This window comes from Pseudomonas sp. FW215-R2 (assembly GCF_058789255.1).
This window is the reverse complement of the sequence record NZ_JBYTBO010000018.1, coordinates 1-57671: the sequence shown is the minus strand read 5'-3', so window position 1 is coordinate 57671 and position 57671 is coordinate 1. Positions and strand designations below refer to the sequence as shown.

Below are 57671 nucleotides of genomic sequence, written 5' to 3'. Positions count from 1 at the left end.
TGGCGGGCGCGTGTGATCGTGGGCGGGTCGACTACACGCAAAGCGGCACGGCGGATCTGGAATCCGAACGCGGCAAGTCGTGGACCTACGGTTTTGTCTGGTCGCCGTCGCGCAACTTCGATTTTTCCACCGACTTCTGGCGCGTGGAAATCGATGACCTGCTGACCACCGTCGACGAAAACCGCCTGTTGCAGCAGGAGAACGAATGCCGCAACGGCACCCAGGACATCAACTCGGCCAACTGCCAGTCGACCCTCGCGCGTGTTGACCGCAATCCCGGCAATGCCGCCATCGATCCCAACCAGTTGCAGCGGGTGCGGGTGAATGCGATCAACGCGGCCAGCGAGCGGGTCAGCGGTCTCGATTTCAAGAGCAACATTCGCTGGGGTGCCGGGCAGTACGGCGCGTTCAGTTCGGCGCTGGGCTACACCCTGGTGCTGTCGCACTTCTACAAGGAATCGGACGAAGCCCCGACCCAGGACTGGCGCACTTCGCGCACCAACTACGACTGGCGCAGCAAGGTCAACGCCAGCCTGACCTGGGACTATCAGAAGGCCACAGCGACGCTGATGGGCATTCGGTATGGCTCGGTCACCAACGGCGCGGGTGACGGGCGTCTGTCGCCGTGGACGGTGTTCAATGCCAGTGCGCGCTATCGCTTGAACGACCGGGCAAGCGTCGGGCTGACCGTGAACAACGTGCTCAATCAGGTCAAACATGACGACTCGGCAGGCTGGCCGTATTACCCGACCGGCAACTACGACCCTTACGGCCGTCAGTGGTGGCTGGATGTGAGTTATCACTTCGGGAGTTGAGCGAGGAACACTGCTCGGCAGCGTCCTACGGAAGTTGCCGGATTTTGAGTGAAAGCAGGGATATTTCCGACGACTTTTTAAGGTTGGCCGTCGGAAGCGGGGCCTATAGCATCGGTCGTGACATGAAGTCACTGACCGGCCTGAACGCTCGGGCCCCTGACATTGGATGGATTATGCGAACCGCACATCTCGAGCACGAAAACTCTACTTATTCCCCTCGTGATTTCTGGCGTGCCGATCACGCCAGGTGCCCTACGGAGGGTGCTCCCATGCCCCAGACAAAAGCACCCCGGCTCACCGGGCTGAAGAGAGTCGAGGGCAAACCCGTGGAGTTGTTGCTGCATGGCCGGATATGGGACAGGGACACCATGTACATCATCCGTTATGCGCTGGAAGGCTTTGATCTGCGTGACGTCGTCAACATGATTTCAACGTCTGAGCTGTACCGGGAAAGCGAACTTGTGCAGCTCATCACCGGAAGGTCCGTCAGAACCGTACGGCGCTTGCTTAACAGCGACGAGCCTACGCGCCTGAGCCGCCAGCAGAGCATGATCGCCTTCCAGTATGCGCACGCTCTGGAGTCCGCCATCGAGGTGTTCCACGATCAGTCGAGCGCCGAGGAATGGTTGAACAAGGCAACCAAATGGTTAAACGGTTACAGACCCGTCGCATTGATTGAGAGCTCTTTGGGGTATCAATCGGTCGATGCTTATCTGCACCGAATCAAATACGGGGTTTATCAATGAACCCGTTGCCTTGGGACGACCGTTGGTACGCGTGGCGGCTGGACCCTGAGGTTTATCGATGCACCTGGGACAGCGGTATTGGTTCGGAACTGCAGGGTGGCCGATGGAACCGGCCCGGCCGGCGTGTCGTTTATGCCTCGATCGATCCCTCTACCGCCATTCTGGAGGTGGCAGCTCATGGGAGTTTTAACGCACTGGATAAAAGTCCCTATGTGCTGACGTGCTTTGAGGTGATCAGTGAGGCACTTGTGAAAATCGTGCAACCCGAGGAGCTGCCCAACCCTTACTGGATGAGCCCGGCACAGTCTTCGCCTAACCAGCAGGATTTTGCCGATGCATTGCTCGCCGAGCATCCGTTCGTACTGATCCCCTCGGCAGCCACCCGGCATTCGTGGAACTTGCTGGTGAGCTGCGATTTGGCGGAAGGGCAATTCAGGATGGTCTCGCAAGAGCGGTTCGGGCTGGATACACGATTGCTGAGGGATACAGAACTGGCCTGAGCAATCCACATGCCTTTTTTTGCATAACCTCAGCACCCAACGGTCTAAATCGCGCCCTATAAATCGCCATCTGCCATCGCACATCCCTGCATAAACCAAAACGCAGGGATGGCTGTTCATGATTCGATTTTCACCCGTTAAATCCCCGTTGAGCCTGGCCTTGCTGCTGGCGATCAACACATTGCCGGCGATTGCCGCCGACAGCAGTGCTACAGAGCCGACCACCCAACTGCAACGGGTTGAAGTCACTGGTACCGCGATCCGCCGAGTCGATGCCGAAACGGCGGTACCCGTCACCATCCTTCGGGTTGAGGAGCTGCAGAAGCAAGGCGTGACCACCACTGAAGAACTGGTCAATCGCATTTCTGCCAACCAGTCTTCCGTGGGCTCCGGACGTTCGGTAGGTTCGAGCAGCGGCGGGGCGTCTTACGCTGACCTGCGAGGCATTGGCCCGAACAAGACGCTGGTGCTGCTTAACGGTCGCCGCTTGAGCAATAACGCGACCAACGCCATCAACGGCTCCGGCGTGGACCTCAATACCATCCCGTTCGCCGCCATCGACCGGGTTGAAGTGCTGCGCGACGGTGCTTCGGCGTTGTACGGCACCGATGCCATCGGCGGGGTGATCAACTTCATCACCAAGACCAGCCTCACCGAAGGTCAGATCAGCACCAACTACGACACGCCGACCCATTCCGGTGGCGGTGAAAGCCGCAACTTCAGCGGTAGTTGGGGTTTTGGAGATTTGCAGGACGATCGCTTCAACGTGTTCGGCGTTGTGAGTTACGACAAGCAGCAACGGCTGGCCGCCGAAGATCGCGCCTACACCTACAACTACCAGCCGGGGCGAGGACTTGATTACACCTCCGGTACCGCGTCACCCGCCAACTGGAGTCAGGGCAGCAACGCCACCAACCCGTTGGCCGGTTCCGGTTGCAATGCACCGGGCCTGCTGTCGCGCAACGGCATCTGCCGCCAGAGCCTGTGGAATTACCTCGATCTGGTGCCGGAAACCGAAAAGACGTCGGCCTTCGCCAAAGCCACCGGCAAGCTGTCGGACGATCACAACGTCAGCCTCGAATACTTCTGGGCGCGCAACGAAAACCGCACCCAGATCGGCCCCGGTACGTTGATGGGCAATCAGGTCAATCCTGGTACTGCGTTTTATCCGGGCAACGGCATCACCCCGGGGCCGAGCGGTTTTGCCCTTGATCCAACGCAACCGGTAGACGTGAACTGGCGCGAAACCGCTGTCGGTGCTCGCCAGCATGAGGACGACAACACGGGTCAGCGCCTGCTGCTGAGCTTCGACGGCACGCTCGTCGGTTGGGACTACAACGTCGGTGCCTCGTACAACCAGAACAAAGTGGTCAATACCATCCGTAGCGGTTATGTGAACGACCGGGCTGTCAGCCAGGGCATTGCCAATGGCGTGATCAACCCGTTCGGCCCGCAGACGGCTGCAGGTTCCGCGTTGCTGGCGGCCAACGCGGTGGACGGCGATTACGGAACAGCTGTTGGCCGGGTGAAGGCGATTGATGGCCGTGTCAGCCGCGAGATTGGTGACTGGTTTGGCGCAGGCCCTTCGGCGCTGGCACTGGGTGGCGAGTACCGAAAGGAAGACTTCCATCAGGATTTCGCCCAGTTCGCGGCTGATGTGCAGAGCCTGGGCGTTGACCCCAATGCCAGCGTCACCGGGGACCGCAGCGTCTCGGCGCAGTACGCCGAGGTCAACGTGCCGGTGCTCGACAGCCTGGAACTGTCCGCCGCCGTGCGCCACGACAAATACAGCGATTTCGGCAGCACCACCAACCCGAAATACTCGTTCCGCTTCCAGCCGTTCAAGGAGCTGGTGGTTCGCGGCGCCTATAGTGAAGGTTTCCGCGCGCCGTCGCTGTATGAGCTCTATAACCCGAACTTCACCACGTTCACCGTGGCCAATTACAACGACCCGCGGCTGTGTGCCGGTGGCAACCCGAGCAACGGCGGGATCGCCAACCGCGACTGCGCTCAGCAGTTCAACAGTCGGACCGGCGGCAACAGGGACCTGAGCCCGGAAACCGCGCGCAACGTCACCCTCGGCTTCGTGTATCAGCCGTTCGATCGCCTGACCACCGGGCTGGATTTCTGGTGGATCAATATCGCCAACCAGATCGCCGAATTCCCTGAGTCGGCGGTGTTCGAAAACCCGGAACTGTACCCGGATCGTTTAATCCGCAAGCCTGATGGCTCCATCGATCACATCGTCACGGGACTGGCCAACCTGGGCAAGATCAAGACCAACGGTGTCGACGTGAGTTTCGACTACCGCTTGCCAAGCACGGCTTACGGCGATTTCGGGATTGGTCTGCAAGGGACCTATGTCAGTCGTTACGAGTATCAGCAGCAACTCAAGGGCGACTACATCGACAAACTCGGCGATTTTCGCGGCGGCGACTTTGCTTCGGCCGGTGCCGTGGCCCGTTGGCGTCACAGCCTGACCGGCAGCTGGAACTACGGCCCGCTCGGCGCGAGCCTGACCAACCGCTACACCAGCGGTTATCACGACTCGGATCGTGAGACTCACGACTACGTTGGCTCCTACAACGTCTGGGACGTGGCCGGCACCTACACCTGGCGCAAGACCCTGGCCGTGACGCTGGGGGTGAAGAACCTGTTCGACCGCGAGCCGCCATTCAGCAACCAGACCTACACGTTCCAGAGCGGCTACGACCCGAAATACGGCGATTCGTTCGGGCGGACGCTGTTCACGCGGGTCAACTACAAGTTCTGAGAGTGACCAGTCGGTGCCGGTTTTAGTAACCGATCGTTCTAAAACCGGCCCTATAAAAAATGCCTGCCCGCTGCACATCAAAGGTAGGCAGGTACGCGGTTAAAGGATCTGCCCATGTTTTCCAGACTCACTTTGCTGGGCGTATGTCTTGTGCTGAGCCCGGCGATATTTGCGCAGCCTCAACATGCCCTCACGGTCTACGGCGAGGCCCCGAAGTACGCCCCGGACTTTCAGCACCTGGCCTACGCCAACCCCGACGCACCCAAGGGCGGCAGCCTGCGGCGTTCTTCGCTGGAAAGCGGTCCGTTCGATCACCTGATTCCCTACGTCGAAAAAGGCACCGGCGTCGCAGAGATCGATGGCTGGCTCTACGCGCCACTGGCTTATCGCAGCAAGGATGAGCCCTACAGCGTCTACGGCCTGGTGGCGCAACGCATGGAACTGGACGCGGATCGGCGCTGGGTGCGCTTCTATCTCAATCCAGCGGCGCGTTTCGATGACGGCACGCCGATCACCGCCGAGGACGTGCGCTACACCTTCGAGCGGTTCACCACCCAGGGCAGCCTGAAGTATCGGCAGCAGTTTCGGGATGTCGCCCAAGTGCAGGTCGAGTCGCCAACCCAGGTGCGCTTCGTGTTCAAGAACAACGACAGCCGTACGTTGCCGCTGGATCTGGCGGTGCTGCCCGTGCTGCCCGAGCATTGGTGGCGCACCCGGGACTTTGCCGAAGGCGCTGGTTTCGAGATTCCGCCCGGTAGCGGCCCCTATCGGGTCAGTGCGGTGGATGCCGGTCGCAGTGTGAAATTCCAGCGGGTTCAGGACTGGTGGGGCAAGGATCTGCCAATCAGCCGCGGGCTCTACAACTTCGATCAGTTGAGTGTGGAGTTCTTCGCCGACACCGACGTATCGCGGCAAGTGCTCAAGGCCGGCGGCTTCGATTACAACCGCGAGTTCTCCGCCACCAGTTACACCATCGGTTATGCCGGCGCAGCGATGGAGCAGGGCAAACTGTTGCGCGAACACCTCGCTCCCGGTGCCGCTCAAGGCGCTCAGGGTTTCGTGTTCAACCTGCAGAAACCGATGTTTCAGGATCGCCGGGTGCGCCAAGCGATCGCCATGCTCTGGGATTTCGAATGGAGCAATCGGCAGATGATGCGCAGCATGTACCTGCGCCAGCGCAGTTACTTCTCCCACAGCACGCTGTCGGCGACCGAGTTGCCGGACGCCGAAGAACTGAAAATCCTAGAACCCTGGCGCGGCAAGATCCCCGATGAGGTGTTCAGTCAGGTGTTCGAGGCGCCGCGCACCGACGGCAGCGGCAACATCCGCGCACAACAGTTGCAGGCGCTGAAACTGCTGGAGGCCGCTGGTTGGAAACCCCGTGGCGATCAACTGGTGAATGCCGCCGGCGAGCCGCTGCAATTCACCTTTCTCAACGGCCAGAAAGGTTTCGAGCGCTTGTTGCTGCCGTTCAAACGCAACCTGGCGCAGATCGGCATCGGCTTCGATATTCGTCAGGTCGACACCGCGCAATACACCAACCGCGTGCGCAATCGCGACTACGACATGATCGTCGTCGGTTATCCGGTGAGTCAGGCACCAGGGCGCGAAATGTTCAATTACTTCGGCTCCGACGGCGCCGATGATCCGGGTTCCAACAACTACATGGTGCTGCGTGATCCGGCGGTGGATGCGCTGCTCGAAGGCGTGGTGCAGGCCGACAGCCGCGCGAGTCTGTTGCGCCATGCCCGTGCGCTGGACCGGGTGTTGCAGTGGGGCTACTACTGGATTCCCAACTATTACCCACCGGGTATTTCCACGGTGTGGTGGAACCGTTTCGGCCGGCCGGCGATTGCGCCGCTGTACGACGCCGGCCTGGATACCTGGTGGGAAATCAGTCCGACGGCGTTGACCGCCACTCAGGCGCAAAAACAGCAAAAGGAGTTGGCCCATGTGGGGTTATAGCCTGCGGCGTCTGCTGCTGATCGTGCCGACCTTGTTGGCGATTCTGTTGGTGAACTTCGTGATCGTGCAGGCTGCGCCCGGTGGCCCGGTCGAGCAGGCCATCGCCCGTTTGCAGGGGATCGGTGTCGGTGGGGCAGTGGGTGCAAGTCATGTCGAAACCATTGGCGGCGAGTCCCGCGCGACCCGTGGCCTGGACCCGAAACTGGTGGCCGATATCGAGCGCCAGTACGGGTTCGACAAACCCGCCAGCGAGCGCTTGTGGCTGATGCTCAAAAGCTACGCGCAACTGGACTTCGGCAAGAGTTTCTTCCGGGGCGCGACGGTGACGGAATTGATCTGGCAGAAATTGCCGGTGACCTTGTCGCTGGGGCTGTGGGCGACGTTGATCACCTATCTGGTGTCGATCCCGCTGGGCATTCGCAAGGCCGTGCACAACGGTTCGGCGTTTGATGTCTGGAGCAGCGCGGCGATCATCATCGGTTACGCGATGCCGGGCTTTCTGTTCGCCCTGTTGTTGATCGTGGTGTTTGCCGGCGGTACGGCGCTGGACTGGTTTCCGGTGCGCGGGCTGGTCTCGGACAACTTCGCCGAGCTGACGCCGTGGGGCAAGGTGGCGGACTACTTCTGGCATCTGGTGTTGCCGGTCAGCGCGCTGGTGATCGGTGGTTTCGCGACCCTGACGATCCTGACCAAGAACAGCTTCCTCAACGAGATCTCGCGGCTGTACGTGGTCACGGCCCGGGCCAAGGGGTTGAGTGAGCGACAGGTGTTGTACGGACACGTGTTTCGCAATGCGATGCTGCTGGTGGTCGCCGGGTTGCCTCAGGCGCTGGTGACCGTGTTCTTCGGCGGCTCGCTGCTGATCGAGGTGATTTTTTCCCTCGATGGTCTCGGGCGCCTGAGTTACGAGGCGGCGGTGTCGAGGGATTACCCGGTGGTGTTCGGTTCGCTGTTCATCTTCACCCTGTTCGGACTCTTGATAAAACTGCTGGGCGACCTGTGCTACACGCTGGTCGACCCGCGCATCGACTTCTCTGCGAGGGCCGCCCGATGCTGACGTTATCTCCCATCGGACAGCGCCGCTGGGCGCGGTTCAAGGCCCATCGGCGCGGCTGGTGGTCGTTGTGGCTGTTTCTTGCGCTCTTTGGTTTGAGCCTTGGCGGCGAGCTGGTCGCCAACGACAAACCGCTGTTGGTGAGCTACCAGGGCGGTTGGTATTTTCCGGCGTTCAAGCGTTACACCGAACAGGATTTCGGCGGCGAGTTGCCGTTTCAGCCCGACTATCGCAGCGCCCAGGTGCGCGAGCTGATCGAGGGGCAGGGCGGGCGAATGTGGTTTGCGCCGATCCCGTTCGGTTTCGACACGGTCAATTACGACCTCACGGAACCGGCACCGAGTCCACCCACCGGTGAGAACTGGCTGGGCACCGATGATCAGGCGCGGGATGTGCTGGCGCGGGTGATTTTCGGTACGCGGGTGTCACTGCTGTTTGCCTTGGCACTGACCGCGACCAGTGCGTTGATCGGCATCGCCGCCGGTGCGTTGCAGGGCTACTACGGCGGTTGGGTCGACTTGATCGGACAGCGTTTGCTGGAGGTCTGGTCGGGGCTGCCGGTGTTGTATCTGCTGATCATTCTGTCCGGGTTCGTCGAGCCGAATTTCTGGTGGTTGCTGGGCATCATGGCGCTGTTTTCCTGGCTGAGCCTGGTGGATGTGGTGCGCGCCGAGTTTCTGCGCAGCCGTGGGCTCGAGTACGTGAAAGCGGCGCGGGCACTGGGCGTCGGCGATGCGCAGGTGATCGTGCGGCACATCCTGCCCAATGCCATGAGCGCGACGCTGACGTACCTGCCGTTCATTCTCACCGGAGCCATCGCGACGTTGTCTGCGCTGGATTTCCTGGGTTTCGGCATGCCGGCGGGCAGTGCGTCGCTGGGTGAATTGATCGGTCAGGGCAAGACCAATCTGCAAGCGCCGTGGCTGGGCCTGACAGCGTTTTTTGCACTCGCGCTGATTCTTTCATTGCTCGTATTCATCGGCGAAGCGTGCCGTGATGCCTTCGACCCCAGGACTTGATATGCGTGAACATTTGATCGAAATACGCGACCTGCGGGTTGCCTTCAAAGGCCAGGAAGTGGTCCACGGCATCGACCTCGACATCCGTCCGGGTGAATGCCTGGCGCTGGTGGGGGAGTCCGGTTCCGGCAAGTCGGTGACGGCCCACAGCATTCTGCAACTGCTGGACCCGAACATCACGAAGATCGACGGCAGCATTCGTTATGGCGGCGAAGAGTTGCTGGGTGTGCACGAGCGCTATCTGCGGCAATTGCGCGGCAACCGCATTGCGATGATTTTTCAGGAGCCGATGAGTTCGCTGAACCCGTTGCACAGCATCGAGCGGCAACTTGGCGAAAGCCTGGCGCTGCACAAAGGTCTGGCGGGCGCGGCGGCACGCAAACGGATTCTGGAGCTGTTGGAGCTGGTGGGCATTCAACGCCCGAGCGAGCGTCTGAAGGCTTACCCGCATCAGCTCTCAGGCGGGCAACGGCAGCGAGTGATGATCGCGATGGCACTGGCATGCGAGCCGCAATTGCTGATTGCCGATGAGCCGACCACCGCCCTCGATGTTACCGTGCAGCGCAAGATTCTTCTGTTGCTCCAAGAGCTGCAACAACGCCTGGGCATGGCGTTGCTGATCATCAGCCACGACTTGAATCTGGTACGCACCATTGCCCAGCGAGTCGCGGTGATGCGCGGCGGCGAGATCGTCGAACAGGCGACTTGTGAGCAATTGTTCCGGTCACCGCAGCATCCCTACAGTATTGAATTGCTTAACGCCGAACCCGGCGGCATGGCGCTGTGTCGGGACAAGTCGGAGGAACTGTTGCAAGTGCGCGATCTCAACGTGCGCTTTCGACTCGGTGGCGGCTGGCTGCGCCCAAAGTCGTATCTGCACGCGGTCAACGGTATCGATCTGAGCCTGCAACGGGGGCGGACCTTGGGGATTGTCGGTGAGTCGGGCTCCGGCAAGTCCACCCTCGGCCAGGCGATCCTGCGGCTGATCGAGGCTGACGGCAGCATCCGTTTCGAAGGCAAGGCGCTGGAAGGCCTGAGCGGAAAGCAGCTACTGCCGCTGCGCAAACGCCTGCAAGTGGTGTTTCAGGATCCGTTCGGCAGCCTCAGTCCGCGCTTGTGCGTGGAGCAGATCATCGCCGAGGGTTTGCAGGTGCACAGCGACATGAATGCGCGGGAGCGTGAACAGGCCGTGATTGATGTCTTGCGGGAGGTGGGCCTCGATCCGGCGACACGTCATCGCTATCCCCACGAGTTTTCCGGCGGGCAGCGGCAACGCATCGCCATTGCCCGGGCGTTGGTGCTCAAGCCGGATCTGATCCTGCTCGACGAGCCGACGTCGGCGCTGGATCGCACGGTGCAGAAACAGATCGTCGCGCTGTTGCGCCGGTTACAGGAGGAACACGGTCTGACGTATCTGTTCATCAGTCATGACCTGGCGGTAGTGCGGGCACTGGCCCACGACCTGATCGTGATGAAGGATGGCGAGGTGGTGGAGCGAGGGGAAACGGGCGAGTTGTTCGGCTCGGCAAAACACCCTTATACGCGGGAGTTGCTGGCGGCGTCGTTTGCCGGTTCGAGCGCCTGAAACGACAAATCCCGCCACAGGGGCGGGATTTGTTTGCAGTCTGGCTGCCGACTTATGCCGGGAACAGCTCGGACAGTTTCATCGACAGCATCATGTCGCCTTCAACGCGCAGCTTGCCGCCCATGAAGGCTTGCATGCCGTCGGTTTCGCCGCTGACGATGCCTTTCAGGGTTTCGCTGTCCAGCACGAGCGTGCAGTTGGCGTCGGCGTTTTCGCCTTCCTGGATGTCGCAAGTGCCGTCTTTGACGATCAGGGCGTAGTGCTTGTCTTCGTCAGTGATGTTGAAACCGAAGATCAGATCCAGACCGGCAGCAGCGGCTGGGTTGAACTTGGCTTGCATTGCTTTTACGGCATCAGCTACGGAGGTCATGGTTCGATCCTTTTTGGTTGATTGCAGCAGGGTCACAGTAATCCGGACTCAGCGAAAAGTGATGAGTTCCGGGGCCTTCAGCAGTTGCAGGTGTGCATGACTGTTGAAGGAAGCCAGAGCCACCTCGCGACCGCGAAACTTCAGCTGGTTGAGCGAGGTGTTGACGATTTGCCAGTTCAGTTCAAAGGCCTGCCGTGCAGGCATTTGTGTAATCAGGTGGAGCAGGGCGGTGATGGTGCCACCCGAGGTGAACACTGCGATTTTCTGGGTGTTGTCGGCCTGATCGAGTAGGCGGTTCAGCCCGGCCTGGACCCGTTCGACGAAGCCCAGCCAGCTTTCCAGCCCCGGCGTGTCGTAGGTGCCGGCCAGCCAGCGTTCGATGATCAGGGCGAAGATGCGCTGGAACTCGCCACGGTTCTGTGCGGCGTTGCGCAGGATCTCCAGCGCTTCGGGTTCTTCGGGCAGCATGGCCGGGAGCAGGGCGCGGATCACGGCGTCGGCGTCGAATTCGTTGAAGGCCGAATCGATTTCCAGAGCGGGGACCGGCAGGCCCACGGCGGCGAACTGTTCCAGCGCGCTGTTGGCCGTGTGTTGCTGACGGCGTAGATCGCCTGACAGGCAGCGATCGAAGCTGACGCCGAGCTCGGCGAGGTGGCGGCCGAGGATCTCTGCCTGGCGTACACCGGTCGGCGACAGGACGTCATAGTCGTCTGCACCGAAGGAGGCCTGGCCATGTCGAATCAAGTAGATGCTGCCCACGTCCGCGTCATCCCGGTACGTTGAAGGTTGTGGCGAGGTTATGGGGATGGCGGAGAGCTGTCAATGAAAAAACATACGCTTGTTTGAAATGCCCGTTACAGGCCTGTTTCCAGAGGTTTCACGGCTGGCCGACGAAGCAGTGCATGGGTATGCTGGGGGTATCCCGCGCGTGTTAAGCAATTGCGCATCGTTTGAAGGAGTCACTGTGGAGTTTTTGACTGAATACGCCAGTTTCCTGGCCAAGACCGTGACACTGGTCATCGCGATTCTGGTGGTGCTGGCCAGTTTTGCTGCATTACGCAGCAAGGGCCGACGCAAGTCTGCGGGCCAGTTGCAGGTCAACAAGCTCAATGATTTCTATAAGGGCCTGCGTGAGCGCCTGGAACAGACCTTGCTCGACAAGGATCAGCTCAAGACCTTGCGCAAGGGCGAGGCCAAGGCCGAGAAGAAACAGAAGAAGAACCCGGACGCCAAACCGCGGGTATTCGTGCTGGATTTCGATGGCGACATCAAGGCGTCGGCCACCGAAAGCCTGCGCCACGAAATCACCGCGCTGCTGACCCTGGCTACACCGAAGGATGAAGTGGTCCTGCGTCTGGAGAGTGGCGGCGGCATGGTTCACAGCTATGGCCTGGCCTCGTCGCAACTGGCGCGCATCCGTGAAGCCGGCGTGCCGTTGACCGTGTGCATCGACAAGGTCGCGGCGAGCGGAGGCTACATGATGGCCTGTATCGGCGAGAAGATCATCAGCGCGCCGTTTGCCATTCTTGGCTCGATCGGTGTGGTTGCGCAGTTGCCGAATGTCAATCGCCTGTTGAAAAAGCATGACATCGATTTCGAAGTGCTGACCGCTGGCGAATACAAGCGCACCCTCACCGTATTTGGCGAAAACACCGAGAAAGGCCGAGAGAAATTCCAGGAAGACCTGGACATCACCCATAAACTGTTCAAGAACTTCGTCGCCCGTTATCGCCCACAGCTGGCGATCGACGAAGTGGCCACCGGTGAAGTCTGGCTCGGCATCGCAGCCCTGGAAAAACAACTGGTAGACGAACTCAAGACCAGCGACGAGTACCTGGCTGAGCGCGCTAAACAATCCGAGGTCTATCACCTGCACTATGCCGAACGCAAAAGCCTGCAGGAGCGTATCGGCATGGCGGCCAGCGGCTCGGTGGATCGCGTGTTGCTGAGCTGGTGGAGCCGGCTGACCCAGCAACGTTTCTGGTAAGTGTTGCGTACGCTCGTGAGGTTTCAGCCTCGCGAGCGTGAAGCGCTTTTATCGTAAGACAGTGCGGTATATAGATATCTTATCGTCGCATAATGTTGTTGTTTTGGTGGGTAATGCATCAACTAATCGCACTGTATTGAACGGTGTTTCAACTTTATTCTGAATGTCCACTTCAAGATAAAGTTGTTAAACATGGATGTTGAAAAGAATAAATCAAGTTTGCCCGTCATGACGCCAGCTCAACAAGGCGTCTTCTATGAGTTATATAAAAAACAAATACCCACCTGGCTGCTTGGGTCTTCAGAGGCCGCGCGCAATGATCTCTATGAAAGTTTCAAGGCCAGTTTCAAATCACGTCATGCCGCGCTGGAAAAACTGCGGGCGCTAAAATCCCCACAGAGCTTTTGCACACCCCTTCTGGCCAAGGCCATGGCTGAGAAAATGGGCGAGCCCTTCGAAGTCGATGGGGCGATTTTTCAGCATGTACGCTCAACGTCAAGTCTGTTGGGGCTGCGCAAGAAACTGGTGTTGCCGATCGATCGCGATCTGTTGACGGCCGCCTGTGAAAATTTCGAGTTGTCTGAAACCCTGGCCAGCAGCTATCACGAGAGCTCTTTGCTCTACGTTCCGCAGAAAGTAACGGGGCGATCCAACCGGGTTTTGCCGATACAGCCCCATGAGTTCGCCAGACTTTGCCGATACCTGGATCTTGGCAAGCAATACCAGAAACATGTGGAAGGTTTTTTTGGCAGCGACACTCAAATCGCCAGTTTGCAGGAAACGTCTGTCGCTTATTCCAGGGATCAATTCGATGTTGATCGGCATATCGCCTATATGCGTGGTCACATCAGCGCCGATGTTTATCAGATGCTCAAGTCGGTCAAGAACTCGGAGCCCTCGATCAAACTGGGCAAAAACACGTTCGGCTATCAAAGTCTTGAAATGCTCGGTGTGCAACTTCGAGGCGCCATGTTCATCGGCCTGATCAGCGAGCCAGAGGAAGACGATTACCGTTGTGTGATCTATATGCCGGGCGATCCTGATCATCCATTGAAAGAGTATGCGTCATTCCAGAAATTCGAGCTTGAGCTGAGTGGGCGTTTACGCAATTCCGAGTTCCGACGTTTTTTCATGCGATTTCTTCCTATGCAAGATCGCTCGCTTTTCCTGACCGGACTGAGTGTGCGGTTGTTGAATGCCAGGCCGAGCCAGTTTCCCATTACTTCGACCTATCTGTCGCTGACAGGCATCGATCTTGAAGGTGACGCAAAACGGGATCTGTTTCTGGCCATCTTCCAGCACCGCGCGGCTCAGGTGCGGGCCGACACTCGTCTGTTGGTGGTGCCCACCGACGATGAGGATGAGAAAACCCGTCTGGCCAGGCTCGACACCTACAAAGCCATCGGACTGAATACGCTGTTGTTTTTTGTCTCCTTTGTGCCGGTGCTCGGTGAAGTCCTGTGCGCCGTTGCCGGGCTGCAATTGCTCGGCGAGATTTACGAGGGCATCGACAGCTGGGCTCACGGCGATCAGGAGCATGCCGCCGATTGTCTGTTTGACACCCTTGAGAACCTGATCCTCATGGCGAGCTTCGCCGCTGGCGGTGTGGCCACCGGCGAGGCCTATAGACTCGTGCGCTCGTCGAGTTTCATGCAGAGGTTGCGGCGCGTCCCGGTTGGCGCGATGTCGCATCGACTTTGGAATCCGGACATGACGGCTTACCGTCATCGTGAATCCTTGCCGAGCAACCTTGCTGCCGACGCACAAGGGTTGGTCTGGCGCGCAGACAAGCGCTATTTGCCGCTGGGCCCCGATGCGTACGCGGTGCGTCCGGTAACCGGCACCGGCTTGTGGGAGGTGCATGACCCGCAGTTGCCCGAACGCTATTCACCTTTACTTGAGACCAACGGTGCGGGCGCCTGGCGTCACGATTCCGAGTTGCCTCACGAATGGAGCTCCTTGACCCTGTTCCGTCGTTTGGGGTTCCGGGAAGAGAAGGTTTCAGATACTCGTGCGCTGCAAATCATTGCGGCCAGTGGCATCGATGAGGCGGTTATGCGGCAGCTGTTTGTCGAGCGCGGCAAACCGATGGCGGCGCTGTCGGATTCTGTAAGGCGTTTTCGCGCAGATACCGACGTCGGGTTGTTCATGGAGCAGATGGCCTTACCGGCGTCTGCCCCCATGGCAGACGCCGATCTGCAGTTGTATTTGCTGACGGGGGAAGGGCGCTGGCCTCGAGACATGGCGATTGTTGTGGAGGACATCACCGGCGACGAAGTGACGCGCTACGGTGCAGATAATGCGGCCCGTCAGGTGAAAATCAGTGAGGACTTGCTGAGCAAGGGACAGTTCCATACGCCATTGTTGGCAGCGCTCAATGACAGTGAACGTTCGCGTTTGCTGGGTTCGGCTACCGTGGAGCGGAAAAACCAGACGGCGCTGCTGGTCAGTCACATTGCCGCGCTGGCACCGCGCATGCGCATGGCGATGATGGATCGGCTGTTCCGGCGAGCCGACATTTGCGAACTTTCCAGAAACGAGCCGATCGTCAAGGCATTTCCGGGACTTTCAGCCAGTGTTGTCGACGAACTGGTGCAACACGCCGATGCGCGCGAGTGGGAGCAGCTGGAATCCGACACTGTACCGTTGCGCCTGGCCGAAGAGGCGCGGCGCTATCAGCCGATCCAGCGTCTGAACCGGGCCTATGAGGGGTTGTACCTGGACGCGGCCTGCGGGCGCGATCCCGACATGCTGATACTCGACACGTTGACCCATTTGCCTGGCTGGCCTGGCGATGTGTTTGTCGAAATTCTGGATTGGGGTGTGTATGCCGATCAGCGGGCAACCATCGGCCCGAGTGACGCCGCGCACAAAGTGCTGATCGAAGCCTACGCCGAGCGCTATCAGGGCCAGGACACGCGTCACACGGTCATCTCCAGTCAGCCAACGCGCACCCGGGCGAATTTTTTCCAGACATTGTGGGAAAGCTTGCCGGCCCACAGTCGCAAGGCCATCGGGGTCGACAAAGACATCGACGGCACTGGCTTGCGGCAGAAAATCACTGTATCGGCACTGCAGCGGCGCGAGGCATTCGCCAAGGTGTTGGGAATTGAACCGGTGAGCGCCGATTACCGTTCACCCATGGGCCTGGCGGATCGTCGGATCGAGCAAGCCTTCGTCCAGCAGTCGGCTCCTTCGAGTTCTGCATCGGGAACATCTCCCATGCTCATACGCCGGGCGCAGGAGCTGTATCCGGCCCAATCCCCCGCGCAGCTCAAACGTTTCGTGGCCTCGCTGGGCACCGACGAAGTCTTGGTCATCAGATCGCTGGAGCGGCTGCGCGAGCAATACAGGACGATGGTCGAAACCCTGGAGCGCTGGACTCACCGCGATACGTATTATCAGGAAGAGGAGGGACCGAGAATCAAGGTGCCTACCCATAGCAAGGCTCGGGCAATGCAAGCCATTTTGCGCGCCTGGCGCAAGGAAACCCGCCACTCCGTGCACTCGGGTCATCCGACCTACAGTCTGACATTCGATGCAGCGCCGCTGGGGGAAATGCCGACCCTCGTTGGTGATTTTGCCCACATCACCGCTTTGGAGATGAGTGGCGTTGGCGCCAGTGCGGGGTTGAACACATTTTTGCGTAACTTTTCCGGATTGCGGGTGCTGGATCTGTCAGGGAACGGGTTGACGCGCATTCCTCTTGCGATCGGCGATATGCCGGCGCTGACCGGGCTGGATCTGAGCAATAACCGCATTCGCCTGACCGAGCGATCGATGCAGGAACTGGGCGGCAAGCAGCATTTGCGCACGCTGGACCTTGGGTTCAACTCGACTTTGGGGCGGACGCCTGATGTCAGTACGATGCGCAGTTTGCGCCATCTGAACCTGCGTGACACCGGCATCAGCGAATGGCCCGGGAACACCGATGTGCTTGCGCATCTGGAGTCTCTCGATTTGCGCAACAACAAGATCGTCGATATCCCGTCGTCCGTGTTCACCTCCCGCGCGGTACTGAACCGGGGCACCACGATCGATGGCAACCCGCTGTCGGCGGCAAGCCTCAAAGACATCGCTGCGTACCAACAGTCACAAGGTATAAGCCTCGGCGTGCTCATCACCGAGTACACCCACACCGTACGATTGGCGGGTGATCGTGAGGGGGCCGGGTGGGTCAACGGTCTGCCGGCGGTGGAGATCGGCCGGGCGAAGCAGGTGCTGTCATCGCTGTCGGCTGCCCCGGACTCCCGGGATTTTTTTGAAGTGCTCATGCAACTGCGTGAAACGGCCGATTACTTCCGAACCCGCGAACAGCTCGGGCAGCGGGTGTGGAATGTGCTGGAGGCGGCCTGCGAGGATGATTCGTTGCGTCGAGCGCTGTTTCGCATGGCCCGGTCAGGTTGGGTCAGTGCCCCCAATGTTGCGGGGCTGTTCAGCGACCTGGAGGTCAGGGTGCTGTGTTATCGGGCAGCGGCAGCGGCCCGCACCGGTACACAGACACTGGAAGGCGACCTGGTCCGTCTGTTGCGCGGGTTGTTTCGTTTGCAGCAGGTGGAAAAGCAAGCGTTGCTCGATATTGCGCGACGTTCCCGCTCAGGGACCTTCACTCAACGTCAGGCGCTGGATGTCAGCCTGATTTACCGGGTGAGACTGGCACAGCGCCTGGCGTTGCCAGCACAACCCACAGAGCTGAATATGCCGCTGGATACCGAGGTGACTGACGCGCAGATCGATCACGCGTATCTGGAGGTCGTCAGGGCCGAGCAGACGGCGCAACTGACTGAGTCGGTCAGCAGGCAGGAGTTCTGGTCCGAGTATTTGCTGACGACACGTCAGGATGCATTTACCAGCGTTCTCGATCGCAGTGCACAAGCGTTTTCGCGATTGGAAGCACAGGCCGGGTTGTCCCGCGAGGCCGCCAGTCAGCAAATGACGACGATCTTCGACAACTTCAGAAATGAAAGCCTGGAACTGCGAAAACAACTGACCAGCGCGGCACTGGCGAGGCATCCGGGGCTGACTTTGCCGGTCACGCCGGGGCCCGGCAGGTTAGGAACGAGAGAGGGATAAGCAGAGCCCCCGAGCCCGCGCAGGCGGGCTCGGGGTACACGGTCAGCGGCGACGGAACAACGGCAGCGGTTCGTCAGTGGCGGCCTGATAGGTCACCGAGAAGTCCTTGAGGCTTTCCAGTGCATCGTACGGATCTTTGTCCGCGCGCAGGGCGAAGGCGTCGAAACCGCAACGGCGCATGTAGAACAACTGGTCGCGCAGCACGTCGCCAATCGCCCGCAGTTCGCCTTTGAAACCGTAACGGTCACGCAGCAGGCGGGCGTTGGAGTAGTTGCGGCCATCGGTGAACGCCGGGAAGTTCAAGGCAATTACCTGGAACTCATTCACGTCGTCACCGATTTCCTCGGCTTCTTCGTCGGCGTCCAGCCACACACCCAGACCGCCATCGCGGGCCTTGAGCATGCGGCTGTGTTCACGCCACAGTTGCAGCGGGACGATCAGGTCGTCGCAGTTGCTGATCTCGTCGATGTTGAAATCCTTCGGCAGCAGGTGCCAGGTTTCGTCGACGACCTCGTTGTTCTTAATGATTCGCTGCATAGACGCGTTCCTTGAAGAGGTCGATGCCAATACGCTGGTAGGTGTCGATGAAACGCTCGTCTTCGGTACGTTGTTCCACGTACACGTCGATCAGCTTGGAGATCACGTCCGGCATGTCGTCCTGGGCGAAGGACGGGCCAAGGATCTTGCCCAGGCTGGCGTCACGGCTGGCGCTGCCGCCGAGGGAGACCTGATAGAACTCCTCACCTTTCTTGTCCACCCCGAGGATGCCGATGTGGCCGACGTGGTGGTGACCGCAGGCGTTCATGCAGCCGGAGATGTTCAGGTCCAGCTCACCGATGTCGAACAGGTAGTCCAGGTCGTCGAAACGGCGCTGGATCGATTCGGCGATCGGGATCGACTTGGCGTTGGCCAGGGAGCAGAAATCACCGCCAGGGCAGCAGATGATGTCGGTCAGCAGGCCAATGTTCGGGGTGGCGAAACCTTGTTCGCGCAACTCGCCCCACAGGGTGAACAACTGGCTCTGCTCGACATCGGCCAGAATGATGTTCTGCTCGTGGGAGGTGCGCAGTTGACCGAAGCTGTAGCGGTCGGCCAGGTCGGCGACGGCGTCGAGCTGCTTGTCGGTGATGTCGCCCGGTGCGACACCGGTCGGCTTCAGGGACAGGGTCACCGCCACATAGCCTGGCTTCTTGTGCGCCAGGGTGTTGCGGGTGCGCCAGCGGGCGAAACCCGGGTGTTCCTTGTCGAGGACGGCCAGTTCGGCGTCTTGATTGCTCAGCGCCTTGTAATCCGGGTCGACGAAGTGTTTGGCGACGCGATGCAGTTCGGCTTCGGTCAGCGTTGTCTGGCCGCCGCGCAGGTGTTCCATCTCGGCATCGACTTTCTGGGCGAAGACTTCTGGAGTCAGCGCTTTGACGAGGATCTTGATCCGCGCCTTGTATTTGTTGTCACGACGGCCGTAGCGGTTGTAGACCCGCAGGATCGCGTCGAGGTAGCTCAACAGGTCCTGCCACGGCAGGAACTCGTTGATGAAGGCACCCACCACCGGAGTACGACCCAGACCGCCGCCGACCAGCACGCGGAAACCGAGTTCGCCAGCGGCGTTGTGGACCGGCTCAAGGCCGATGTCGTGGACTTCGATGGCCGCGCGGTCGGAGGTCGAACCGTTGACGGCGATCTTGAATTTGCGTGGCAGGTAGGCGAATTCCGGGTGGAACGTGGTCCACTGACGAACGATTTCGCACCACGGACGCGGATCGATCAACTCGTCGAACGCAACACCGGCGAACTGGTCGGTGGTGACGTTGCGCAGGCAGTTGCCGCTGGTCTGGATCGCGTGCATCTGCACGGTGGCCAGTTCCGCGAGGATGTCCGGGATGTCTTCGAGTGCCGGCCAGTTGAACTGTACGTTCTGGCGGGTACTGATGTGGGCGTAGCCCTTGTCGTAGTCACGGGCAATCTTCGCCATCATGCGCATCTGACGCGAGGTCAGTTGGCCGTAAGGCACCGCCACCCGCAACATCGGCGCGAAACGCTGGATGTACAGGCCATTCTGCAGGCGCAGGGGGCGGAATTCTTCTTCGCTCAGCTCACCTGCCAGATAGCGTCGGGTCTGATCACGGAACTGCTTGACGCGGTCCTCGATGATCCGCTGATCGTACTCGTCGTATACGTACATATAAGTCCTGTTCTCAGGCTTTGGGCTACTCGGAAAACGCTGCGTTTTCGCTTGCTGGAGTCCGATGGTGCCTCTGCAATTACGCGCGCACGGCCGCGCACTCCCTAATGGAGCCGGGGCAATATACCCGTTTGCAGTTATGCGCAAAAGTGATGTTTGAGTATATGGAAAGAACCAAAACGACTAACGAGAATCACTGTTAACTAACCCACATTTGTCGTGCGGACAATCATCGTCTTAACTGTGGTCGAGTCTTTCTGCAATCACCGATAAAACCGACAAGAGGCGATGCAATGAGCAACCCAACCAAGGCAAGGAAAAGCGATAGCAGTGTCGATGCGTGGGCCATTCTGTTCCTGATCATTCTGGTCGTTGGAACAGCGGTGTTCTGGGTCAGTCATCAGTAAAACGACCCCTCCGGGCCCGCCTCCGACGATTGTCGGACAAAAAGCGGGATCAGGCGCTAATGGCCGGCGATTGAATGGCTATAATGCGCGGCCATTTTTCCCCGGGCCCGGATGCTTCATGTTCAAGTTTTTCCACATCAGTCTGCTTTTGCTGGGCATGGCCTTCGGGACCAGTGCGCGGGCGGAGTCCGTGCTGTTCCTGAATCCGGGCTCGACCCAGGAAGCGTTCTGGGTCAGTTACTCGCAATTCATGCAGGCCGCCGCTCGGGATCTTGGAATCGACCTGCACATCCTCTATGCCCAGCGCCAGCCCGAACTGACCCTGGCGCAGGCGCGACTGGCGTTGCAGGGGCCTGATCGCCCGGATTATCTGGTGTTCGTCAATGAACAGTACGTCGCGCCGCAGATTCTGCGCATGGCCAATGACAGTGGCGTGAAGCTCTTTATCGTCAATTCGGCACTGACACCCAACCAGCAGGCGCTGGTGGCAGAGCGCGCGGATCGTATCGGTAGCCTGGTGCCCAACGATGAGGAGGGAGGTTACCTGATGATGAAGGAGCTGATTCGCCTGCATCCACCCGTGGCCCCCGGTGAAAACATCGACCTGCTGGCGTTCTCCGGCCTGAAGATCACACCTTCGGCGCAACTGCGCGAAAAGGGCATGCAGCGGGCGCTGGCCGAGCATCCTCAGGTACGTTTGCGGCAACTGGTCTACGGCGGCTGGACGCAACAACGTGCCTACGAGCAGGCGAAGCAATTGTTGGTCCGATATCCAAAAGTGTCATTGGTGTGGGCGGCCAACGATGAAATGGCCTTCGGTGCGATGCGCGCCGTTTCAGAGGCCGGCAAAGTGCCGGGCAAGGACGTGTTGTTCAGCGCGGTCAATACCTCGCCCGAAGCTTTGCAGGCCATGGTTGACGGTCGCCTGAGCGCGTTGCTCGGCGGGCATTTCACTCTCGGTGGCTGGGCGCTTGTCGAACTGCATGATCACGCGCAAGGCGTCGATCTGAATCAGTACGGCGGTCGTGACCGGCAGATTCCATTGTTGCAACTGATCGACAGAGACCATGCCCGCCGAATGCTGGCCATGGGCACTGCGCCGGACTACGGCGTGCATTTTCGCAAGCTCTCGGCGAAGGGCCGTCCGGTTTCGTATCGCTATCCGTTCAACCTGCAAACCCTGATGCACTGACGCCGGTCACGCGCCTGCCAGATGCACCACCAGTTGCACGATGCCAAACAGCGTCAGGGCGAACACCGCCGTGAACGCAATGCCCAGGAAGATGAAGTGGCTGGGCTTTCCATGGGTGAAGTCCCTTGCCCGGTTCTTGCCGCTCTGCACCCCGAACGCCGCCGCCATGACGCTTTGCAGCATCTGCCAGAAGGTCGGTGGCTTGTTGTCGACTGGATCGTCCATAAATCCCTCGTCTGCCGTGTGTGTCAGACAAGCATAGCCAACCCTTTCCGGGGTGCAGAAATACCTGTGGGAGCCAATAGGCTCCCACAGGGTGTCGCGTGTCGCGTGAAGCTGGATCAGTTGTCGTAACCCAGGTTCGGCGCCAGCCAACGCTCGGTCAGGCTCAGTTCCTGGCCTTTGCGCGAGGTGTAGCTCTGCACCTGATCCTTGTCGACCTTGCCCACGGCGAAGTACTGCGCCTGTGGGTGGGCGAAGTACCAGCCGCTGACCGCTGCCGCCGGGAACATCGCGTAGTGCTCGGTGAGGAACACACCGCTGCGACCGGCGCGCATTTCCTGGGCCTCAGGGTCGAGCAGGGCGAACAGCGTGGCCTTCTCGGTGTGATCCGGGCACGCCGGGTAGCCCGGGGCAGGGCGGATGCCGGAATACTGCTCTTTGATCAGTGCTTCGTTGTCGAGAACTTCATCCTTGGCGTAACCCCAGTGCTCTTTACGCACCTGCTGGTGCAGCCATTCGGCACAGGCTTCGGCCAGACGGTCCGCCAACGCCTTGACCATGATCGAGTTGTAGTCGTCGCCAGCGTCCTGATAGGCCTTGGCCACTTCTTCGGCGCCGATCCCGGCGGTGGTGATGAAGCCACCGACGTAGTCAGTCACTTCGCTGTCCTTCGGCGCGACGAAGTCGGCGAGCGAGAAGTTCGGCTTGCCGTCGGTCTTGATGATCTGCTGGCGCAGGTGATGCAGGCGCGCCATCGGCTTGCCGTCATCGCCGTACAGCTCGATATCGTCGTCATGCACCTGATTGGCCGGCCAGAAGCCGAACACCGCACGGGCACTGATCAGCTTCTCGTCGATCAGCTTGGTCAGCATTTCGCGGGCGTCCTTGTACAGCGAGGTCGCGGCCTCACCGACCACTTCGTCTTCGAGGATGCGCGGGAACTTGCCGGCCAGGTCCCAGGAGATGAAGAACGGCGTCCAGTCGATGTACTCGGCCAGGACGTTGAGGTCGATGTTGTCCAGCACACGGCTGCCGGTGAACGTCGGTTTGACCGGGGTGTAAGTGGCCCAGTCGAACTGCGGTTTTTTCGCGATCGATGCGGCGTAGCTCAGGCGTTCGGTACGGGCGCTGCGGTTGGCGGTGCGCTCGCGGACTTCGACGTACTCTTCGCGGGTCTTCTCGACGAAACCGGCTTTCAGCTCCTTGGACAGCAACTGCGTCGCCACGCCCACGGCGCGGGAGGCGTCGGTGACGTAGACCACCGCGTCGTTGCTGTACTTCGGCTCGATCTTCACCGCCGTATGTGCCTTGGAGGTGGTCGCGCCGCCGATCATCAGCGGCAGGTGGAAGTCCTGGCGCTGCATCTCGCGGGCCACGTGGACCATTTCATCCAGCGACGGGGTGATCAGGCCGGACAGGCCGATGATGTCGCACTTCTGTTCCTTGGCCACTTGCAGGATCTTCTCGGCCGGCACCATCACGCCGAGGTCGACGATGTCGTAGCCGTTGCAACCCAGCACCACGCCGACGATGTTCTTGCCGATGTCGTGTACGTCGCCTTTCACGGTGGCCATGAGGATCTTGCCCTTGGCTTCCGGCTTGTCGCCTTTTTCCAGTTCGATGAACGGGATCAGGTGGGCCACGGCCTGTTTCATCACGCGGGCGGACTTCACCACCTGCGGCAGGAACATTTTGCCGGCGCCGAACAGGTCGCCGACGATGTTCATGCCGGACATCAGCGGGCCTTCGATCACTTCGATCGGACGGGCGAAGGACTGACGGGACTCTTCGGTGTCTTCGACGATGTGGGTGGTGATGCCCTTGACCAGTGCGTGTTCCAGACGCTTGTTGACGTCCCAGCTGCGCCATTCTTCGGTCTCGGCTTCCTTGACGCTGCCGTCGCCCTTGTACTTGTCGGCGATGGCGAGGAGGGCGTCGGTGCCTTCCGGCGTGCGGTTGAGGATCACGTCTTCAACGGCGTCGCGCAGTTCCTGCGGGATCTGGTCGTAGATCTCCAGCTGACCGGCGTTGACGATACCCATGGTCAGGCCGGCGCGGATCGCGTACAGCAGGAACACCGAGTGAATCGCCTCGCGCACCGGGTTGTTGCCACGGAACGAGAACGACACGTTGGACACGCCGCCGGACGTCAGCGCATACGGCAGTTCGTCACGGATGTAGGCACAGGCGTTGATGAAGTCCACAGCGTAGTTGTTGTGTTCTTCGATACCGGTGGCCACGGCGAAGATGTTCGGGTCGAAGATGATGTCTTCCGGTGGGAAGCCGACTTCGTTGACCAGAATGTCGTAGGAGCGTTTGCAGATTTCTTTCTTGCGCGCTTCGGTGTCGGCCTGGCCGGCTTCGTCGAACGCCATCACCACCACGGCGGCGCCGTAGCGTTTGCACAGTTTGGCGTGGTGGATGAACTGCTCGACGCCTTCTTTCATGCTGATCGAGTTGACGATGCCCTTGCCCTGAATGCACTTCAGGCCCGCTTCGATCACGTCCCATTTCGAGGAGTCGATCATGATCGGTACGCGGGAGATGTCCGGCTCGCCGGCAATCAGATTGAGGAAGGTCACCATGGCCTTCTTCGAATCGAGCATCCCTTCGTCCATGTTGATGTCGATCACTTGGGCGCCGGCCTCGACCTGCTGCAGGGCGACTTCCAGGGCTTCGGTGTAGTTGTCTTCACGGATCAGACGGGCGAATTTTGCGGAACCGGTGATGTTGGTCCGCTCGCCGACGTTGACGAACAGCGAGCTGCGATCGATGGTGAACGGCTCCAGACCCGACAGGCGGCAAGCCTTGGGAATGTCCGGAATCTGCCGTGGCGCGTAACCGGCAACGGCTTTGGCGATGGCTTCGATGTGGCCCGGGGTGGTGCCGCAGCAACCGCCGACGATGTTGAGGAAACCGCTCTGGGCGAACTCTTCGATGACTTTGGCGGTGTCCACCGGCAACTCGTCGTACTCGCCGAATTCGTTCGGCAGGCCGGCGTTCGGGTGCGCCGAGACGTGGGTGCTGGCCTTGTCCGACAGCTCTTCCAGGTACGGACGCAGTTCACGGGCACCGAGTGCGCAGTTCAGGCCGACCGAAATCGGCTTGGCGTGGGCCACGGAGTTCCAGAACGCTTCGGTGGTCTGGCCCGACAGGGTACGGCCCGAGGCGTCGGTGATGGTGCCGGAAATCATGATCGGCAGTTCGATGTGCAGCTCTTCGAACACGCCTTGCACGGCGAAGATCGCCGCTTTGGCGTTGAGGGTGTCGAAGATGGTTTCGATCAGGATCAGGTCGGCGCCGCCCTCGATCAGGCCTTTGGTGGCTTCGGTATAGTTCTCCACCAGCTCATCGAAGGTGACGTTGCGGTAGCCCGGGTTGTTGACGTCCGGCGACAGCGAGCAGGTGCGGCTGGTCGGACCGAGCACGCCGGCGACGAAGCGCGGCTTGTCCGGGTTCTCGGCAGTCTTGGCGTCGGCGACCTTGCGCGCCAGTCGTGCGCCTTCTACGTTGAGTTCGTAGGCCAGCTCTTCCATGCCGTAATCGGCCATGGAAATGCGGGTGGCGTTGAAGGTGTTGGTTTCCAGGATGTCGGCACCGGCATCCAGGTAGGCTTTCTCGATGCCGCCGATCACGTCGGGACGAGTAATCACCAGCAGGTCGTTGTTGCCCTTGACGTCGCTCGGCCAGTCGGCGAAACGCTTGCCGCGATAATCCTGCTCTTCGAGCTTGTAGCTCTGGATCATCGTGCCCATACCGCCATCGAGTATCAGGATGCGCTCTTTGAGGGCTTGCTTGAGAGCTTGAAGGCGGACGCTGCGATCGGACATTGGGACTACTCGAAAAAGACCATGACGAAGGAGCGGGATCATAACAAACCTGTGCGGATTTAGAGCATGTGGCGCTTTTGCATGAATATCGCTCATGTTGGTACGGGCGTCATAACGGTAGAATCGCGGCGTTTTTTATTCAGGATCAGGATCAGGGATATGTCGTACCGCGTCGTCAGCATGGTGTTGCTGTTTTTGAGCTTTGGCGCGGCGGCGCAAAGTCCTGCGATTTCGCCTGCCATTTCTTACACCCGCGACATCCAGCCGATCTTCACCGAGAAGTGCGTGGCCTGCCATGCGTGCTACGACTCTGCCTGCCAGTTGAACCTGGGCAGTGGTGAAGGCGCGGCCCGTGGCGCGAGCAAGATGCCGGTCTACGATGGCGAGCGCACAGAAGCTGCGCCGACCACGCGGTTGTTCTACGACGCTTTTGGCAAGCGTGCCTGGCAGCAGAAAGGCTTCTATTCGGTGCTTGATGCCCAAGGCAGTCAGGCCGCGCTGATGGCGCGCATGCTGGAATTGGGGCACAAAACGCCCCTGACTCCCAACGCCAAACTGCCGGAAGACATCGTTCTCGGTCTGCAACGGGAAAACATGTGTGCGATGCCGGCCGAGTTCGAGGGCTACGCCGGTGCCCACCCGAAAGAGGGTATGCCGCTGGCGGTGACCGGCCTGACTGATCAGCAATATCAGACGTTGCAGCGCTGGCTGGCGTCCGGTGCGCCGATCGATGAGCAAGGCCTGGCACCGAGCGCCAAGGAAGCGCTGCAGATCGTCCAGTGGGAAAACCTGCTCAACCAGCCCGGAGCACGGGAAAGCCTGGTCGGGCGCTGGCTGTTCGAACACTGGTTTCTCGCGCACATCTACTTCAAGGACGGCGAGCCGGGGCATTTCTTCCAGTGGGTGCGTTCGCGTACACCGACCGGTCAGCCGATCGATCTGATTGCCACGCGTCGCCCGAACGACGATCCGGGCACTCAGGTGTATTACCGCCTGTGGCCGGTGCAGGGTGTGATCGTGCACAAGACCCACATCACCTATCCGCTGAGCGCGGCGAAGATGGCGCGGGTCAAGAGCCTGTTCTACAACGGCAACTGGCAGGTGCATGCGCTGCCGGGCTACGGGCCGCAGAGCCGGGCCAACCCGTTTGCGACCTTCGAAGCGATTCCGGCGCAGGCGCGTTATCAGTTCATGCTCGATAACGCCGAATACTTCGTACGTACCTTCATTCGCGGCCCGGTGTGCCGTGGGCAGATCGCAACCGACGTGATCCGCGACAACTTCTGGGCACTGTTCCAGGCACCGGAACACGACCTCTACATCACCGATCCGAACTATCGCGGCCAGGCCACGCCGTTGCTCGCCATGCCGGGGCAGAACGACGATGTCGGCAGCGTCCTGAGCCTGTGGCATGACTATCGCAACAAGCGCAACAAGTACGAAGCCCTGCGCCGTGACAGCTACGCCGACCTGCCGGCGCCGAGCTGGTCGACCCTGTGGGCCGGCAACGATAATGCGCTGCTGAGCATCTTCCGCCACTTCGACAGCGCGTCGGTGACCAAAGGCCTGATCGGCGAAGTGCCGCAGACGATGTGGCTGTTCGACTATCCGCTGCTGGAACGCACCTACTACCAATTGGCGGTCAACTTCGATGTGTTCGGCAACGTCTCCCATCAGGCGCAGACCCGACTGTACTTCGACCTGATCCGCAACGGCGCCGAACAGAATTTCCTGCGTCTGATGCCGGCCGATTCCCGCGAGGATTACCTCGACGATTGGTATCAGAGCAGCGGCCAGTTCAAGATGTGGCTGGACTATGAGTCCATCGACGACGACAAGCCAACGGCACTGAAACTCGACGGAAAAGACCCGAAGCATGACTTCGCCATGCAGTTGCTCGCCCGTTACGGCGACCTCAACGCACGGCCCGATCCGATCAATCGCTGCGTGGATGCCTACTGCTCGCGGCCGAACATAGACCCGGCGCTGCAAAATGCCGAACAGGCCCTGAGCCGCCTGACGGCGCGCCCTGCAGCCGGCCTGAAGGTGATCGATCAGTTACCGGAAGCCACCATGCTGCGCATCGAAACTGCCAGCGGCAAACGCGAGGTCTACAGCCTGCTGCGCAACCGCGCCCACAGCAACGTGGCGTTCCTGCTCGGTGAGTCACTGCGTTATCAGCCGGGCCTCGACACCCTGACCATTTATCCGGGCGTGCTCAGCAGCTACCCGAACTTCATGTTCAACATCCCGGCGGATCAGGTGCCGGCGTTTGTCGATGCCATGGAAAGCGCGAAGGATGCGCCGCAGTTCGAGAAGATCGTCGAACGTTGGGGTATTCGCCGCAGCCATCCACAGTTCTGGTTCTATTTCCATGACCTGAGCCAGTACATCCACGAAACCGACCCGGTGGAAGAGGGCGTGCTGGACATGAATCGGTACGAGAATCTTTGATCGGTTTGATCGATGGCAGCTGTCCCAATCCTGTGCAGCACGGGATCGGGAGCGCCATCGATGTTGATTTCAGTGCAGGCCCTGCGAGCGCTCGCCGCGTGGGCGGTGGTCTGCCATCACATGCAGATTTTCTTCGACTCGGTGTATCTGATGTACGCGCTGGTGCTGTCGGCCAGGCGGTTATCTGGCCCGACGCTATGGGATCAACCCGTATTTGATGTTATTTGTCTGTGCGCTGGCCATCGGAGACGCTTCATGGCTGAGCTGCGAATGGGTAGAAAAACGCAGCTATCCGAGGCTTAAAGCCCGGATTGACGGCGAACCTGGTGCTTGGCCGATTTGCGAACTATTCCTACGTAAATACTAGGACTTTGTGCCGCGCGCCGATTGGCGTAAACTCCGCCTCAAGCCTGCGAGGAGTTTCCATGACCGCTATTACCATTACCGACGCCGCCCATGATTACCTGGCCGATCTGCTTTCCAAGCAGAACACCCCGGGTATCGGCATCCGCGTCTTCATCACCCAGCCTGGCACCCAGTACGCCGAAACCTGCATTGCCTATTGCAAGCCGGGCGAAGAGAAACCTGAAGACACAGCGCTGGGGCTGAAAAGCTTCACCGCCTACATCGACTCGTTCAGCGAAGCGTTCCTCGACGATGCTGTCGTCGACTACGCCACCGACCGCATGGGCGGCCAGCTGACCATCAAGGCACCGAACGCCAAAGTACCGATGGTCAACGCCGACAGCCCGGTCAACGAGCGCATCAACTATTACCTGCAAACCGAAATCAACCCGGGGCTGGCCAGCCACGGCGGTCAGGTCAGCCTGATCGATGTGGTTGAAGACGGCATTGCCGTGCTGCAGTTCGGCGGCGGTTGCCAGGGCTGCGGCCAGGCGGACGTAACCCTGAAGGAAGGCATCGAGCGCACCTTGCTCGAGCGCATTCCGGAGCTCAAGGGCGTTCGCGACGTGACCGACCACACGCAGAAAGAAAACGCCTACTACTAAGGCGTTCGCTGCGGCATAAAAAACGGCGCCCCGTGAGCGCCGTTTTTTTATGGTCGATACAAATGCGCATGCCCCGCGCGATACAGCGACGACTCACTGAAATGATCGCTGCCCAACACCCGCCCGACCAGAATCAGTGCCGTACGCCGAAACCCCTTGGCGGCCACCTTCGCGGCAATATCCTCCAGCGTCCCGATCACCCAGTCCTGATCCGGCCACGTCGCCCGGTGGATCACCGCGATCGGGCAGTCCGCACCATAGTGCGGCAGCAGTTCGGCGAGGATCTTCTCCAGATGATTGACCCCCAAATGAATCGCCATGGTCGCCCCGTGCTGCGCGAGGTTACCCAGTTCTTCCCCGGCGGGCATTGCGGTCTTGTCCGCGTAACGGGTCAGGATCACGCTTTGCGAGATGTCCGGCAGAGTGAGTTCGGTACCCAACAACGCCGCACAGGCAGCAGTGGCGGTTACGCCGGGGACAATCTCGAACGGGATGTCCAGCTCACGCAGATAACGAATCTGCTCGCCGATGGCGCCATACAGGCTCGGATCGCCCGAATGCACCCGCGCCACGTCCTGGCCCTTGGCGTGCGCAGTCTTGATCAGATCGATGATCTGTTCCAGATGCAGTTCGGCGCTGTTGACCACGGTTTCAGCCGAATGACCCTCCAGCACCGCCGCTGGCACCAGCGAACCTGCGTAGATGATCGCCGGGCAGTTGCGAATCAGTCGCTGACCTTTGACAGTGATCAATTCCGGGTCGCCGGGGCCGGCGCCGATGAAGTAAACGGTCATCGTTGGATCCTGTGAAAGTAGGGCAGGTCGAGGCTTCAAGAGCATTTCAGATGAAGAATGCTCATGATCGAAAGTGGGGATTATCGGGAATTTACGCCGCGCCGGCCAATGCCAGGGTTGCCTGGGCGTATTTTTGTCTGGAAATCAGCAGTTTTGCCGGGGCCTGGATCAACTGTTCGGCAAGCGCCAGAGCGGCACTTTCCGCGACGCCGTAGCAACCGGTGCGTTCGAAAGCGATCTGCGAATGGTGACTCAGGCGTTGCTGATAACTGGCCAGTTCTTCGCTGCTGAAATACAGCAGCGGCAGCGCCAGTTGTGCCGCCAGTTCCTGCAGGCCGGGTTCGTCGCGTTTCAGGTCGATGCTGGCCAGGGCCTTGACCGCCTCGAGTTCGATGCGATGCGCCTGCAGGGCCTGGTCGAGCAAGGCGCGCAGCGTACTGGCCGGGCAGCCGCGCTGGCAGCCCAGGCCGACCACAAAGGTCGGCACTGCGCTGTCATCGGTCATGCGTGGTATTGACCATCGCTTTTGCGGCGGAACAACCAGGCGCTGATCAGGCCCAGGGCCAGCCAGAACGCCACATTGGTCAGCTGCGAAGCGATTTTGAACTGAGCTTCCAGTGCTTCCGGTGCGAGCATCGAGTGCACTTCCGGTTGCGGGGCGCCGATCACGTGTGGCACAGCGAGAATCGCCACGCCGAGGATCTTCAGCAACCAGTTGCCACCGAACGCGATCAGCGCCAGGCCGACAGCGGTCGACGCGGCAGTGCCGATCCACCACATCTGGCGCGACGCCAGGTCTGCAGCGGCGGTGCCCGGCAGCTCAGGTGGCAGGCCCAGTGTCGGTGCGAGCACGAAAGTCGCATAACCGGCCAAACCCCAGAGTAAGCCTTGCGAGGTTTTAGTCGGCGCACGCAGGGTGTACAGACCGGCCAGCATCAGGGCAAAACCCACAGCCACGACCAGATTGCCGCCGGTAGTGGAAAGCACGCGCTGCCAGCCGTCTTCCGGCTCCCAGGCTTCGGCATCGTGGGTGTGGGCGGCGGTGCCGGCGGCGTGTTCGTGAACGGCGGCAACCGGCTCGGCTTTCTCGAAGGTCTCTGCCTGAAGAATCAGCGGCGACACCCAGAAGCTTTGCAGCAACGTCAGGAGCAGGGCGGCCAGAAGGCCGGTGAAACCTGCGGTCTGCGCAATACGCTTGATCATGTCGTCAGGTCTCAGTGGCACGGGAACGCGGCGCTGTGGCGGGTATCGTGAGCGGCGTTGTGAACCGCTTCGATGTGCGAGAAACCGGCGAAATAGACCAGGCTGGCACCCAGGATCGACGCGAAGATCGCAGCGGTCAGGCGTTGGCTCAGGGTGGTGGTGCTGGAGATTTTGTCCGTGTTGCTGCCGGTGCTGCTGATGATCGACATGGCGCTTCCCTCTGGAGTGTCAGCGGGTGAACGGTGCGCATGAAAACCCCTGCGAGTCGGGCACGCAGAGGTTCGAACAGCGCCCGCCCACCGCGGGTTTGTTATGTTCAGTGACGCAAGATGCGTACTGTGTGTTGCGGGCCGGTCTCCGGGCTCACGAGGGGTGGCTGTCTGCCGACCTGCAAGCGTCACCTTCCCATGCCTGGGGGCACAGTGGATCTGACGCTTCGCTCGCTTACCGTTGCGGGGGCAGCACCGGACTGACATGGCTTTAGAGTAAAGCACATGATTCACCGGTTTCCCGTTTCACCCTTTGCAGGGCACCCGTAACAAGTTGTGTAGGAGACCATGGGCTGGGGATTTGAGTCAATTGGGATTGGAGACATATCCGTTGCTGCGGTTACGGCCGCTTAGGGTTCCGCCCTTACGGCGGGTCACTTTTGGCAAACGCCCCAAAAGTAACCAAAAGGTCTCTACCCTGACGTACGGCCCCTCGCTGAGGCTCGGGGTTCCTTCGCTCCGGGATTGATCCGGGGGCATCGCCTACGGTTTGCTTCGCTGCACCTCCTCTCGATGTGTTTGGCTTCGCCAAACGGTCGCTGCGCTCCCACCCCGAATCAATCCCTCCACTCAGCCTGCCGACGGGCCCTGCGATCAAAAGCGGTACTCGAGCTAACGCTCATCGTGTTGAGTAGTGAGGGGCGGGTGTTCGGCTTTGGTTTTGTGGTGGGTTTACCCCTCACCCCAGCCCTCTCCCCGAGGAGAGGGAGCCGATTGGTGTGCTTTTCAAAGCCTGAGTTCAACGCGGTATTGCACGTCGGCGTAGCTCTGCCAAACAACTCGGTCAGTCCCCTCTCCCTCTGGGAGAGGGCTAGGGTGAGGGGCTCTAGATGTGGCTCTTGATGTGGCTTTTGATTTTTTGCCCCTTCGGCAGGCCGAGCGGAGGTGTTCATCAGGGGGTAGGCGCGCAGCGCCGTGCGGCGAAGCCGCATACATCGAGAGGAGGTGCAGCGAAGCAAACCGTAGGCGATGCCCCCTGATGGACACCGTAGCGAGGGAACACTGAGCCTCAGCGAAGTGCCGTACGCTGGGGTCCAGCCTTTTTGGTTACTTTTTCGGCGTTTGGAAAAAGTGACCCGCCGTAAGGGCGGAACCCTAGGAAGCCGTTACCGCAGCAACGGATATGCTCACAAATCCCAAAACCAAAAAACAACGCCCATTGACCCATCACGAACCCATGCGTAGCCTTGCGCTTTCGAGGTTCTTCGGCCCACGCCGAAGCTAAGAAGGGAACGCGGTCCAAGCCGCGGCTGCCCCCGCAACTGTGAACGGTGCTGTTCGCTGCCACGCCACTGCCAGCTCAATCCAGAGCCAGCGGGAAGGCGCAGCGAATACCGGGCCAAGGCCCGAACACCGTCAGCCAGGAGACCTGCCTCGTCACAGATTCTCACTTTCAACCGGGCGGGGTGATCCGGTGGCGAACTCTCCAGGCACGCACCCGTGTTGCCGGTCTCGTCCCGTATGCCCGCCACCTTGCCAAAGGGCATCCGATGAAAACACTGGCCAAACTCCCCGTCACCATCGTCACCGGCTTCCTCGGCTCGGGCAAAACCACCTTGCTGCGGCACATGCTCGACAACGCTCAGGGCCGCCGTATCGCGGTGATCGTCAACGAGTTTGGCGAGCTGGGCATCGACGGTGAAATCCTCAAGCAGTGCACCATCGGCTGCACCGAAGAAGAAGCCACCGGCCGCGTCTACGAACTGGCCAACGGCTGCCTGTGCTGCACGGTTCAGGAAGAGTTCTTCCCGGTGATGCGCGAACTGGTGGCCCGTCGCGGTGACCTCGACCACATCCTCATCGAAACTTCGGGCCTGGCTCTGCCAAAACCGCTGGTGCAAGCCTTCCAGTGGCCGGAAATCCGCAGCGCCTGCACCGTTGACGCGGTGATCACCGTGGTCGACAGCCCGGCCGTGGCCGCCGGCACCTTCGCCGCGTTCCCGGATCAGGTCGATGCCCAGCGCAAACTCGACCCGAACCTGGATCACGAATCGCCGCTGCACGAACTGTTCGCCGACCAACTGGCCAGCGCCGACCTGGTAATCCTCAACAAGGCCGACCAGACCAGCCCTGAAGATTTGGCGCGCGTACGCCTGGAAGTCGCCGAAGAGCTGCCGCCAGCGGTGAAAATCATCGAAGCCAGCAACGGCCGTCTGCCGCTGGACGTGCTGATTGGTCTGGGTGCCGGTTCCGAAGAGCACATCGACAGCCGCCACAGCCATCACGATCACCACCACGGTGAAGGCGATGACGATCATGACGACCACGATCACGATGCTTTCGATTCAATCTCCATCGAACTGCCGCAAGCCGACGAAAGCCTGTTGCTCGATGCGCTGACGCAACTGGTGGTTCAGCACGGTATCCTGCGGGTCAAAGGCTTCGCGGCGATCCCGAACAAGCCGATGCGCCTGCTGATCCAGGGCGTGGGCACGCGTTTCGACAAGCATTTCGACCGTCAATGGGGCGCCGATGAGGCACGTGTGACGCGTCTGGTGTTGATCGGCCAGGAACTGGACGCGGCCAAGCTCGAAGCGCAATTGCGCGCCGCGCTCAGCGTTTAAGCCATGCACCTGCTCAGGACCCAGCCCGGCGGTTTCGTGTCGGATGACAACATTGCCGACCTTGGACAAACCCCCGCCGAGCTGGTGATCCTGTGCAGCGGCGACTCCAGCCTCGCACTGCTCGCCGAAGCCGCGCAGCAGCTGCCCGAAGATTACCCGAGCGTGCGGCTGGCCAACCCGATGCAGGTGCAGAACCATGCGTCGGTCGACCTCTACGTTGACGAAGTGCTGCGCCACGCCAAGGTCATTCTGATTTCGCTGCATGGCGGCATCGCTTATTGGCGTTATGGCGTCGAGCGGCTGGTCGAGTTGTCCGAGCGTGGCGTGCAGGTGATTCTGGTGCCGGGCGATGACCGTCCCGACCCGGAGCTCAGCGACTTGAGCACCGTGGGCGCCGAGGATCGTGATCGGCTCTGGCAGTTCCTGCGTCAGGGCGGCATGGGCAATGCGCTGGATTTCTTCCGCTGTCTGGCCAATCGCTGGCTGGCGCGGGATTACGTGTGGGGCGAGCCGCAAACGCTGCCGCGCACGGCGATTTACCACCCAAACAAAAACACCGCCGCACTGAGCGACTGGCAAACCGATTGGCTGCCCGGTCAACCGGTCGCGGCGGTGTTGTTTTATCGCTCGCATTTGCAAGCGGCCAACACGGCGTTTATCGACGTGTTCTGCCAACGGTTGCAGGCTGCCGGACTCAATCCGCTGCCGATCGCCGTTGCCAGTTTGAAAGAGCCCGGTTGCCTGTCGGTGGTCGAGGACTGGCTGGATGAGGTCGAGGCTGGGGTGATTTTGAACACCACCGGTTTCGCCCAGTCCAGCCCGGAAGCGCCACATCTGCGGCCGTTCCGTCGCAACATTCCGGTGATCCAGGCGATCTGCGCCCAAGACAACGAGCCAGGTTGGCGTGACAGCGAGCAGGGCCTCGGCCCTCGGGATCTGGCGATGCACATCGCCTTGCCGGAGCTGGACGGCCGGATCATCAGCCGACCGATCAGCTTCAAGGATCTGGCGTGGCGCAGCGAGCGCAGTCAGTCCGATGTCGTGTGTTATCGGGCGCAGCCTGAACGCATGGATTTTGTGGCCGAACTGGCGCGCCACTGGGTCGATCTGGCGCGGGTGCCGAACGCTGAAAAACGTATCGCGCTAATCCTCGCCAACTACCCGACCCGTGACGGGCGCATCGGCAACGGCGTCGGCCTCGACACGCCGGCCGCTGCGCTGAATATCCTGCGGGCATTGCAAGCCGAAGGTTATCCGCTACCTGCCGAATTGCCTGATAGCGGCACCGAACTGATCCGGCAACTGCTCGGCGGCGTCAGCAACGATCTCGATACTCTGGATCAGCGCCCGTGCCAGCAAAGCCTGGCGATGAACGACTACCTGATGATGTTCAACGCATTGCCCGAAGCCAATCGCGCGGCGGTGCTGGAACGTTGGGGGTCGCCGCAAAACGATCCGATGTGCCGTGACGGGCGGATGATGATCGCCGGCCTGCGTTTTGGCCTGACTTTCGTCGGCATTCAACCGGCGCGGGGTTATCAGGTCGATCCGAGCGCGGTGTATCACGACCCCGATCTGGTGCCGCCACACGCTTACCTCGCGTTCTATTTCTGGCTGCGCCAGACCTACGGCGCTCACGGCGTGATCCACGTCGGCAAGCATGGCAACCTTGAATGGCTGCCGGGCAAAGGCGTGGGCTTGTCGGAGAACTGCTGGCCGGACGCATTGCTCGGGCCGCTGCCGAATATCTATCCGTTCATCGTCAACGACCCGGGCGAGGGCGCCCAGGCCAAGCGTCGCACCCAGGCCGTGATCATCGACCATTTGATGCCGCCGCTGACCCGCGCCGAAACTTACGGCCCGTTGCGCAATCTCGAATTGCTGGCCGACGAATATTACGAAGCGCAATTGCTCGATCCGCGCCGCGCCCGTGAATTGCAGCGCGACATTCTGCAACTGGTGCGTGACACGCAGATCGATCGCGAACTGCAACTCGACGAAGCCCTCGACAGCGACGCTGACGCGGCGATCTGGCTGCCGCGTCTGGACACTTATCTGTGTGATCTGAAGGAGTCGCAGATCCGCGATGGTCTGCACATTTTCGGTGAGTCGCCGAGCGGACGGCTGCGCATCGACACCTTGCTGGCGCTGCTGCGGATTCCCCGTGGCGATGGCAAAGGTGCTCAGTCGAGCCTGTTGCGGGCATTGGCCAAGGCGTTTCAACTGGGTTTCGATCCGCTGGATTGCGTGCTTGCTGAGCCTTGGACTGGCCCGCGTCCAATGGAGCTGCTGTCGGTCAGCGATGAAGTCTGGCGCACGGCGGGGGATACCCGTGAACGCCTTGAGCTGTTCGCGGGGCAATTGATCGAGCAGTCACTGGCGGGTGATGTGGCGCAACTGGACGCTTCTGGCTGGTCAGATGTGCAGGCGATCGTCAGTGCCCTGCGCGAAGTGATCGCTCCACGCCTGGACGCCTGCGGCCCGGCCGAAATGCGCGGTCTGCTCGACGCTCTGAGCGGTCGCTTTGTCCCGGCCGGCCCAAGCGGTGCACCGAGTCGTGGTCGCCTCGATGTATTGCCCACCGGGCGCAACTTCTATTCGGTGGACGTGCGCAACCTGCCGACCACCACCGCGTGGCGGATCGGTTTCCAGTCCGCAACCCTGATTCTCGAACGACACCTGCAGGATCACGGCGACCATCTACGCCAGCTCGGTTTGTCGGTCTGGGGCACGGCGACCATGCGCACCGGCGGTGACGACATCGCCCAGGCCATGGCGCTGATGGGCGTGCGTCCGGTATGGGCCACTGGAAGTCAGCGCGTCGATGATTTCGAGATTCTGCCGCTGAGTCTGCTCGACCGGCCTCGGGTCGATGTCACGCTGCGGGTCTCTGGATTTTTCCGCGACGCGTTCGCCAATCTGATTCGTTTGTTCGACGCTGCCGTGCAAGCCGTGGCGGAGCTGGACGAACCGGACGACCTCAATCCGCTGGCCGCCAAAGTGCGTGCCGAACGTGAGGCCTTGCGGCAGTCAGGGCTGGACGAAGAGGCTGCCCGGCGTCAGGCCGGCTGGCGGATCTTCGGTGCCAAGCCCGGCGCTTATGGCGCGGGCGTGCAGGGCGCCATCGATGGTCGCCTGTGGCAGAGCCGCGAAGATCTGGCCGAGGTCTACCTGAACTGGGGCGCCTACGCCTATGGCGGTTCCGATGAAGGCACCGCCGCCCGCGAGCAATTCGTCCAGCGCCTGAGCCAGGTGCAGGCCGTGCTGCAAAACCAGGACAACCGCGAGCATGACTTGCTCGATTCCAACGACTACTACCAGTTCCAGGGCGGCATGCTCGCGGCCGTCGAAACCCTGCGCGGCGAAGCGGCGGCCAGTTATCACGGCGATCACAGTCAGCCGGATTTGCCGAAGATCCGCACCCTGAAAGAAGAGCTGAACCGGGTGATCCGTTCCCGGGCGGCGAATCCGAAATGGATCGACGGCGTCAAACGCCACGGCTATAAAGGCGCGTTCGAACTGGCGGCAACCATCGACAACCTGTTTGCCTTCGATGCCACCACCCAACTGATCGACGATCACCAGTACGCGTTGCTGGCCGACGCCTATCTGCTGGACCCGGCGACCCGCGAGTTCGTGCGCGAGCATAATCCCCACGCGCTGCGCGACATGACCGAGCGCATGCTCGAAGCGCAGCAGCGCGGGATGTGGCAGGAGCCGGGCGCGTACCGCGAAGCGTTGGAAAACCTGTTGTTGGATATAGAAGAAGAGAGCTGAACATGACCGATACCCCACATTTTCCGCTCTCTGCGGTGGTCGGCGCCGACGATCTGAAGCTGGCGCTGTACCTGACCGCCATCGACCCGAAGATCGGCGGTGTGCTGATCGAAGGCCCACGCGGCATGGCCAAGTCGACCCTGGCCCGGGGCCTGGCGGATTTGCTGGCCAGCGGTCAGTTCGTCACCTTGCCATTGGGTGCGACTGAGGAACGGCTGGTCGGCACCCTCGATCTGGATGCGGCACTCAGCGACGGTCGCGCGCAGTTTTCTCCCGGTGTGTTGGCCAAGGCTGACGGCGGCGTACTGTATGTCGATGAAGTGAACCTGTTGCCGGATCATCTGGTGGACCTGCTGCTCGATGTGGCCGCCAGCGGCACCAACCTGATCGAGCGCGACGGCATTTCCCATCGTCATTCGGCGAAGTTTGTATTGATTGGCACGATGAACCCGGAAGAGGGCGAGTTGCGCCCGCAACTGCTCGATCGCTTTGGTCTCAACGTCGCCCTTAGCGGTCAAACGGCACCGGTTGAACGCGGGCAGATCATTCGCCGGCGACTGGATTTCGACAGCGATCCGCAGGCCTTCTGCGGGCAGTGGGAAGCCGAGCAACAAGCCCTGCGTGAGCGCTGTGAAAACGCCCGCAATGCCTTGGCGAATATTCCCCTCGATGATGAAGCGTTGGCGCAGATTACCGAGCGTTGCTTTGCGGCCGGTGTCGATGGCCTGCGTGCCGATCTGGTCTGGCTGCGTGCGGCGCGGGCTCATGCGGCGTGGCGTGGCGCCGAAGGCATCGCCGAGCAGGACATCGATGCCGTGGCTGAATTTGCACTGCGTCATCGCCGCCGCGAACAGTCGCCATCCCATGCGCAGCAACCGGCGCAAGCGCCGTCCGGCACCCAGACGGCGCCGAGTGAAGGGCAGGGGCAGTGGGGTGAAATGCCGGCGCCGGCCCTTGCCACCGGCACGCGTCGCGAAGTACCTGTCTGGCCAAAAAAGCCTTAGGCATTCGCCCCCGATCCGACGCGGGGGCGAATGCCAGACCCCGTGCCGGACGTCTGGACAATGGCCGGCAAGGCAAACGTCATGCTGCTCGCAGTGGCTCGGTGAACTGGCCGGGCACATTGCTCAATGGCCGGCCGAAAGTGCGCTCGGATCTGCTGTTTCAACTACGCACCCGTACGCCTCATGAACTGTGGCTGGTGATCGTCGACGCCTCGGCCTCGACCCGTCGTCATCAAGCGTTGAGCGATGCCAAGGGTGTGCTCGCGCAATTGTTCGATGACGCCTACCGACAACGGGCGCGTCTCGCCTTGCTGACCGCCAGCGGCGCAGCGCCGAAATGGCAGGTGCAGGGTTTGAAAGCTTCCAGCGGATTGCGTGCGTGGCTCGAGGATTTGGGCGCGGGCGGTGGCACGCCATTGCTGGCGGCGCTGACTGAGGCTGAACACTGGCTGACCGTGCGTCGCAAGCGATTCCCCGCCGAGCAACAGCGTCTGTTGGTGCTCACTGATGGGCGCTTGAAAGAATGCTCGGGATTGCCGGTGCTGGCCTGTCCGGGCCTGTTGATCGATATCGAACGCGGGCCGATCCGCTTGGGCCGGGCCAAACAGTTGGCGACTGCACTGGAAGCGGATTACCGACATATCGACGATTTATTGTCGATATGAGGTCTATGCTGCAACCAGCCCATCTCACAAGGAGTGAATCATGCGCGTACTGGTTGCCAATTCTCAGGACGATTTTCGCGTAAAGGCTTACGCCGGCACCAACGGCGTGCTGCTGGCGATGGACCTCGCCGAACCCCGCCGCAAAGGCCTGCTGGGGTTTGCCATCGAGAAGCAGCAGGGCGACAAACCCTGGCAGTTCCTGTTCAACAGCCTGACTTTTCCCGGCAAGGCTCACACCTTCCCGCAGTTTCACGCCACACCGAGTGACATCGCGCCCCTGCAGAAATTTCGCTGGGCCGATTACGCGGTCTATCCCGGCACAACCATGCACTACCGCGTGCACTTGGCCTATGGCACTGCCGACGCGCCGGTGCTGGGGGAGTCGCTGGAACTGAGCATTACCTCGGATGACGGTCACCCGGCCAACCAGAGCGTGATCTTTAACCGCGCCGTGGCCGCCAGCCAGGCATTCCAGCGCAAGTTTCCCGATCTCGACGCACAGATCAGCGCCAACAAGAACATGCCTATCGAAGCCTGGCCAGACGCCGCTCGACAATGGCTGGAAAACGGCCTGCTCGGGCGCTTGCAAGGGTTTATCGAGCGCGCCGTCGACGGGCAATGGGCACTGGACATCGCGATCTACGAGTATCAACTGCAAGCCATCATCGACACGGTGAACGCCGCATTCGATCGCGGTGTGCAGGTGCGGGTGCTGTATCACGCCAAGCCCGGTGACGAAGACACCACGATGAACGAGGCCAGCCTCGCCAAATTACCGGACACCAGCAAGCGCGGCCGGGTAACCCACGATATTTTCCATGACAAGTTCATCGTTCTCAGCCACATCGCCGGTGGTGAGCGGCAGCCGCAGGCCGTGCTGTGCGGCAGCACCAATTTCACCGCCAACGGCGTGTATCGTCAGGCCAACGTGGTGCATGTGCTGGACGACACGGCCATCGCAGCCAGCTATCTGCAGACGTTCGAGCAGGTCTGGGCGACGCCGGCGGATGTCGGTGCCACCCGCGACTGGATCACCCAGCACAACCCCATGAACCCGGCGCAACCGCTGTTTGCCGGGTTCTCGCCGCGCAGTGGCGGTGCCGATCTGCGGGCGTTCGTCGACATCATCAATGCGGCGAAGAAGGACGTGCTATTCGTCACGGCATTTACCTTGCCAGACGCGATTCTCAACGCACTGCTCGGACAGCCCCACGACGACATCCTGCGTTACGGCCTGCAGAACACCGTGAGTCGCATCACCGGATTCCACGCCGACCGTACGGCCGAGTTCGCTGCCACTGCGCTGCTCAACACCGGGCTGGAAGGCTGGTTGAAAGAGAACATGAAAGGCCAGAAGGGCAACCTGCTGGTGCACACCAAAGCGATCGTCACCGACTTCACCAGTGACAACCCGACCATCATCAGCGGCAGCCACAATCTCAGCGCAGCGGCCAGCAACGGCAACGACGAGAACTTCCTGATCATTCGCGGCGACACCGAATTGGCGGACCGTTATGGCCTGGAACTGTTGCGGTTCTACGAGCATTACCGCTTCCGCTATTTCGCGAAAAAACTGGCGCTGAAGCAGGTGCAGCCGCTGGCGGCGGATGACAGCTGGACCAACGACTATTACGTCGAAGGGGATTTGCGCCAGCTGTCTCGTCTGCGGTTTGCCGGGCGCTAGCGCTTATACATCCATCGCCTGGCGGTACTGCCGGGTGCGGCGACTGAGGTACAAGCGGTCGCGAATCAGCGCCCAGAGTGCCGACACTTCCGGATGCGGCTTGCGACCCCGGCTCAGGCGCACCATCTGGAAGCGCACCACGGCCATGTTCGCCAGCGCCGCCAGCGGTTTGCGTTTCCAGCGGATCGGTGGCAGTTGCGGCTGACTGTGGCGGCCTTCGCGCCAGTGTTTGACCAGGTTCGGCTCAATGGCCATCGCCGTGGCGATGCCGGCCATGGCGAGGCCGCTGTCGAGCACTTGTTCGACGACTGGCAGGCGGCGGATGCCACCGGTGACCATCACCGGCATGCGCGCCACGCTGGCCAGTTCGCTGGCCATCTCCAGAAAGAATGCCTCACGGGCCAGGGTGCGCCCGTCGCGGGCTTCGCCTTGCATCGCCGGCGCTTCGTAGCTGCCGCCGGACAGTTCCAGCAGGTCGATCGGCTGTTCGTTGAGCCATTCGATCACCTGACGGGCGTCGTCCGTGTCGAAACCGCCGCGCTGGAAGTCCGCCGAATTGAGCTTCACTGCCACGCAAAACTGTGGCGACACCGCCTGACGCACAGCCTCGATCACCGACAGCAGCAGGCGCGCACGGTTTTCCAGCGAACCACCCCAGCGATCGGTGCGACGATTGGTCAGCGGCGAAAGAAACTGGCTGAGTAGATAACCGTGGGCGGCGTGGATCTGTATGCCGGTGAATCCGGCTTTTTCGGCGAGTGCTGCGCTCTTGGCAAAACGTTGAATCACATCCTCGATGTCGTCCTCGGTCATCGGTTTGGGCTCGGCGAACAGTTTCGAGAACGAACCCATGTCCAGGGCCACCGCTGACGGCGCCAGCGCTTGCTGGCCCATATTGGCGAAGGTCTGGCGGCCGGGATGGTTGAGCTGCACCCAGACCTGCGCGCCGCCACTGCGGGCGATTTCGGCCCATTGGCGGAAACGGTCCAGATGCCGTTCGTCTTCCAGCACCACGCCGCCGGGGCCGGTCATCGCGCGGCGGTCGATCATCACGTTACCGGTCAGCAGCAACCCGGCACCGCCCTCGGCCCAGGCCTGGTACAGGCGGAACAATTCACGGGACGGTGCCTGGTCACGATCCGCGAGATTTTCTTCCATGGCGGCTTTGGCGATACGGTTGCCGACGGTCTGGCCGTTGGGCAGATTCAAAATCTGGAAGGGCGACATTGCTTGACTCCTCATCAGTGATGGAGAGAGGCTAAGCTTAAAGTTAACTTTAATGTCAAGCAGGCAATTCGAGGTTGGAATGAAAATTGGTGAATTGGCGCAACAGAGCGGGCTGAGCGCTTCGAGCATTCGTTTCTACGAAGCCCAGGGCCTGATTCCCAAAGTGGAAAGGCTGGGCAATGGCTATCGGCGTTACCCGCCGCAAGTGCTGCAGACCCTCAATATCATTCGCTGCGCCCAGCAGGCCGGGTTTTCCCTTGAAGAACTCAAGCAGTTGCTGCCAGCTGCCGGAACCGGAGAGTTCAAGCACGATGAACTGGTGGAAGGCCTGACGCGCAAGGTCGAGCAGATCGAAGTCATGCAACAGCATCTGGCCCAGAGCAAGGCGCGGCTGCTGGAGGTGATCGACAGCATTCAATCGAAGCCGGAAGGCATGAGCTGCGGTGCGAATGCCGAACGGGTGCTGGCCTCGATCTACCCGGAATCCTGAAGCGACGGCGAAGGCGTACAGATTTTGAAATGATTTCCAGCTGTAGGAAAAGTCATCTGAGCCTGTACGCTTCAAGGCCTTTTTTCATTCAGGATTTGCATGAACACCCTCTCGGAGCCTCCCAGTTCGACTCAAAGAACCACGTTCCCTTCGCGCCATGGCGCGGTCTTGACGCACTCGCAGCATCCAGTCTTCCGACTCCCGACTATCGTTGATGGCGCAGCCTTCGAGCTTTCGCGCCGCACTTTGCCGTGTCCGGCAGCCTGAATTCACTGAAGAGAGATAGAGACAGATTATGGAATGGTTAGCGGATCCCACGGCATGGCTGGGCTTGTTGACACTGATCGTGCTGGAACTGGTGCTGGGTATCGACAACCTGGTGTTCATCGCGATTCTGGCGGACAAACTGCCGCCGCATCAGCGCGACCGTGCGCGAATCATCGGTTTGAGCCTGGCGCTGATCATGCGTCTTGGCCTGCTGGCGAGTATTTCCTGGCTGGTCACCCTCACGGCACCATTGTTCGAAGTGTTCGGCAAGAGTTTCTCCGGCCGCGACCTGATCATGCTGTTCGGTGGTGTGTTCCTGTTGTTCAAGGCGACCATGGAGTTGCACGAACGGCTGGAAGGCCATATCGGCGAGCGTTCGACCAACACGGCTTATGCGTTGTTCTGGCCGATCGTGGCGCAGATTGTCGTACTCGATGCGGTGTTCTCCCTCGATGCGGTGATTACTGCCGTGGGCATGGTCGACGAACTGGCGGTGATGATGATCGCGGTGATCGTGTCCATTGGTGTCATGATCATTGCCAGCAAACCGTTGACCCGCTTCGTCAACGCCCACCCGACGGTGATCATGCTCTGTCTGGGCTTCCTGATGATGATCGGTTTCGCCCTGACCGCCGAAGGCCTGGGCTTCCACATCCCGAAAGGTTATCTGTACGCCGCGATTGGTTTCTCGATCCTGATCGAGGTGTTCAACCAGATCGCCCGTGCTCGTCGCAAGCGCTCGATGCAGGGTTTGCGCCCGATGCGTGAGCGTACGGCCCACGCGGTGATGCGTTTGTTGGGCGGTCGCAAACTGGCGGTGGAAGAGGTGGGCGAGGAGATCTCCGACTTGCTGGACAATGGCGAGGCGCCAAGTGCAGAGCTGTTCGACCGACGTGAGCGAGTGATGATCAGCGGCGTGCTGCAACTGGCTGAACGGCCGATCCGCACCCTGATGACCGTGCGCGCCGATGTCGATCACATTGACCTCGCGGATGACGCAGGGGCAATTCGCACGCGATTGATGCATTCCTCCTACTCGCGCCTGCCGCTGATTCGCAACGGCGCGGTGGATGAACCCTTGGGCTTCGTTCACAAGAAGGAACTGCTGAAGGAGTATCTGGCCGGCAACGAGCCAAACCTCGAACACCTGGCGCGCAAGACGCTGAACCTGCTCGACAGCTATTCGATCCTCAATGCATTGGAGCAGATGCGTGCAGCATCGACCCATATTGCGTTTGTAGTAAACGAGTTCGGTGATTTTGTCGGCGTGCTGACCATGACCGACATTCTCGAATCGATCGCCGGCGAGTTGCCGGACGCCAGCGAAATCGCTGGCCCGGACGTGGTCGAGGAGCAGGGCGGGTTTGTGGTGAACGGCGCTTTGAACCTGACACGTATTCGTCAGCGCACCGGCTTCACCGCCGAGCCAACCGAGGATTACCAGACCCTCGCCGGGTTGGTGATGAGTCTGCTGGATCGGTTGCCGATGAAGGGTGATCGTCTGGTACACGATGGTTGGGGCATGACCGTGATGGCGGTCGAGGAGCGACGGGTGACGCGGGTGTTGCTGGTGCGTGAGGCCTGACGGCCTCACTGATGAAAGGTATACCGGTCTTTGCCGGTGTGCTTTGACTCATACAACGCTTCATCAGCCTTGATCAGGGCCTGGTTGAGGGTGTCACCATCTTCGACCCGGGCCACGCCGATGCTGATGGTCACCGGGTACCGGGTGGTTTGCTCACGCACCACCCGGCACAACTCACCGGCCAATGCCTCGACGTCGTCGCGGCGTACGCCGGCCAGATAAATCGCAAACTCCTCGCCACCCAGTCGCGCGTACTCGAACGGTGCCATCACCGCTTTGATGTCTGCCGCGATCCGCTTGAGCACTTCATCGCCGATGTCGTGGCCGTACACATCATTCACTTTCTTGAAGTTGTCGATGTCGATCATCGCCAGGTAATGGTCGTCTTCGCGGGGCACCGCTTGCAGGCTTTTTTCGGCGCGGGTCATGAACGAGCGGCGGTTGGGGATTTCAGTCAGGGTGTCGTTGTAGGCCTGATCCAGCAACAGCTTGGACATGATGTAGTTGTAGAGCTTGGTCTCACGCAGTTTGAGGAACGTGTAGATCGTCAGCGCACAGAGAAACACGCTGTAGCAGATGGTCATCACCCCTTTGAGTTCCAGCAGGCCGATACCGGTGCCCATGAACGGGTTGAGTATCAGCCAGGTGATGACCTGCGCACCGAAGAACGACCAGCGACTGAGTGGCAACACTGAGGCGCTGTAGAGCGTGGTGGCGGCGGCAAGCACCAGCCAGATGCCATGAAACGTCGGCGGCAGGCCGTCGATCACCAGACGTATGCCCAAGGTGATGACGAACACGAAGGTCAGGTTCAGCCAGTCGAAGTGGCGGGCCTTGCGCGTGAACATCAGCACCACGGCAAGCACCGCAAACGCGGCGATGAAGATCATCGAACGCCAGGTGAAGCCCTGATCGCCGAGGAAACTGACGATCAGGTCGAAGGCCAGCCAGATGCCCATGCTGGCCAGATAGATCAGCAGGCAGAACGAGTGCAGCCGCTCGAACTCATGCTGGATGAACTCGTCCCACAGCTCGGCGGGCGCGGTTCGCTTCAGGACTTCGTCTTCAATGGTTTTGTACATTGCTGCCCGGATGCTTGCGCTGGTTGTCGAGAATCACCTGTCCCCACGGTCGATAGCGCAGGGAAAACACTGCATTTTGATGGCAACCGGTCGAGGTGGCATCAGGGGTTGCCGGCTCCGCGCGGAACGGCTCGCCTTCGCGACTGACCTGGCGGAACGCTTCACGCACGATTCCGACGGAGCAGGGCAGTGCACTGGCATAACCGCTGCGCACCAGCACTGGCAGGCGCCCGGTGCCAGCGCCGTCCTGCCACCAGACGTGCGCACCGGCCGCTGTAAGATCCCCCAGCCATTGGGCGTTGACTGTCGGAGCAAGCTTGCCGGCACTGAAGGCGCTGACATGCAGCGGTGCATCCAGTTTTGCCGCGAAATCCTTCAGCTGACGCTGGAGCGTTGCCCGTCGATCGGCCGCTAGAAAGTGCAAGTCATCCAGCTCCAGCGGTAGATACCAACCGCTGACCGGCAGTTTCCATTCCTGGCGCAACTTCTGTTGTTGCGCCAGCGATTGACCCAGTTGCGCCTGCCAGTAGGCACCGAGGCCGGCGCTGTCCAGTTCGTCGATGCGCTTGTAATACGCCGGGTCCATCGACAGCCCGAGCACCAGTTGCAGACCTTGTTGTTCGGCAAGTTTCAGGCTGTTGGCGAGCCAGCCATTGGCACCACCGAAGTCCGAGTCGCCATACGCGGTCCACTGCACGATCACCGTTCGTGTGCCTTGTCTGGAGGTGTCCTGCCAGACTTTCTGCCATTGCGCCTGCGTCAGGCCGGCGTCGACATTCAGCGGCTGATAGAACACCCGCTCATCGGCCCGTGCGAGTGTGGCGCCCATCAGCAGGCAGAAAAACAACATCCATCGAGCCATCAGAAATTCCACTCCACGCCCAGCAGCACACCGTTGCCGCCTTCATACAGATTGCCGCCCAGGGACTGTTGATATTCGGTGCGTACCGTCAGTTTCGACCGGTAGGCGTTGTAGCGATCTTCGTCGTACCACCACTGCCAGCGCAGACCCACGCCGGTGCGCAGATCCTGGCGCCAATCGTTGCTCGGGTCCTGGCTGGCAAATTCGAGGAAGCCGTAAGGCATGATTGTCTGGGCGCCACTGTTTGGCAGCTTCCAGGCATGCCCCTGCTGGAACCGCGACAGCCATTGATGATCGCCGGCCTTGGTCCACCAGGCGGCGTCGAGGTAGAGGAAACGCTCATCCCAATCGTTTTCATCGACGCGCCAGTCGTTGCGGTACTTGCCCTGATCGAGGAACGAGGCAGTCGCGCGCAGCAGATAGTCGGTGGTGGTGTGGCCGTCCTGGCGGTGATCGTTGACCTGATCCAGCAACTTTTCCGGCACCAGCATCTGGCCGAGGCTCAGGCTGTGGTTGTCGTCATCGTTGAACTGGCTCTGTTTGTAGATCTCACCGTAGAAGTTGATGTTCTGCGTGCCCCACGGCTTGTAGCGCAGGCCGACACCGGCAGCGAGGGATTCAGCGTAACTGGAGCGACCCTGGCCACCTAGCAGCACCCGACCGTACACCGACAGCGTGCTGCCGGCGCGGCTCGGTTCGTCGCCGAGGGCGTGGTCCCACATCGCCAGTTGCACGTTTTGCGAGTCGGCGCGGCGGCGCGAACCTTTGCTTTCGTCCGGTCGCACGAAGTCATTCGTCGATACCCCGGCCGGTGACCAGGTGCTGGCAATCGTCCGGCTGTCGCGGCGGGAGAGGGTTTCATGGGCGCGGCGCTGACGGTAACGCCGCGCTTCCATGCTGCCGTCCTCGTCGTCGGCAGCCACCGGGTTCTGTTCCAGATCAATCACCCGACGCAGTTCCTTGCGGGCAGAGGCGCTGTCTTCCGCTTCGTCATAACGCCAGGCCAGGGTTTCACCCAGTCGATAGTCCTCGGGGAAATCACGGGTGGCCTGTTGCAGATAGGGGATTGCGGTGGCGCGTTCCTCGCGGGTTTCGGCACCGGCCAGACGCATGCCGTAGTCGGCGCGATAACGTGGGTTGTTCGGGTCGCGGCGTACTGCCTCGGCCAGCCATGCTGTACTTTGTGGCAGGTCGCCGGCCTTTTGCGCAGTGACCGACGCCGCGTAGAAATGCCCGGCGTCCGGTGCTTGTTGCAAGGCTTTACGCTGACGTTCAAGTGCCTGGACATGATCGCCACGAGCGTCGGCGATTGCCGCGCCGAGGGCCCATTCGTTGGCGCCGCGGGTGGTGCTTTGCTGCCAGTAGCGTTCGGCTGTCTGGCTGTCACCGGCATTCAGCGCGCTGCGGCTCGCGGTGAGGCGCGCGTTGTCGCTCAGTTCCGCTGCCGGGAGGCTGCGCCAGATGGCCAGTGCGCCAGCCGAATCACCGGCGGCTTCCAGGGCGTACGCCAACGGCAGACGACTGCCGCGGTCGCCGAGTTTTTCCGCTTGCTGGTAATAGACGACAGCCTCGCCCGGCCGATCCGGCATCGCGCAACGCCCCAGTGCCCGGTAATCGCCGGCGACCTGCGGGTGGTTGCCGATGGCATGCTGAACGGCATCGCACTGACCGTTTTCTGCCAGTTGCGCGAGTAACTGACCACGGGTGGCACCATCCACATGGGTGAGCAACGAAGCCATTCGCCGTTGTTGTTCCGGTGTTGTGGTTTTCGAAGCTGCATAAAGCCCGGCCAGACGTTGGAGTGCAGTGGCCGGCAAGCGTCCTTGATGACGGTCGAAAGCGGTTTCCAGTAACTGTTGCGCCTGTGCGCGATCGCCATTGTTTACCGCCAGATAGGTGGCCTGATTTAGCGAATTCAGGCTGCCGGTCTGCCGGTAGTGAAGCTCCCACAAGGTCTGCGCTTCGGTCATGCGGCCCATGCGTTGCGACAGTTCTGCGCGACGTTTGACGATTTCAGGTGTTTGCGTCTGGCCGGCCAGCCAGGCGTCGACCTTGTCACTGCGCCCCTGTTCCTGCCAGACACCCAGCAATTGCTCCTGACGGCGACTGTCCCACGGCTGCGGCAGTCGGGTGGTCTGCAGCAGGTCGGTGGCTTGCAGGCGCTGGGCGAGTATCAGCCAGGTGCGCGGGTCGTCGTCAGGCGTGCAGCTGCGAAATTGCTTGAGCGCTGCTTCCGGGTCCTGGCGTGACAACCATTCAGCGGTCTCCAGGCACGGCCGTTGCAGATCGTTGCTCAAACGCTGCACGGTCGGCACATCTTCGGTCTTGCGTGCCAGCTCCCACAGGCGCTGACGTTGCGTGGGATCGGCCAGATCGGAGTCCGGCAACGACTGAATCCAGCGTTGCGCCTGTTGTTCGTGACCCATGGCAATGGCGCGGTCGACCATTGCCAGACGGACCTTGCGTGCGGCCTCCGGAGTCGGTGCCTGTTGCAGCAGTTGTTGCAGCGGTTTTTCGTCGAGGCGCTGTACATAAGCATTGGCCAGACGTTGCCAGCCTTCGGCATCCAGCTGTTTACGGGCGGCGAGCGGTGCGAGCTGATCGATGGTGCCGCTCCAGTCGCGCAGCTGTTCCGACCAGTTGGCCCGTGCCAGACGCAGGATATTGTCATCGCCCTTGGGCGACAGCTGTGCCAGCCAGTCGTGAGCCTTGGCCGCGCCGCCGAACTTGGCGAGACTCAGACTGTAGGCCTGCCACAGACGCACGCGATCATTCAGGCTGCTGGTAGCCATCCAGCTTTCAACCTGAGTGCTGGTGGGTGGATCCTGTTCGATCCAGGTCAGGCGCAGGTCGAGGAGGGCGTCGCTGTTGTCCGGCAGCGCCTGCATGGCGTCCTTGTAGCGGCGTTGTTTGGCCAGCGACTCAACCAGCAGCGCTCGGGCCTCGTCGTTTTTCGGGACCTTTTCCAGCAAGTGGCGCATCAGTCGTTCGACTTCTTTCCAGTTGCCCTTTTTCGCTTCGCGATAGCTGCGGTCCATGTAGGGATAGCTGCGAAATTGTTCGAAGTCGCTAAGCGGCGCGGCCTGTAGCGGATACGCGGTGCTCAGGCCCAGCAGCAGGCTGCCCATCAGCAGGGTGTGACGATGCCCAGGCTTCATGCGACCTCCCGGACAATGCGGTAGGCGGCTTGCTGTTCGCTGGCCTGATCGGCGAGGGCCTGTTCCAGGACTTCCTGGGTGATCATGCCGCGGGAAATCAGATGCTCCCCGAGTGACATGTTTTCGGCATCGAAATCGATCAACGCCTGATTGAACAAGGTTGGCGGCACCATACCGCGAACCTGCAGCAGATTGCCCAGCAGCACCTGATGGCGGCTGACCCGCTCCAGCAAGGCTTCATCGTCCTGATGGCGCTCAAGTACTTCGAGCATATGACGCACTTCCTCATTCTGGCGGGGGCTGGCGTACCAGTAACGAATCCCCAGCGTAACGCGGCCCTGCGGTGCCAGACGGCTACGCACCGGGCGTTTCAATTGACGGCTGATCGCGCCGAGCGAGACCTGGCTGACCGGGCCTTCGGAGGCCAGAATCAGGGTGTCGCCTTCTTCGGCCACCGGCAGCACGCCGTAGTGCGATGCGACCCGGCGTGGCACGGCATCGATCAGGCGCTTGTCGAGCTTGAACGGGTTGAGTGGCGCCCACTCCAGGTCAAGCTGTTCGGCAAGTGTTTGAACCAGCTGAGTGCTGTCGATGTACTCACGCAGCAGCAGTTCGCGACCCAGTCGACGACGCACCGGACTGGTGATCGCCGCTTCCAGTTGTTCTTCGGTCAGCAGGCCTTTTTCCACCAGTCGATGGCCGAGCGGGGTGCGTTGTGCCTTGGTCAGTGCCGGGAATTCGTGGGTGGTCTTGTCCCAGGCCACACGCCGTGAGTCGCCCATCTCCATCACCTGGCGCAGGGCGCGCAGGTTGGCGAAGAAATTGACGAAGTTGCTCCACATCATGCGCGGCGCCGACAACAGACCTTCGACCAGCCCGTAGTAGCGAGTGACAAACCAGCCACGCTGGAACAGGCGGTTGAACAGCATCAAACCGTTGAGCCACAGCAGCACCGACAGCAACGAGCTGTCGGCGAGGATCGAGGGATAGTGCCATGACTCTGGGGCAATCACCGTGATGGCCCACATCGCCAGCAGCACCAGGAACAGCAGGTTGACCAGAAAGCTCAGCAGGTAGGCGATCAACCCGCGACGGTCACGCCACAGGAAGTAATTGAGCAGGCCTTTGCGGCTCCAGCCGAGGTTCTTGGTGCCTTGAAATACGATGCCGACGATCCACCGCGACTTCTGCCGGATTGCGTGTTGCAGGTCCCGGGGGAAGTGCTCGCGTACGCAGATCACCTGGGAGAACTCGCGGTTCATCCCGAACACCCACGGTTGCTCCAGCGCCAGTTTCGGATCGCTGACCGAATAGCGGGCGAAGATGCATTTCATGCCTTTCTGCTTCAGGCGGAAACCGATGTCGTAGTCCTCGGTGAGACTCTGCACATCGAAAGCAATACCGTCGCCGTCCTCCAGCAGCGCGCTGATGGCCTTACGGCTGAAGCAGGTGCCGACGCCGGCGCTGGGCACCTGGCCGGTGAGGGCTTCGCGCACGATGACGTCCTTGCCGTGGTTCTCGGCGAACTCATCGACGTAGTGCCCGGCGGTGAAGCCTTTCCATTCCGGTGCGTAGGGGTAGACCGGAATCTGGATCAGGTCCTTGTTCGGCAGCAGGTAGTTGTAGAGGCGCAACTCCATCGGCGAAATCACGTCTTCGGCATCGTGCAGGATGAAGCCGGCGAACTGGATCTTCGCTTCGCTCTCGAAACGCAGGATCGCATCGATGATGTTGTTCAGGCAGTCGGCCTTGCTGGTGGGGCCCGGTCGGGCGCAGACCACTTTGTGCACGTTGGGGTAGTGCTGGCAGACCGCATCGACGTCGGCCTGGGTTTCGGCGTCGTTGGGGTAGGTGCCGACGAAAATCTGATAGTTCTCATAATCGATGGTCGAGGCAGCCAGCCGCGCCATCTCGCCGACCACGCCGACTTCGTTCCACGCCGGCACCATGATCGCCAGCGGCTTCTCGGGAATCGAATACAGGCGTTCCTCGTCAGCGCGCTTGAATTTCTCGTAGATCCGCCAGCGCCGAATTAACTTGCGGCTCCAGTACACCAGATCGATGAACAGGTCATCGAGGCCGAGGATGAACATCAGCAGGGCGAGGAGGATCGCCACATACTTCAGACCAAACAGCACATACGCAAAAAAATCGACCCAGCCCAGGCTCATACCCCGTTACCCGCCGTCGAGCGTGCGCTCAGCCAGGCGTGGAGGCGTTTGGCGATACGTTCGCTGGCGTGACCGTCACCGTATGGGCTGTGGACGCGGCTCATGCGTTTGTAGGTCGCTTCGTCATCGAGCAACTGGCTGGCTTCCTTGACGATCTTTGCGGTGTCGGTGCCCACCAGCAGCACGGTGCCGCCCTCAAGCACGGAGGGGCGTTCGGTGACGTCACGCAATACCAGCAGCGGCTTGCCGATGGCCGGCGCTTCCTCCTGGACGCCGCCGGAGTCGGTCAGGATGAAGTGCGCACGGCCCATCAGCCAGACGAAGTTCGGGTAATCCTGGGGGGCGACCAGATAGATGTTGGGTTTGTCGGCGAGCATGCCGTACACCGCGCTCTGCACCTGCGGATTGAGGTGCACCGGGTAGACGAATTGCACATCCGGGTAACGCAGGGCGAGATCGGCCAGGGCCTGGCAGATGTTCTGGAAACCGTCGCCGAGGTTTTCCCGGCGATGGCCCGTGATCAACACCATCCGACGGCTGTCGTCGAGCACCGCCAGAGGTGAATCGGCAGCCGGGCGCCAGTTGCTCTGTTGCTGGTTCGTGCGCATCCACAGCAGCGCATCGATGACGGTATTGCCGGTGATTTCGATGTTGTCCTGCGGCACGCCTTCGCGCAGCAGATTGGCTTCGGCTTTGCCGGTCGGCGGGAAGTGCAGGTCGGCGATCACGCCGGTCAGACGTCGGTTGGCTTCTTCAGGCCAGGGCGCGCGCAGGTTGCCGGTGCGCAAACCGGCCTCGACGTGGCCGATGGGCAGCTGGCGATTGAACGCGGCGAGGGCGGCGATGAAGCTGGTGGTGGTGTCGCCGTGTACCAGCACGATGTCCGGTTTGACCCGTTCGTAGGCCTGGTCGAGTTGTGCAAGCAGATGTTGCGACAGACCGTTGAGCGTCTGGCCCTGGGTCATCACTTGCAGGTCTTCATCGACCGTCAGTTCGAACGCGTCGAGTACCTGTTTGAGCATCTCCCGATGCTGGCCGGTCGAGCAGATGTTGAGTTTGATGTCGGGCCACTGACGCAGAACCCGAGCCAGCGGGGCCATTTTGATGGCCTCCGGGCGAGTACCGAAAACCATCATGACGTTAAAGGACATTGACCCCTCCTGGGACGAAGCAAGGCCGTGGCCGGATAGCCAGCAGCACCTATCTCTTTCTGAGAAATAAAGAAAAGCAGCCGGATGGGAGCTTGTCCAATCCGGCGTTGAGGCTAGTTGTTACAGATCAATTGGAACGAAAGTGCCATATCTGATGGCTCTTAGGTGGCACTTTCAGGAAAAGTTCCATCGTTTTGCGCGGGGGATGGTGCAGAGGGTACGCAGGGTGTGGCGAAGCCAGCTCAGGTCATGGGGCGATTTGCGCGGCGCGGCGGGGTGTCTGGTTTTGCCGAGGAACTGGGTGAAGTCTTGCAGGAGTGATTCATCCGTACCGATGCCTTTCAGTTTTTTGAGCAGTACGCCTTCCTTGTAGAACAACACCGTCGGCGTACCCGTGACATCAGGATGTCGGCACGACAGTGCGGTATCGAGCATGAAGATATCCATCCAGGGCCGGAAGGGCTTGGCGACTTCGAGAAAAACGGGGCCGGAGAACACGCAGGCACCGCAGTGCTCGTTGAAGAAGTACAGGACGACAAGGCGCCTGGCTTTCAAGACCTTCCGGTACGTCGGGGGCAACGCTGAATATCGAGTCGGCGTCGTCATCGGAGCCTCCTTTATTCGATGCACAAGACGTCACGACGTTAAGGGAGCGGCGGTCGCTGTCGCAACTGTCAGAGTTGACAGGTGCCGAGCGCAATTTTTCGTGCGCCGCGCACCGATATGTGGCCCGAGTACCCGTCGCGTGTAGCCAACGGTAGCGCGGCGTCCCTGTCACTGCGCGTAACACCGTTCCGAACACTTTTCACATCCCTTTGATTCAGAACGCATTTCAATCCGTTGCGGATTCCTGGCGATTCCTGTGGCACACTTTCTGCTGTTCATTCCGTAGTAACAAACCGTGTTCCGGTATAGCGGAATAAACAATCCTCTGGAGTGCTTGCCATGCATCGCCGACTTTCCTTGTTCAAAGCGTGTGTTTTTGTTCTCGCGGCTTCGTCCGCTGTCATGGGTATGGCCCAGGCGGCCGACAGCAAGCTCGACAGCGTCCTGGCCCGTGGAAAACTGATCGTGGGGACCGGCAGCACCAACGCGCCGTGGCACTTCCAGGGCGCGGACGGCAAGTTGCAGGGCTTTGATATCGACATCGCCCGGATGGTGGCCAAGGGTCTGTTCAATGATCCGAGCAAGGTCGAGTTCGTGGTGCAGTCGTCCGATGCGCGGATTCCCAACCTGCTGACCGACAAGGTCGACATGAGCTGCCAGTTCATCACCGTCACCGCCAGCCGTGCGCAGCAAGTGGCGTTCACCCTGCCGTATTACCGCGAAGGCGTCGGCCTGCTGCTGCCGAACAACAGCAAGTACAAGGAAATCGAAGACCTGCAAGCCGCTGGCGACAGCGTGACCGTGGCCGTGCTGCAGAACGTGTACGCCGAGGAATTGGTGCACCAGGCGCTGCCCAAGGCCAAGGTCGATCAGTACGACAGCGTCGATCTGATGTATCAGGCCGTGAACTCCGGTCGCGCCGATGCCGCTGCTACCGACCAGTCTTCAGTCAAATACCTGATGGTCCAGAACCCTGGCCGCTATCGCAGCCCGACATACGCCTGGAGTCCGCAGACCTACGCCTGCGCCGTCAAACGTGGCGATCAGGACTGGCTGAACTTCGTCAACACCACCTTGCATGAAGCCATGACCGGTGTTGAATTCCCGACCTACGCGGCATCGTTCAAGCAATGGTTCGGCGTTGATCTGCCATCGCCCGCTATCGGTTTCCCTGTCGAATTCAAATGATCCCGTGAGAGTGGGGCGCCCTGATGCGCCCCGCTCAAGGTACTGCCAACCATGAACTATCAGTTGAACTTTGCCGCCGTGTGGCGCGATTTCGACACCTTGCTGGCGGGGCTCGGTCTGGGCCTCGAACTGGCGCTGGTGTCGATCGCCATCGGCTGCGTAATCGGCCTGCTGATGGCGTTTGCCTTGCTGTCGAAGCATCGCGCCTTGCGGGTGCTGGCATCGGTGTATGTGACGGTGATCCGTAACACGCCGATTCTGGTGTTGATTCTGTTGATCTACTTTGCGTTGCCGAGCCTGGGGATCCGGCTGGACAAGATCCCGTCGTTCATCATCACCCTGTCGCTGTATGCGGGGGCGTACCTGACCGAAGTGTTCCGGGGCGGCTTGTTGAGCATCCCCAAGGGTCAGCGCGAAGCGGGACTGGCCATCGGCCTGGGCGAGTGGCAGGTGAAGGCCTATGTCACCGTGCCGGTGATGTTGCGCAACGTGCTGCCGGCGCTGTCGAACAACTTCATTTCGCTGTTCAAGGACACCTCGCTGGCCGCCGCGATTGCGGTGCCGGAGCTGACCTACTACGCGCGCAAGATCAACGTCGAGAGCTACCGGGTGATCGAAACCTGGCTGGTGACCACGGCGTTGTATGTCGCGGCCTGTTACCTCATTGCCATGCTGCTGCGTTATCTCGAGCAGCGTCTGGCGATCCGCCGATAGGAGGCTGCGATGTACGAATCCCCCAGTTGGTTGCATGAGTTGTGGATTGCCCGCGAAGCCTTGTGGCAAGGCTTTCTGACCAGTGTGCAGGTGTCGGCGCTGGCCATTCTGTTCGGCACGATCATCGGTGTATTCGCCGGGCTGGTACTGACCTATGGCAAGTTCTGGATGCGCGCGCCGTTCCGCTTTTATGTCGACCTGATTCGCGGCACACCGGTGTTTGTGCTGGTACTGGCCTGCTTCTACATGGCGCCGGCGCTCGGTTGGCAGATCAGCGCGTTTCAGGCGGGTGCCTTGGGTCTGACGCTGTTTTGCGGCTCCCACGTGGCCGAGATCGTGCGCGGTGCGTTGCAGGCATTGCCACGCGGGCAGATGGAAGCGGGCAAGGCCATCGGCCTGACGTTCTATCAGTCCCTCGGCTACGTGCTGTTGCCCCAGGCGCTGCGGCAGATCCTGCCGACCTGGGTCAACTCGTCCACGGAAATCGTCAAGGCCTCGACCTTGCTGTCGGTGATCGGCGTGGCGGAGCTGTTGCTCAGCACCCAGCAGATCATTGCCCGGACGTTCATGACCCTGGAGTTTTATCTGTTCGCCGGTTTTCTGTTCTTCGTCATCAACTACGGCATCGAATTACTCGGCCGGCACATTGAAAAGCGGGTGGCCTTGCCATGACTCAAGCTCAAGTTTCCAACGTCCAGAACGGCCAGCCGCTGCTGGACATCCGTGGCCTGCACAAGCAATACGGCGCGGTCGAAGTGCTCAAGGGTGTCGACCTGAGCATGCAGCGCGGCAACGTGGTGACGCTGATCGGCTCCAGCGGCTCGGGCAAGACCACGCTGCTGCGTTGCGTGAACATGCTGGAGGAGTTCCAGGGCGGGCAGATCCTGCTCGACGGTGAATCCATCGGTTATGACGAACTCAATGGCAAACGCGTGCGCCACCCGGAAAAAGTCATCGCGCGCCATCGGGCGATGACCGGCATGGCATTCCAGCAGTTCAACCTGTTTCCGCACCTCACCGCGTTGCAGAACGTCACCCTCGGCCTGCTCAAAGTCAAAAAGATGCACAAGGACGAAGCCGTGGTCCTGGCCGAAAAATGGCTGGAGCGGGTCGGCCTGCTGGAACGGCGCAATCACTTTCCCGGCCAGTTGTCCGGCGGTCAGCAACAGCGCGTGGCGATTGCCCGGGCGATTGCGATGAACCCTAGCCTGATGCTGTTCGACGAAGTCACCTCGGCCCTCGACCCGGAACTGGTCGGCGAAGTGCTGAACGTGATCAAGGGCCTGGCCGAGGACGGCATGACCATGTTGCTGGTGACCCACGAAATGCGTTTTGCGTTCGAGGTCTCGGACAAGATCGTGTTCATGAATCAGGGGCGCATCGAAGAGCAGGGGCCTCCCAAGGAACTGTTCGAGCGTCCGCAATCGCCGCGGCTGGCTGAATTTCTCAAAAGCACGCGGTTCTGACTTTTTACTTTTTCAATCAGGAGACACATCCATGAGCATTACTCGTTACGGCACCGGCAGCACCGCCGCTGGCGGCCAGCCACGTCCATTTGCCCGCGCAGTCGAGGCCGATGGCTGGCTGCACGTTTCCGGTCAGGTGCCGGCGGTGGATGGCGAGATCATCGTGGGCGGCATCGTCGAACAGACTCACCAGACCATGAAGAACCTGATCGCGATTCTCGAAGAGGCCGGTTATGGCCTGGAAGACGTGGTACGTGCCGGGGTGTGGCTGGACGATCCGCGGGATTTCAGCAGTTTCAACAAGGTTTTCGGCGAATACTTCAAGCCCGAACACGCACCGGCCAGGGCCTGTGTGCAGGCAAGCATGATGGTCGACTGCAAGGTCGAGATCGACTGCATTGCGTACAAGAAGAAGGCTTGAGAGATGTGGCGTCGCTGAGGCCGTAGCCCCCTCACCCTAGCCCTCTCCCCCAGGAGAGGGGACTGATCTCTATCGATGCAGAGTCCGGCGTTTGGCAGCTAGTCATGTATCGATACGGTCAGGCTCCCTCTCCCTCCGGGAG

43 protein-coding genes and 2 riboswitches (1 of these 45 running past the window's edge) are annotated in these 57671 nt (G+C 60.7%); of the genes, 26 read left to right on the top strand and 17 right to left on the bottom strand.

Features of this window, described 5'->3' with window-relative positions; translation table 11 throughout:
- From AC3WRD_RS22575 to AC3WRD_RS22540, 8 genes are all read left to right on the top strand, one after another.
- On the top strand, window positions 1-815 hold the 3' portion of the coding sequence (locus AC3WRD_RS22575) for a TonB-dependent receptor (RefSeq protein ID WP_102621775.1). It extends 2107 nt beyond the left edge of the window; 815 of the gene's 2922 nt are visible here — the last part of the coding sequence; its start codon lies off the left edge, out of view; it ends in the stop codon at window positions 813-815.
- Window positions 816-1084: 269 nt separating this feature from the next.
- Entirely contained in the window at window positions 1085-1561 is a 477-nt protein-coding gene (locus AC3WRD_RS22570) for an antitoxin Xre/MbcA/ParS toxin-binding domain-containing protein (RefSeq protein WP_096819974.1), read from the top strand.
- Window positions 1558-2061 carry an RES family NAD+ phosphorylase gene (locus AC3WRD_RS22565; protein WP_102621774.1) on the top strand — a complete coding sequence of 168 codons (504 nt, stop codon included), beginning with the start codon at window positions 1558-1560 and terminating at the stop codon, window positions 2059-2061. The genes AC3WRD_RS22570 and AC3WRD_RS22565 overlap by 4 nt, the downstream gene beginning before the upstream one ends.
- Before the next feature lie 118 nt (window positions 2062-2179).
- Window positions 2180-4834, top strand: a complete 2655-nt coding sequence (locus tag AC3WRD_RS22560; protein WP_102621773.1) for a TonB-dependent receptor — start codon at window positions 2180-2182, stop codon at window positions 4832-4834.
- A 114-nt stretch (window positions 4835-4948) separates the two neighbouring features.
- Window positions 4949-6799: an extracellular solute-binding protein gene (locus AC3WRD_RS22555; RefSeq protein ID WP_102621772.1), complete on the top strand. Its 1851-nt coding sequence runs from the start codon at window positions 4949-4951 to the stop codon at window positions 6797-6799.
- Window positions 6786-7856, top strand: coding sequence for a microcin C ABC transporter permease YejB (locus tag AC3WRD_RS22550; RefSeq protein WP_102621771.1), 1071 nt, complete (start codon window positions 6786-6788; stop codon window positions 7854-7856). The genes AC3WRD_RS22555 and AC3WRD_RS22550 overlap by 14 nt, the downstream gene beginning before the upstream one ends.
- Complete coding sequence (locus AC3WRD_RS22545; protein WP_102621770.1) at window positions 7850-8872, top strand: ABC transporter permease; 1023 nt, start codon at window positions 7850-7852, stop codon at window positions 8870-8872. Before AC3WRD_RS22550 ends, AC3WRD_RS22545 begins: the two co-directional genes overlap by 7 nt.
- Window position 8873: 1 nt before the next feature.
- Window positions 8874-10457 carry an ABC transporter ATP-binding protein gene (locus AC3WRD_RS22540; RefSeq protein ID WP_102621769.1) on the top strand — a complete coding sequence of 528 codons (1584 nt, stop codon included), beginning with the start codon at window positions 8874-8876 and terminating at the stop codon, window positions 10455-10457.
- A gap of 52 nt (window positions 10458-10509) precedes the next feature.
- On the opposite strand, the gene AC3WRD_RS22535 is transcribed toward AC3WRD_RS22540, so the two are convergent.
- Together AC3WRD_RS22535 and AC3WRD_RS22530 are read right to left on the bottom strand one after the other, a co-directional pair.
- Entirely contained in the window at window positions 10510-10827 is a 318-nt protein-coding gene (locus tag AC3WRD_RS22535) for an SCP2 sterol-binding domain-containing protein (protein ID WP_085730743.1), read from the bottom strand.
- A 48-nt stretch (window positions 10828-10875) separates the two neighbouring features.
- Window positions 10876-11586 carry a histidine phosphatase family protein gene (locus AC3WRD_RS22530; protein WP_102621768.1) on the bottom strand — a complete coding sequence of 237 codons (711 nt, stop codon included), beginning with the start codon at window positions 11584-11586 and terminating at the stop codon, window positions 10876-10878.
- Between the two features lie 205 nt (window positions 11587-11791).
- Between AC3WRD_RS22530 and sohB the strand changes: the two genes are divergently transcribed.
- Window positions 11792-12814, top strand: coding sequence for a protease SohB (sohB, locus tag AC3WRD_RS22525; RefSeq protein ID WP_102621767.1), 1023 nt, complete (start codon window positions 11792-11794; stop codon window positions 12812-12814).
- A 192-nt stretch (window positions 12815-13006) separates the two neighbouring features.
- The gene (locus AC3WRD_RS22520) at window positions 13007-17887 is read left to right on the top strand and encodes a dermonecrotic toxin domain-containing protein (RefSeq protein WP_102621766.1); all 4881 of its coding nucleotides are present in this window, start codon (window positions 13007-13009) and stop codon (window positions 17885-17887) included.
- A gap of 42 nt (window positions 17888-17929) precedes the next feature.
- On the opposite strand, the gene AC3WRD_RS22515 is transcribed toward AC3WRD_RS22520, so the two are convergent.
- Together AC3WRD_RS22515 and AC3WRD_RS22510 are read right to left on the bottom strand one after the other, a co-directional pair.
- Entirely contained in the window at window positions 17930-18424 is a 495-nt protein-coding gene (locus tag AC3WRD_RS22515; protein WP_096819964.1) for a DUF934 domain-containing protein, read from the bottom strand.
- Entirely contained in the window at window positions 18408-20066 is a 1659-nt protein-coding gene (locus AC3WRD_RS22510; protein ID WP_102621765.1) for a nitrite/sulfite reductase, read from the bottom strand. The genes AC3WRD_RS22515 and AC3WRD_RS22510 overlap by 17 nt, the downstream gene beginning before the upstream one ends.
- A gap of 525 nt (window positions 20067-20591) precedes the next feature.
- Here AC3WRD_RS22510 and AC3WRD_RS22505 point away from each other — a divergent pair.
- Window positions 20592-21665 (top strand): ABC transporter substrate-binding protein, encoded by a 1074-nt coding sequence (locus tag AC3WRD_RS22505; protein ID WP_102621764.1) that lies wholly within the window; start codon window positions 20592-20594, stop codon window positions 21663-21665.
- Between the two features lie 6 nt (window positions 21666-21671).
- Here AC3WRD_RS22505 and AC3WRD_RS22500 read toward each other — a convergent pair whose 3' ends face one another.
- Both AC3WRD_RS22500 and metH read right to left on the bottom strand, forming a co-directional pair.
- A complete protein-coding gene (locus AC3WRD_RS22500) occupies window positions 21672-21890 on the bottom strand; it encodes a DUF2970 domain-containing protein (RefSeq protein ID WP_096819961.1) in 219 nt (72 codons plus the stop codon).
- A gap of 116 nt (window positions 21891-22006) precedes the next feature.
- Window positions 22007-25717, bottom strand: coding sequence for a methionine synthase (gene metH, locus AC3WRD_RS22495; RefSeq protein WP_096819960.1), 3711 nt, complete (start codon window positions 25715-25717; stop codon window positions 22007-22009).
- Window positions 25718-25876: 159 nt separating this feature from the next.
- On the opposite strand from metH, the gene AC3WRD_RS22490 reads away from it, so the two are divergent.
- The 3 genes from AC3WRD_RS22490 (at window position 25877) to nfuA (ending at window position 29181) form a co-directional block, all read left to right on the top strand.
- Complete coding sequence (locus AC3WRD_RS22490) at window positions 25877-28171, top strand: fatty acid cis/trans isomerase (protein WP_102621763.1); 2295 nt, start codon at window positions 25877-25879, stop codon at window positions 28169-28171.
- Between the two features lie 60 nt (window positions 28172-28231).
- Window positions 28232-28474, top strand: coding sequence for a hypothetical protein (locus AC3WRD_RS22485; protein WP_256580631.1), 243 nt, complete (start codon window positions 28232-28234; stop codon window positions 28472-28474).
- Window positions 28475-28596: 122 nt separating this feature from the next.
- Complete coding sequence (gene nfuA, locus AC3WRD_RS22480; protein WP_003225494.1) at window positions 28597-29181, top strand: Fe-S biogenesis protein NfuA; 585 nt, start codon at window positions 28597-28599, stop codon at window positions 29179-29181.
- Between the two features lie 47 nt (window positions 29182-29228).
- On the opposite strand, the gene cobM is transcribed toward nfuA, so the two are convergent.
- The 4 genes from cobM to AC3WRD_RS22460 form a co-directional block, all read right to left on the bottom strand.
- A complete protein-coding gene (gene cobM / locus AC3WRD_RS22475; protein WP_102621762.1) occupies window positions 29229-29975 on the bottom strand; it encodes a precorrin-4 C(11)-methyltransferase in 747 nt (248 codons plus the stop codon).
- A gap of 91 nt (window positions 29976-30066) precedes the next feature.
- On the bottom strand, window positions 30067-30480 hold the full coding sequence (locus tag AC3WRD_RS22470; RefSeq protein WP_102621761.1) for a cobalamin biosynthesis protein: 414 nt from the start codon (window positions 30478-30480) through the stop codon (window positions 30067-30069).
- Complete coding sequence (locus tag AC3WRD_RS22465; RefSeq protein WP_102621760.1) at window positions 30477-31178, bottom strand: CbtA family protein; 702 nt, start codon at window positions 31176-31178, stop codon at window positions 30477-30479. Before AC3WRD_RS22465 ends, AC3WRD_RS22470 begins: the two co-directional genes overlap by 4 nt.
- 11 nt (window positions 31179-31189) lie before the next feature.
- Entirely contained in the window at window positions 31190-31387 is a 198-nt protein-coding gene (locus tag AC3WRD_RS22460; RefSeq protein ID WP_016983301.1) for a CbtB domain-containing protein, read from the bottom strand.
- Window positions 31388-31509: 122 nt separating this feature from the next.
- A riboswitch (cobalamin riboswitch) is annotated at window positions 31510-31730 on the bottom strand.
- 898 nt (window positions 31731-32628) lie between these two features.
- Window positions 32629-32838, top strand: a riboswitch (cobalamin riboswitch).
- A 99-nt stretch (window positions 32839-32937) separates the two neighbouring features.
- On the opposite strand from AC3WRD_RS22460, the gene cobW reads away from it, so the two are divergent.
- Genes cobW through AC3WRD_RS22435 form a run of 5 tightly spaced genes read left to right on the top strand, consistent with a single transcriptional unit; the run spans window position 32938 to window position 41141 of the window.
- A complete protein-coding gene (gene cobW, locus AC3WRD_RS22455; protein WP_096821605.1) occupies window positions 32938-34011 on the top strand; it encodes a cobalamin biosynthesis protein CobW in 1074 nt (357 codons plus the stop codon).
- Between the two features lie 3 nt (window positions 34012-34014).
- On the top strand, window positions 34015-37788 hold the full coding sequence (cobN, locus tag AC3WRD_RS22450; RefSeq protein ID WP_102622719.1) for a cobaltochelatase subunit CobN: 3774 nt from the start codon (window positions 34015-34017) through the stop codon (window positions 37786-37788).
- A gap of 2 nt (window positions 37789-37790) precedes the next feature.
- A complete protein-coding gene (locus AC3WRD_RS22445) occupies window positions 37791-38792 on the top strand; it encodes a magnesium chelatase ATPase subunit I (RefSeq protein ID WP_102622720.1) in 1002 nt (333 codons plus the stop codon).
- Entirely contained in the window at window positions 38774-39457 is a 684-nt protein-coding gene (locus AC3WRD_RS22440; RefSeq protein WP_173861373.1) for a vWA domain-containing protein, read from the top strand. The genes AC3WRD_RS22445 and AC3WRD_RS22440 overlap by 19 nt, the downstream gene beginning before the upstream one ends.
- Window positions 39458-39497: 40 nt before the next feature.
- A complete protein-coding gene (locus tag AC3WRD_RS22435; protein ID WP_102622722.1) occupies window positions 39498-41141 on the top strand; it encodes a phospholipase D-like domain-containing protein in 1644 nt (547 codons plus the stop codon).
- 3 nt (window positions 41142-41144) lie between these two features.
- On the opposite strand, the gene AC3WRD_RS22430 is transcribed toward AC3WRD_RS22435, so the two are convergent.
- Window positions 41145-42368, bottom strand: a complete 1224-nt coding sequence (locus tag AC3WRD_RS22430) for an NADH:flavin oxidoreductase/NADH oxidase family protein (protein WP_102622723.1) — start codon at window positions 42366-42368, stop codon at window positions 41145-41147.
- 79 nt (window positions 42369-42447) lie between these two features.
- Between AC3WRD_RS22430 and AC3WRD_RS22425 the strand changes: the two genes are divergently transcribed.
- Window positions 42448-42858, top strand: a complete 411-nt coding sequence (locus AC3WRD_RS22425) for a MerR family transcriptional regulator (protein WP_096821598.1) — start codon at window positions 42448-42450, stop codon at window positions 42856-42858.
- A gap of 295 nt (window positions 42859-43153) precedes the next feature.
- Window positions 43154-44710, top strand: a complete 1557-nt coding sequence (locus AC3WRD_RS22420) for a TerC family protein (RefSeq protein WP_102622724.1) — start codon at window positions 43154-43156, stop codon at window positions 44708-44710.
- A 5-nt stretch (window positions 44711-44715) separates the two neighbouring features.
- On the opposite strand, the gene AC3WRD_RS22415 is transcribed toward AC3WRD_RS22420, so the two are convergent.
- The 6 genes from AC3WRD_RS22415 to AC3WRD_RS22390 form a co-directional block, all read right to left on the bottom strand.
- Window positions 44716-45792 (bottom strand): GGDEF domain-containing protein, encoded by a 1077-nt coding sequence (locus AC3WRD_RS22415; RefSeq protein ID WP_102622725.1) that lies wholly within the window; start codon window positions 45790-45792, stop codon window positions 44716-44718.
- Window positions 45776-46654, bottom strand: coding sequence for a DUF4434 family protein (locus AC3WRD_RS22410; RefSeq protein ID WP_102622726.1), 879 nt, complete (start codon window positions 46652-46654; stop codon window positions 45776-45778). Before AC3WRD_RS22410 ends, AC3WRD_RS22415 begins: the two co-directional genes overlap by 17 nt.
- Window positions 46654-49812 (bottom strand): NfrA family protein, encoded by a 3159-nt coding sequence (locus AC3WRD_RS22405; RefSeq protein WP_102622727.1) that lies wholly within the window; start codon window positions 49810-49812, stop codon window positions 46654-46656. The genes AC3WRD_RS22410 and AC3WRD_RS22405 overlap by 1 nt, the downstream gene beginning before the upstream one ends.
- Window positions 49809-51983 carry a cyclic di-3',5'-guanylate-activated glycosyltransferase NfrB gene (gene nfrB, locus AC3WRD_RS22400; protein WP_102622728.1) on the bottom strand — a complete coding sequence of 725 codons (2175 nt, stop codon included), beginning with the start codon at window positions 51981-51983 and terminating at the stop codon, window positions 49809-49811. The genes AC3WRD_RS22405 and nfrB overlap by 4 nt, the downstream gene beginning before the upstream one ends.
- The gene (gene wecB / locus AC3WRD_RS22395) at window positions 51980-53134 is read right to left on the bottom strand and encodes a non-hydrolyzing UDP-N-acetylglucosamine 2-epimerase (RefSeq protein WP_102622729.1); all 1155 of its coding nucleotides are present in this window, start codon (window positions 53132-53134) and stop codon (window positions 51980-51982) included. The genes nfrB and wecB overlap by 4 nt, the downstream gene beginning before the upstream one ends.
- Before the next feature lie 174 nt (window positions 53135-53308).
- On the bottom strand, window positions 53309-53740 hold the full coding sequence (locus AC3WRD_RS22390; protein WP_102622730.1) for a thioredoxin family protein: 432 nt from the start codon (window positions 53738-53740) through the stop codon (window positions 53309-53311).
- A gap of 339 nt (window positions 53741-54079) precedes the next feature.
- On the opposite strand from AC3WRD_RS22390, the gene AC3WRD_RS22385 reads away from it, so the two are divergent.
- Genes AC3WRD_RS22385 through AC3WRD_RS22365 form a run of 5 tightly spaced genes read left to right on the top strand, consistent with a single transcriptional unit; the run spans window position 54080 to window position 57529 of the window.
- Window positions 54080-54928 (top strand): transporter substrate-binding protein, encoded by an 849-nt coding sequence (locus AC3WRD_RS22385; RefSeq protein ID WP_102622731.1) that lies wholly within the window; start codon window positions 54080-54082, stop codon window positions 54926-54928.
- Window positions 54929-54979: 51 nt separating this feature from the next.
- Window positions 54980-55642: an amino acid ABC transporter permease gene (locus AC3WRD_RS22380; protein ID WP_059405928.1), complete on the top strand. Its 663-nt coding sequence runs from the start codon at window positions 54980-54982 to the stop codon at window positions 55640-55642.
- A gap of 9 nt (window positions 55643-55651) precedes the next feature.
- Window positions 55652-56314 (top strand): amino acid ABC transporter permease, encoded by a 663-nt coding sequence (locus tag AC3WRD_RS22375; protein WP_102622732.1) that lies wholly within the window; start codon window positions 55652-55654, stop codon window positions 56312-56314.
- Window positions 56311-57108: an amino acid ABC transporter ATP-binding protein gene (locus AC3WRD_RS22370; protein WP_007960239.1), complete on the top strand. Its 798-nt coding sequence runs from the start codon at window positions 56311-56313 to the stop codon at window positions 57106-57108. The genes AC3WRD_RS22375 and AC3WRD_RS22370 overlap by 4 nt, the downstream gene beginning before the upstream one ends.
- A gap of 31 nt (window positions 57109-57139) precedes the next feature.
- The gene (locus tag AC3WRD_RS22365; protein WP_007912330.1) at window positions 57140-57529 is read left to right on the top strand and encodes a RidA family protein; all 390 of its coding nucleotides are present in this window, start codon (window positions 57140-57142) and stop codon (window positions 57527-57529) included.
- The last annotated feature ends 142 nt before the right edge of the window (window positions 57530-57671 follow it).

What these genes read in the sequence shown, in the direction of transcription:
- nfuA (WP_003225494.1), top strand. Translation starts at nt 28,597, where the DNA reads ATGACCGCTATTACCATTACCGACGCCGCCCATGATTACCTGGCCGAT.
- AC3WRD_RS22430 (WP_102622723.1), bottom strand. Translation starts at nt 42,368, where the DNA reads ATGTCGCCCTTCCAGATTTTGAATCTGCCCAACGGCCAGACCGTCGGC.
- AC3WRD_RS22510 (WP_102621765.1), bottom strand. Translation starts at nt 20,066, where the DNA reads ATGTACGTATACGACGAGTACGATCAGCGGATCATCGAGGACCGCGTC.
- AC3WRD_RS22485 (WP_256580631.1), top strand. Translation starts at nt 28,232, where the DNA reads ATGTTGATTTCAGTGCAGGCCCTGCGAGCGCTCGCCGCGTGGGCGGTG.
- cobM (WP_102621762.1), bottom strand. Translation starts at nt 29,975, where the DNA reads ATGACCGTTTACTTCATCGGCGCCGGCCCCGGCGACCCGGAATTGATC.
- AC3WRD_RS22565 (WP_102621774.1), top strand. Translation starts at nt 1,558, where the DNA reads ATGAACCCGTTGCCTTGGGACGACCGTTGGTACGCGTGGCGGCTGGAC.
- nfrB (WP_102622728.1), bottom strand. Translation starts at nt 51,983, where the DNA reads ATGAGCCTGGGCTGGGTCGATTTTTTTGCGTATGTGCTGTTTGGTCTG.
- AC3WRD_RS22500 (WP_096819961.1), bottom strand. Translation starts at nt 21,890, where the DNA reads ATGGACGATCCAGTCGACAACAAGCCACCGACCTTCTGGCAGATGCTG.
- AC3WRD_RS22415 (WP_102622725.1), bottom strand. Translation starts at nt 45,792, where the DNA reads ATGTACAAAACCATTGAAGACGAAGTCCTGAAGCGAACCGCGCCCGCC.
- AC3WRD_RS22560 (WP_102621773.1), top strand. Translation starts at nt 2,180, where the DNA reads ATGATTCGATTTTCACCCGTTAAATCCCCGTTGAGCCTGGCCTTGCTG.
- AC3WRD_RS22515 (WP_096819964.1), bottom strand. Translation starts at nt 18,424, where the DNA reads ATGCAGCGAATCATTAAGAACAACGAGGTCGTCGACGAAACCTGGCAC.
- AC3WRD_RS22570 (WP_096819974.1), top strand. Translation starts at nt 1,085, where the DNA reads ATGCCCCAGACAAAAGCACCCCGGCTCACCGGGCTGAAGAGAGTCGAG.
- AC3WRD_RS22365 (WP_007912330.1), top strand. Translation starts at nt 57,140, where the DNA reads ATGAGCATTACTCGTTACGGCACCGGCAGCACCGCCGCTGGCGGCCAG.
- AC3WRD_RS22540 (WP_102621769.1), top strand. Translation starts at nt 8,874, where the DNA reads ATGCGTGAACATTTGATCGAAATACGCGACCTGCGGGTTGCCTTCAAA.
- AC3WRD_RS22460 (WP_016983301.1), bottom strand. Translation starts at nt 31,387, where the DNA reads ATGTCGATCATCAGCAGCACCGGCAGCAACACGGACAAAATCTCCAGC.
- AC3WRD_RS22520 (WP_102621766.1), top strand. Translation starts at nt 13,007, where the DNA reads ATGGATGTTGAAAAGAATAAATCAAGTTTGCCCGTCATGACGCCAGCT.
- AC3WRD_RS22385 (WP_102622731.1), top strand. Translation starts at nt 54,080, where the DNA reads ATGCATCGCCGACTTTCCTTGTTCAAAGCGTGTGTTTTTGTTCTCGCG.
- cobN (WP_102622719.1), top strand. Translation starts at nt 34,015, where the DNA reads ATGCACCTGCTCAGGACCCAGCCCGGCGGTTTCGTGTCGGATGACAAC.
- AC3WRD_RS22370 (WP_007960239.1), top strand. Translation starts at nt 56,311, where the DNA reads ATGACTCAAGCTCAAGTTTCCAACGTCCAGAACGGCCAGCCGCTGCTG.
- AC3WRD_RS22435 (WP_102622722.1), top strand. Translation starts at nt 39,498, where the DNA reads ATGCGCGTACTGGTTGCCAATTCTCAGGACGATTTTCGCGTAAAGGCT.
- AC3WRD_RS22535 (WP_085730743.1), bottom strand. Translation starts at nt 10,827, where the DNA reads ATGACCTCCGTAGCTGATGCCGTAAAAGCAATGCAAGCCAAGTTCAAC.
- AC3WRD_RS22465 (WP_102621760.1), bottom strand. Translation starts at nt 31,178, where the DNA reads ATGATCAAGCGTATTGCGCAGACCGCAGGTTTCACCGGCCTTCTGGCC.
- AC3WRD_RS22550 (WP_102621771.1), top strand. Translation starts at nt 6,786, where the DNA reads ATGTGGGGTTATAGCCTGCGGCGTCTGCTGCTGATCGTGCCGACCTTG.
- AC3WRD_RS22555 (WP_102621772.1), top strand. Translation starts at nt 4,949, where the DNA reads ATGTTTTCCAGACTCACTTTGCTGGGCGTATGTCTTGTGCTGAGCCCG.
- AC3WRD_RS22420 (WP_102622724.1), top strand. Translation starts at nt 43,154, where the DNA reads ATGGAATGGTTAGCGGATCCCACGGCATGGCTGGGCTTGTTGACACTG.
- metH (WP_096819960.1), bottom strand. Translation starts at nt 25,717, where the DNA reads ATGTCCGATCGCAGCGTCCGCCTTCAAGCTCTCAAGCAAGCCCTCAAA.
- AC3WRD_RS22375 (WP_102622732.1), top strand. Translation starts at nt 55,652, where the DNA reads ATGTACGAATCCCCCAGTTGGTTGCATGAGTTGTGGATTGCCCGCGAA.
- AC3WRD_RS22410 (WP_102622726.1), bottom strand. Translation starts at nt 46,654, where the DNA reads ATGGCTCGATGGATGTTGTTTTTCTGCCTGCTGATGGGCGCCACACTC.
- AC3WRD_RS22380 (WP_059405928.1), top strand. Translation starts at nt 54,980, where the DNA reads ATGAACTATCAGTTGAACTTTGCCGCCGTGTGGCGCGATTTCGACACC.
- wecB (WP_102622729.1), bottom strand. Translation starts at nt 53,134, where the DNA reads ATGTCCTTTAACGTCATGATGGTTTTCGGTACTCGCCCGGAGGCCATC.
- AC3WRD_RS22545 (WP_102621770.1), top strand. Translation starts at nt 7,850, where the DNA reads ATGCTGACGTTATCTCCCATCGGACAGCGCCGCTGGGCGCGGTTCAAG.
- AC3WRD_RS22405 (WP_102622727.1), bottom strand. Translation starts at nt 49,812, where the DNA reads ATGAAGCCTGGGCATCGTCACACCCTGCTGATGGGCAGCCTGCTGCTG.
- AC3WRD_RS22490 (WP_102621763.1), top strand. Translation starts at nt 25,877, where the DNA reads ATGTCGTACCGCGTCGTCAGCATGGTGTTGCTGTTTTTGAGCTTTGGC.
- AC3WRD_RS22390 (WP_102622730.1), bottom strand. Translation starts at nt 53,740, where the DNA reads ATGACGACGCCGACTCGATATTCAGCGTTGCCCCCGACGTACCGGAAG.
- cobW (WP_096821605.1), top strand. Translation starts at nt 32,938, where the DNA reads ATGAAAACACTGGCCAAACTCCCCGTCACCATCGTCACCGGCTTCCTC.
- AC3WRD_RS22505 (WP_102621764.1), top strand. Translation starts at nt 20,592, where the DNA reads ATGTTCAAGTTTTTCCACATCAGTCTGCTTTTGCTGGGCATGGCCTTC.
- AC3WRD_RS22445 (WP_102622720.1), top strand. Translation starts at nt 37,791, where the DNA reads ATGACCGATACCCCACATTTTCCGCTCTCTGCGGTGGTCGGCGCCGAC.
- AC3WRD_RS22470 (WP_102621761.1), bottom strand. Translation starts at nt 30,480, where the DNA reads ATGACCGATGACAGCGCAGTGCCGACCTTTGTGGTCGGCCTGGGCTGC.
- AC3WRD_RS22425 (WP_096821598.1), top strand. Translation starts at nt 42,448, where the DNA reads ATGAAAATTGGTGAATTGGCGCAACAGAGCGGGCTGAGCGCTTCGAGC.